The following is a 56,346-nucleotide window of genomic DNA, read 5'->3' on the forward strand; positions in this document are numbered from 1 at the left end:
ACCCGCCAGCGCGCCGATGGCGGCCCCGCGCCCGCCACCGGCCAGGCCACCGATCAGCGCGCCACCGCCTGCGCCCAGCAGGCCGCCGCCAATGGCGCGCTGGCCGGGGTCACGGGTGTCCTCGCACGCGCCAAGACCAAGGCACAGCCCCGCGGCAAGGAGCGCCGTCGGGCGGATGGTCATGCGGGGAAATGTAATTTTCATGTACGTCTTTCCGGTATTGCGGACATGGATGGCACAATGACATCCCTGCCGCCTGAGGCTACAAAATGGTATGGCCCATGTGGTTTGGCCATGACGAAAGCGGGGCATTTTGTAACAATCGTCCAAAGTGTGAAGATTTTAACAAATTAAAATTGTCTGGCCTCTTGCCCCTCCCTGTCTGCGCCGGTAATCCCTCAACCTGATCCAGACGGTTTTCGACGTTACGCAGGTATGCCGTGAGGGCATGCATTGCCGGTCGGGATGTGGGACAGTCCTGTCTGGTGTTGTTGTCGGGAGTTCTGGATGTTTGCTCGTGTACTGGGTCTGCTTTCCGCTGACATGGCGATCGACCTCGGCACGGCGAATACGCTGGTTTACGTCAAGGGGCGGGGTATCGTCCTGAATGAACCGTCGGTCGTCGCGCTGGCAGAGGTACGGGGCAAGAAGCAGGTTCTTGCAGTCGGTGAGGAAGCCAAGCAGATGGTTGGCCGTACCCCCGGCAACATCACGGCCATCCGCCCGCTGCGTGATGGCGTGATCGCGGATTTTGAAGTTGCGGAAGAAATGATCAAGCATTTCATCCGCAAGGTGCATAACCGCCGCATGTTCGCCAGCCCGCTCATCATCGTGTGCGTGCCCTCCGGCTCGACCGCGGTGGAACGCCGCGCGATTCAGGAAAGCGCTGAAAGCGCAGGCGCGCGCAAGGTGTTCCTGATCGAGGAACCCATGGCTGCCGCCATCGGCGCGGGCCTGCCCGTGACCGAACCTTCGGGCAGCATGATCGTGGATATCGGCGGCGGCACGACGGAAGTGGCCGTGATCTCGCTCGGCGGCATCGTGTACGCCCGGTCCGTGCGGGTGGGGGGCGACAAGATGGATGAGGCGATCATCTCCTACATCCGGCGCAACCATAACCTGTTGATTGGTGAAAGCTCGGCCGAGCAGATCAAGATCCATCTCGGCTCCGCCATGCCGCCTGATGACCCGGATGATCCGGGCCCGTGGCGCGAGGTCAAGGGGCGCGACCTGATCAACGGCGTCCCGCGTGAAGTCGTGGTGTCGCAGGCGCAGATTGCCGATAGCCTGGCCGAGCCGGTCAGCCAGATTCTTGACGCGGTGACCACCGCGCTTGAAAATACGCCACCGGAACTGGCTGCCGATATTGTGGACAAGGGCATTGTCCTGACGGGTGGTGGCGCGCTGCTGTACCGTCTGGACGAAGTGCTGCGGCGTGAAACCGGCCTGCCGGTTACGGTGGGTGAGGACGCGCTGTCCTGTGTGGCGATGGGCACGGGGCGCGCGCTGGAGGAAATGAAGCGTCTGCGCAATGTACTGACAAGTATGTACTGACGAACGGGACAGGTGCGCTGCCTGCTGCGGATGGAGGGCAGCGTGCTGATGGGGGAGACGCAGGACGATGCAGGTCCGGCGATCAGGCAGTAGTGGACGACCCGGCAGGCGTGACGTAACCGTTGCGCGTGGAAGGGTGGGCTGATGCCTGTTTCCATCCAGTTCCGTCAGGCGCTTGGCAAGCTGGTGCTGCCTGCGCTGATCCTTGTGGCCTGCGGGGTGATCCTGCTGGGCAAGGCGGATCGACCGCTTATTGAAAAACTGCGGATGCAGACGGCGGACCTGCTGGCTCCGGCCTATGGGCTGGTGGCGTGGCCGCAGGCGAAGCTGCGCTGGCTGTCGGGTAACCTGCAGGACATCCGCAACCTTGAAGCCGAGAATATCCGCCTGCGCGCCGAAAACGTGTCGCTGCGCCACTGGTATGACGTGGCGGCGGCGCTGGCGGATGAAAATGCCGCGCTGAAATCAAACCTGCACTGGATTCCCGATAACGCGCCTGCCTTTGTCACCGGGCGCGTGGTGCGTGATACCAGCGGGCTGTACGCGCGCGCCGTGCTGCTGGCGATCAATCCCGATACCGCGGTTCGCAAGGGCGGGATTGCACTGGACGGATCGGGGCTGGTGGGCCGGGTCACCGAAGTGGGCAAGCGGTCGGTGCGGGTGCTGCTGATTACCGATTCGTCCAGCCGCCTGCCGGTCACGCTGGAATCCAGCCACGCGGCGGCGATCATGGCGGGCGACAATACCGCCCTGCCGCGCATCATCTTCTATCCGCAGGACAATGCCCCGATCGAGGGCGAGCGTGTCGTGACCAACGGGGAAATCGAAAGCCTGCCCGCCGGCCTGCCGGTGGGGCACGTGCATTACCTGCGTCCGGGACAGCCGGTTGTGGTGCCGGCCGCCGCGCTGGACCATGTCGATATCCTGCGGATATTCGATTATGAGGACAGCGTATCCCCGCCAGATGCGCCGGGGCGCGTGCCGCTGCCGTCCGTGGGGCGCACGCTGTCCCTGCCGTCACAGTTCCAGTCTCACCCTGATCAGGGACTGCATGGATGAAAAACTTCACGCCGCCCCCCATCCGGCCTGGCATCCACCCGCGTTCGGGGCTGGGTTACCTGATCGACAACGGCGTGCGCAGCAGCATACCGTGCCTGTTCGTGTTTTTCGTGACGCTGGTGCTGTCGGCCCCGCTGAACCTGCCGGGGCAGGTGGAACTGATGCCGGCCATCATCATGGCCACCATTTTCCTGTGGTCGGTCTTTGTTCCCGCCTTCATGCCGTCGCTTGCGGTGTTCGTGCTGGGAATATGGGCGGATATCCTCAGCTTCGGGCCTGCCGGGGTCATGCTGCTGATGATGCTGATCGTGCACGGGGTTGCGCTGTCGGGACGCTATACGCTGGCACGGGTCAATTTTTTTGTACTTTGGTTTGTGTTTGGCGTGGTGATGGTGGGCGTTACGGCGCTACAATGGGTGCTGTGTTCCGCACTGGCATTGCATATTGTGGAGTTTCTGCCCTTTGTTTTCGAGACAGTCCTGGCCATCGGCAGTTTTCCTGTCCTGTATACAGGGTTTGTCTGGACCTACCGTTTTGTCGTCAATAACGCGGACCCTTCCTGAAGCGGATGCGATAGTGCGCCCGCGCCGGATAAATGAATGAAGTTTCGTAAGAAGAAATCCGGCAACCGGCTCATGTCCCGTCCCGAGGAAGGCAAGAATCCTTCCCGTGGCGTATTCACCCGCCGTGCCCTTCTGCTTATGGCAGCGCAGGGCGCGGTGCTGGGTGCATTGGGGGAACGTCTGTACGGGCTTCAGGTTCTCAATGGCAGTCATTATGCGAAGCTTGCGGAAAACAACCGCCTGAGCAAACGCTTCTTCGCGCCGCCGCGCGGGCGGATTACGGACCGGTTCGGCATTGCGGTCGCGTCCAACCGCATCAACTGGCGCGCGCTGCTGCTGGCGGAAGAAACCACCGATATTCCCGGCACGCTGGAACGCTTCGCCCAGCTTGTGCCGCTGGAGCCGCGTGACCTGACGCGTATCGAACACGAATTGCGCCACAAGCGGCGGTTCATCCCGATCATGCTGCGTGACTTCCTGTCATGGGATGACATGGCGCGGCTGGAACTGAACATGCCCTCGCTGCCCGGCGTGCTGATCGACGTGGGCACCACGCGCGTCTATCCTTTTGGCCCGCTGCTGGCGCATGTGGTGGGATATGTCGCCCCGCCCGCCGAAAAGGACGTCGTGCATAATGCCGAGCTTGCGCTGCCGGGCATGCGTGTCGGCCGTTCAGGGATCGAGCAGACGCAGGACAGCAGCCTGCGCGGTCAGGTTGGCTCCGTCGAGATGGAGGTCAACGCCGTTGGCCGCGTCATGGCCGAACTCGACCGTGATGAAGGGCTGGCGGGTGACGAGATCGCGCTGACGATCGACAGCGGCCTGCAGCAGCAGGTGCTGGGCCGCATTGCCGACCAGTCGGCCAGCGCCGTGGTGATGGACTGCCGGAATGGCGAGGTGCTGGCCATGGTCAGCAACCCGTCCTTTGATCCCTCCCTGTTTGACAGTGGCGTAAGCCAGGCCCAGTGGATCGAATGGACCAACAACAGCCAGACCCCGCTGATCAACAAGGCGGTGTCGGGGCTGTATCCCCCCGGTTCCACCTTCAAGCCCGCCGTGGCCATGGCGGCGCTGCGCGCGGGCACGCTGTCACCGTCCGACCGGATCAGCTGCCCCGGTTACATTGACGTGGGCGGCACGCGGTTCCACTGCTGGTCGCGCTATGGGCACGGGTCGATCAACCTGCGCCAGGGGCTCAAGTATTCCTGCGACGTCTTCTTTTACGAAGTCGCCCGCCGGACGGGAATGGATGCGATCGCGGCCACGTCCGAACTGTTCGGGCTGGGTGCGAAACTGCCGGACATCGAACTGCCCCATGTGCGTCAGGGCCTGATCCCCACGCCGACATGGCGGCGCAAGCATGGACACCACTGGAATGGTGGCGATACCATTGTCAGTGGCATCGGGCAGGGATTCGTGCAGGTCACGCCGTTGCAGCTTGCGACCTATGCCTCGCGCATTGCAACGGGGCGGGACGTGCAGCCGCACCTGATCCGGTCCATTGCGGGACGCACGGCGGCGCTGGCCGATCTTGGCCATGCATCGGGCATGGATATGCCGGACCATTTCTTTCAGGACATCCGCGCGGGCATGTACGCGGTGGTGAACGAGGAAGGGGGCACGGCGCCCAAGGCCCGGCTGGATATTCCGGGCGTGCAGATGGCGGGCAAGACCGGGTCGGCACAGGTGCGCCGTGTTTCGCGCGCAATGCGTGAAAGCGGCCACTTCAATTCCGCCAACCTGCCATGGGAGTACCGCCCCCATGCGCTGTTCATCTGCTATGCCCCGTATGACGCGCCGCGTTACGCCACGGCGGTGGTGATCGAGCATGGCAATGCGGGCGCTGATGTCGCTGCCCCCCTTGCGCGTGATATCATGACCGATACCCTGCGCCGCGATCCGGTCAACCACCGTGAACCACCGGGACAGGAAGTGGCACAGGCCGAGGTGGACTGACCCCGCCCACGGGCACCCTTTGGGGTCAGCCATGCCATTGCCGTGCCAGATGTGGAGAATGGAATGAAATTCCAGAAGCGCCTTCTGCGTGCCGAACCCAATTTCCAGATCCTGACCAAGCTGTGGCAGGTCAACTGGCTGTATGTGCTGTTGATCTGTGCGCTGGCGGTCGTGGGATATGGGGCGCTTTATTCCGCGGGTGGCGGCACGTCGCGGCCGTTCGCGGGGCCACAGTCCATCCGCTTCTGTTTTGGCGTGGTCATGATGCTGGGCATTTCATTGATGAGTCCGGCCATTCTGGTACGCATGGCGTGGCCGCTTTACATATTTTCCCTCATCCTGCTTGTGGCCGTGCTGCGCATGGGGCACGTGGGCAAGGGGGCGGAGCGATGGCTCATGCTGGGTGGCCTGCAGGTACAGCCATCGGAACTGGCGAAGATTGCCCTCGTCTTGATGCTGGCGGCGTGGTTTCACAAGATCAGTTACCGCCGCATGGGCAATCCGCTGCTGCTGGTGCCACCCGCCCTTATGGTGCTTGTGCCGGTTGCCCTTGTGCTCAAGGAACCCAACCTTGGCACCGCCGTCATTATCGGCACGGTGGGGGCCAGCATGTTCTTCGCCGCCGGCATGCGGCTGTGGCAGATCGCGCTGCTGATCCTGCCCATGCCGTTTCTGGCCAAAATTGCCTATGGCCACCTGCATGATTACCAGAAGGCGCGGGTCACGACCTTCCTGCACCCTGAAAGCGATCCGCTGGGGGCGGGCTACAATATCATCCAGTCCAAGATTGCGCTGGGGTCGGGGGGCATGTGGGGGCAGGGGTACCTGCATGGCACGCAGGGGCAGCTGAACTTCCTGCCTGAAAAGCAGACCGACTTCATCTTCACCATGATTGCCGAGGAATGGGGCTATGTCGGCGGCGTTACCGTTATCGGCATGCTGCTGCTGCTGGTCTTTGGCGGCATGCTGATTTCCATGCGCAGCCGCAACCAGTTCGGGCGGCTGCTGGGGCTGGGCATTTCGGTCAATTTCTTTCTCTACTGCGCAGTCAACCTGTCCATGGTGATGGGGGCGATCCCGGTGGGTGGCGTGCCGCTGCCGCTGATCTCTTATGGCGGGTCGGCCATGCTCATGGTCATGTTCGGTTTCGGGCTGCTCATGTCCGCCTGGGTGCACCGGAACGACACCTTTGGCGAAACGGCGGACAAGAAGGACTGATGGCAGGCATCCTTCCCCCGACAGCCGCCGTGCACCGTGCCTATCGGCTGAGTACCTACCACGTGTCCGGCCTGCCGGTCGTTCGCATTGGGCACAGGCCGCGCTGGTGCGGTCAGGCGCCAAAAGAGGATATCGTGCTGCTGAGCGCATGCAACCCCGGTGGCAGGCTGTATGCGGATGGCTGGAACCGACGGATGATGCATGCGCTGGCGCAGTACCTGCGCGATGTGCCCCACGCATTGGGGGAAGGGCGGCTGGGCCGGTGGTCCGAACCATTATATGCGGTGCAGGTGCCGCTGGCGCGCGGGTTGCGTCTTGCACGGCTGTTCCGGCAGAACGCGGTGGTCGTGCTGCATGGTGCGCGGCCTGCGCGGCTGGTGTATCTGGCCTGAGACCTACGGACAGGACCGGGATATTTCAGAAGTTTTTTGGTGAAGCTTTTTTCAAAAAGCTGCAAAAGAATGCCGCCTTTTTGAAAAAAGGCGGCACCCAAAAACTTTTATCAGCAGTCTGTTCAGCCTTCGATCTGGCTGAAATCGGCGATCAGCACCGTCATGCGGCGCAGTTCCGACAGAAGCCGCAGGCGGTTGGCGCGCACGGCGGGATCGGTATCGTTCACCGTGACCTTGTCAAAGAACTGGTCAAGGGCGGGACGCAGGGCGGCCACGTCACGCATTGCGTCTTCGTAGCGTTCCTGTGTGATGGCCTGCCCGACGACAGGAATGGTGTTGTGAAGCTGGTCGGCCAGCGCCTTTTCTTCGGGCTGGGTATACAGCGCGGGGTTGGGCGTGCCTTCATGCGGGCCGTCCTTGCGGTCCTCGATACGCAGGATGTTGGCCGCGCGCTTGGTCGCCGCCAGCATGTTGCGCCCGTCCTCGGTCTCCAGCATGTCGGCAATGGCCTTCGCACGCGCCAGCAGGCGCACGATGTCCGTATCCGTATTGCCAACCGATACGGCGGCCAGAATGTCATGCCGCGCGCCTTCGCCACGCAACTGTACGCGCAGGCGGTCGGCCACGAATTCCGGCAGCACGTCCAGGTCGGGGGCAAGACGCAGGGCTTCGGGCAGGCCCTGTGCCGCTTCCCAGAACACCCTGGCCAGATCCAGCCGCAGCCCGTTTTCGCGGATGATGCGGATAACCCCAAGGGCTGCGCGACGCAGGGCGTACGGATCGCCTGACCCCCCCGGCTTTTCACCCACGGCGAAGAAGGCGACCAGCATGTCGATCTTGTCCGCCAGCGCCACCGTGACCGAAACCGGGGCATGGGGTACGTCATCATGCGGGCCACGGGGCATGTAATGCGCGCCAATGGCGTTGGCCACCGCATCCGGCTCGCCATCATGTCGGGCGTAATAGGCCCCCATGATGCCCTGAAGTTCAGGGAATTCGCCCACCATGCCGGTGGTCAGGTCCGCCTTGCACAGCAGGGCCGCGCGTTCGGCCTGTGCCTTATCCGCACCCGTCAGCGGGGCCAGCAGGCCGGCAAGGCGGACAATGCGCTGCACGCGCACGCTCTGGCTGCCAAGTGATGCATGGAACACGATCCTGTCCAGCGCGGGCACGCGGCTTTCCAGCGTGCGGGCACGGTCAAGGTCCCAGAAATGGCGGGCATCGGCAAAGCGGGCGCGCAGCACGCGTTCATTGCCCGCAATGGTCAGCGCACCGCCGTCACGGGGCAGCAGGTTGGCGACAAAGGCAAAGCGGGGCGCGGCCGAGCCATCGGCATTGCGCAGCGCGAAATACCGCTGGTTCACGCGCATGGACACCTGCATCACTTCGGGCGGCAGGGTCATGAATTCGTCGTCGATCTGGCCAAGGAACGGCACCGGCCATTCGGTCAGTCCCGCCACTTCGTCAATCAGGCCGGGATCGGCCACGACGCTCAGCCCTTCCTCGGCCGCAAGGCTGGCCACCCCCTCGGCAATGGTGGTGCGGCGTGTGGCAGCGTCGGGTTCGACCTGGTGGGCGCGCAGGCCATCCAGCCATTCCTTCGTGCTGGCGACCGTAAACGCGCCGGGGGCGGTGAAGCGGTGGCCTTCGGTCAGGTTGCCAGCCTTCAGGCCGTGGCCGTTATCCTCGCCTTCCGCCAGCGTGAAGTCCACGACCGCGCCATCAAGGATGCATACGATCCGGCGCAGCGGACGCACCCATGTAAAGGCGCTGCCAACACCCCAGCGCATGGATTTGGGCCACGGAAAGCGGCGCAGCAGGCCGGGCAGGACAGCGGCGATCTGCTGTGCTGCGGGAATGGCGGGAATATCGCGGTGCAGCACCCAGAAGCCGTTTTCGGCCACCAGCGCGTCACGTTCCACCCCATGCTTGCGCATGAAGCCGGCCAGTGCCTTTTCCGGGGCACTTTCACGCGGGCCGCGTTCATTCACCGTGCCGCCGGGCACCGTGGCATCCACCGTCAGCGACAGCGCGATGCGGCGCGGGCCTGCAAATGCCGTGGCGTCGCGCGGGTTCAGCGGGGCAAGTGCCTCGCATACCAGGCGTTCAAGGTCCTGCGCCCCGCGCGCCTGCATGCGGGCGGGGATTTCCTCGGAAAAGAGTTCGATAAGAAGTTCGGGCATGTTCTTTTATTCCTCGCCCGCCAGCCACGCTTCGCAGCAGCGTTTGGCCAGCGTGCGTACGCGGCCGATATAGGATGCGCGCTCGCTGACGCTGATCACGCCGCGTGCGTCGAGCAGGTTGAACAGGTGGCTGGCCTTCAGGCACTGGTCATAGGCGGGCTGGGCCAGGCCGGCTTCGGCAAGGGCGGTGGATTCGCGCTCGGCATCAATGAAGTGGCGGTGCAGCATCTCCACATCCGCCACCTCGAAGTTGTGGCGGGAATAGTCCTGTTCCGCGCGCAGGAACACGTCGCCATATTTCAGGCCCTGACCGTTGAAATCGAGGTCATAGACATTCTCGATTCCCTGCACGTACATCGCCAGGCGTTCCAGCCCGTAGGTCAGTTCGGTCGAGGGCATGACGGTGGGAATGCCGCCCACCTGCTGGAAATAGGTGAACTGCGTCACCTCCATCCCGTCGCACCAGACTTCCCACCCAAGGCCCCATGCGCCGATGGTGGGGTTTTCCCAGTCATCTTCGACAAAGCGGATGTCGTGTTCCAGCGGGTCGATGCCGATGGCGCGGTAGCTGTCCAGCAACAGCTTCTGGCTGTCTTCCGGCGTGGGCTTGAGCAGTACCTGATACTGGTAATAGTGCTGCAGCCGATTCGGGTTTTCGCCATAGCGGCCATCGGACGGGCGGCGGCAGGGCTGGACATAGGCCGCTTTCCACGGCTTCGATCCCAGCGCGCGCAGCGTGGTGTGCGGCGACAGCGTGCCCGCGCCCACTTCCGTGTCATAGGGCTGGAGGATGGCGCAGCCCTGATCGGACCAGAACTGGTGCAGTTTCAGGATCAGCCCCTGAAACGACAGCGGGCGGGAGGATGTGGGTGATCGGGGCACGGGGGCCGGGTCCATGAACAAGATGCTCCGCAAAACGGGGACAGGTATGCACCATCTGGCGCAAAATCGCCGGACAGCATACCGTTATGCGGCCCCGACCGGAAGGTAGGGCGTGCCCTGGGGCCGGATCGGCCATGCATGGCCCGATCCGCCCTTGCTTATTGCGCCCGGACAAACCACATCGGCAGGGAAACGCTATCCCCAGCCCAAGGCAGGACAGACAGGATGAATGACCAGGAACGTCAACTGATCACACAGTTTTTTGCCCGTGTCGGGGGCAATGCCCCCGGCAGCGTGCCGCAGACGGCCAATGCCCTTCCGCCAATCGACCCGCAGGCCGACCAGTATATCGGGGAGATGTTCCAGAAATATCCTGAAGCCCGCTACCGCATCACCCAGACCGCCGTGGTGCAGGAAGCGGCCCTGGCGGAAGCGCAGAACCAGATTCGCCAGCTTCAGTGGCAGGTGCAGCAGGCGCAGCAGCAGATCCAGCAGCTTCAGCAGCAGCAGTCCCGTCCGGCAGCGTCGGGTGGCGGGTTCCTCAGCGGCATGTTCGGTGGTGGTCAGCAGCGCGCGCAGGCCGCGCCCCCGCCGGGCTGGGGTGGGGCCGCACCGTCCGCTCCGCCGCCGCAGCCGGTCTATCCGCCGGGCATGCAGCCGGGCATGTTCCCCGCGCGCGGTTCGGGGTTCCTTGGCTCGGCCCTGACCACGGCGGCGGGTGTCGCTGGTGGCATGATGATGGGCAACGCGCTGACGGGCCTGTTCAGCGGGCATCATGACGCGGGTGGATTCGCCAGTGGCATGCCGCAGCCGGGAAGCGAGACGATCAACAACTACTACGGTGACAGCGCAGCACCCGCCGCTGGCGCCGATCCATTCGCCGGTGGTGGCGCCAGCGCCGATTCCGGCTTTGACGCCGGTGGTGGTGACGATGGCGGTGGCTTCGACGGCGGCGGTTTCGACGCGGGCGACGATAACAGCTTCTGATCGGTCCCGTGGCCTGTCAGGGAAAGGGGCGCCCGTCATGGGTGCCCCTTTTTCATTTGGGGGAAGGGATGGCGCCATGACGCAGCACGAATTCATGCTCGACCCGCCTGCACGCGCGCAGTTGCCGGACGTGCTGGATACGGGGGCGTATATACTGCGTGGCCATGCCGTGGGCCACGCGGCCGACATGATCGCCGGGATCAGGGCCATTGCGCGGGCCATGCCATTCCGCCGCATGGCGACACCCGGCGGGGGACGGATGTCGGTGGCCATGACTGCATGCGGGGCAGGCGGGTGGTGGAGTGACGCGCGCGGCTATCGTTATGTCGCCCGGGATCCGGAAACCGGCAGGCCATGGCCCGCCATGCCGGAGGCCTGGCGGGATTTCGCCACCGAAGCGGCGCGACAGGCGGGGTATGAAGGATTCGTGCCCGATGTCTGTCTGATCAACGGCTACCGTCCTGGTGCCCGCATGGGGCTGCATCAGGACCGGGACGAGCGGCTGGACGCGCCGGTGGTGTCGGTTTCCTTTGGCCTGCCTGCAATATTCCAGTGGGGTGGGCAGCGACGGTCGGACCCGCTGCGTCGTGTGCCGCTACGGCATGGGGATGTGGTGGTGTGGGGCGGGCCGTCGCGGCTTGTCTTCCACGGTGTGGCCATCCTGCGGGCTGGCGATCATGCCGTGACGGGACCGTGCCGGTACAACCTGACATTCCGGCGGGTAGGGTAACCGGCAATCCAGTGTTGAATATTGAGCGGGCATGAAAGTCTTTGGGTGCCGCCTCTGTTTCACAAAGGCGGCATTCTTTTGAAGCTTCCTGCAAAAAGCTTCACCAAAAACTTTCATCATCTGCCTGCAGTCCCGGCGAGGCTGGCCCACCGGGTATATGGGGGCGTCAGGCCCTGAGGGATGCAGCCTGCTTCGCGCGGGCCGTAATGGCCGCGACATCCGGCGTGCCTGCGGGCACCAGCCATGACCCGCCCACGCACAGGACGGACGGCAGGCCCAGCCAGTCTGCCGCCGTATCGGCCTTGATGCCGCCGGTGGGGCAGAAACGTGCCTGACCGAACGGGGCGGACAGGGCCTTCAGCGCCGGAATGCCGCCCGCGGCGGTGGCCGGGAAGAACTTGAAATGCGTCAGACCGAGATCCAGCCCGCGCATGATGTCACTGGCATTGGCCGTGCCGGGCAGCAGCGGCACCTCGCACGCATTCGCGGCATGGGCCACATTGGCGGTCAGGCCGGGGCTGACGATAAAGCGCGCGCCCGCGTCAACCGAACTTTTCAGGTCATCGCCGTTCAGCACGGTGCCAGCGCCGACCACGGCGCCTTCCACTTTGGACATTTCGGCAATGACCTCCAGCGCGCATTCGGTGCGCAGGGTGACTTCCAGCGCGCGCAGGCCACCGGCCACAAGGGCTTCGGCTACCGGGCGGGCATGGGCGGGATCGTGAATGACCAGCACCGGGATAACCGGAGCAAGGGTCATGATGTCTTCAATGCGGGCCATGTCAGCCTTCCTTTTTTACAACGGTTCGTGGCGCATGCGCCGGGGTCAGGCGTCTTCGTGTGCCGCCATGTGGTCCATGGAGGCAAGGATGGCCGATGCCCCCTGTTCGGGCATGTCCACGTTCCCGCGCATGAGCGCGAACAGCTCGCGCCCCGTGCCGAACTGCGGCGCGGGCGGGCGGGAAGGGGTACGGTTCGCCAGTTCGGTGGCTGAAACCAGCGTCTCGACGCTGCCCGTCCGGGCGCATACACGCACGACATCCCCATCGCGCAGCAGCGACAGCGGCCCGCCGACATAGGCTTCGGGGCCGATATGGATGGCGGCGGGCACCTTGCCGCTGGCGCCCGACATGCGACCGTCGGTCACCAGGGCCACCTTGTGCCCCCGGTCCTGCAGCACTGCCAGCGTGGGCGTCAGCTTGTGCAGTTCGGGCATGCCATTGGCGGCCGGCCCCTGAAAGCGCACGACAACCACTACGTCACGGTCCAGCTTGCCATCTCGGAAGGCTTTCAGCACGTCTTCCTGATGGTCGAACACGGCGGCCGGGGCCTCGATCGTCCAGCGTTCGGGGGCGACGGAACTGGTCTTGTAAATGCCGCGTCCCAGGTTGCCCTCCATCACCTTCATGCCGCCATCGGCACGGAAGGGGTTGGCGGGCGGGCGCAGGATGGTGTCATCGGTGGACGGGCCGGCGTCCTCCCATGCCAGCGCGTCATCATGCATGCAGGGCTTTTTGCGGTATTCGGCAAAGCCGCCACGCGCCACGGTCATGATGTCGGGATGCAGCAGCCCCGCATCCAGCAGCGAGCCGATCAGGCTGGGCATGCCGCCCACCGCGTGGAAGGCGTTCACGTCCTCGGACCCGTTGGGATAGACACGGGTCAACTGCGGCACGATGGAGGACAGCTGGTCCAGGTCGTTCCAGTCGATCACGATCCCCGCCGCCCGCGCCATGGCGGGCAGGTGGATGGCCAGGTTGGTGGAGCCGCCCGTGGCCAGCAGGCCCACGGCGGCGTTGACGATGGCGCGTTCATCCACGCACAGGCCCAGCGGACGGTAATCATCGCCGCGCGCGCCGATCTCGCTCAGCCGGTGAATGGCGGCGCGTGTCAGTTCCTGCCGCAGCTTTGTATTGGGCGGCACGAAAGAGGAGCCGGGCAGGTGCAGCCCCATCACTTCCATCAGCATCTGGTTGGTGTTGGCCGTGCCATAGAAGGTGCAGGTGCCCGCCGCATGGTAGGAATCGGATTCCGCATCCATCAGGCGGTCCTTGCCCACCTTGCCTTCGGCATAAAGCTGGCGGATGCGCTGCTTCTCGCTATTGGGCAGGCCTGAGGGCATCGGGCCAGACGGGATCAGGATGGCGGGCAGGTGGCCAAAGCGCAGGGCGCCGATCAGCAGGCCGGGCACGATCTTGTCGCAGATGCCCAGCATCGCGACCCCTTCGTACATGCCGTGGCTCAGCCCCACCGCCGTGGACATGGCGATCACGTCCCGGCTGAACAGGGAAATTTCCATGCCCGGCTGACCCTGCGTCACGCCGTCGCACATGGCGGGCGTTGCCCCTGCCACCTGTGCCGTGCCGCCCGCTTCGCGCGCGAACAGCTTGATCTGATCCGGGTATCGGCCATAGGGCTGATGGGCGGACAGCATGTCGTTGTAGGACGTGATGATCCCGATATTCATGCCGCGTGCCGAGCGCAGGCCCGCCTTGTCATCCCCGGATGCCGCGATGGCATGGGCCAGGTTGCCGCAGGCCAGACGGGGGCGGCTGATGCCGTTTTCACGCTCACGCGCGATCAGTTCCAGATACGCCTTGCGGGTGCGGGCCGAACGGGAAATGACCCGTTCGGTCACGGCGGTCAGGACGGGATGCAGGGTCATGGACTCTCACAGACATTGGTAAGCCTGCCCATACATGCGGGGCGGGCGCGTTCGCCATCCATTGCACCGGCAACGATAGCGGGTTTAAAAGCGGCCGGAATGTGCGAATATCCTGTAACCGCATGGCAAAGGGTCATTTATTTGAAAAAATAGACCTAGTGCAAGACATAAAATTATAAAATTAATCACAAATAGATAACTTAATTATTAAATCGAACATTCATAAACCTGCTGCATGGATTGCAGGTTCCCGTTATCCCTTATGGCAGGCTGGATTCAGGCTGCGGTTTCCCCATGGCATCCATCACACAGGCGGGGCACAAACTATTTTATTTCAATAAGTTGGAATGGGGATGCCCCCGGTTCGCACACCCGCGCGCGAACGCACCCGTCCCGGCACCCGACGCCCGGACAGAAGGCATGACCCCACAGGGGGAATGGCAGCATTGTATGAAAAAAGGGGCAGGGAATGGTGAGCCGGGTGGGGTTCGAACCCACGACCATTCGATTAAAAGTCGAATGCTCTACCGACTGAGCTACCGGCTCACATCACCTGTATGAAGGGGTCAGCAACAGGGAAAAACCCGTGATGTGACGCCTTGGGCAGGTCTCTAAACATCCCCGGCGGGGGTGTCAACCTGTGCATGGCCCGATCAGGCCAGCAAAACACGCCGTCGTGCCGACTGCCTGCCTTTGTAAAGGCAGGCAGCCGGTTGCAGGCCGTTGATTGACCGGGCAGGCCGCCGAAGGGGCGTCTGTCCGGTCATGAGGGCCGATCAGGCTTCGGCGTCGGCCGGGCGCATCTTGATGATGCGGTCGGGTTCCTGAACCATGCCGCTCTGGCCCGCGCCGCGCTTGATCTGGTCGATGTGGTCCATGCCTTCGATCACCTGGCCCACGATGGTGTACTGGCCATCAAGGTGCGGGGAAGGTTCGAACATGATGAAGAACTGGCTGTTCGCGCTGTCGGGGTTCATGGTGCGCGCCATGCCGACCGTGCCGCGTTCGAACTTGGCCTTGTTGGTGAATTCGGCCTTCAGGTCCGGCAGCTTGCTGCCCGACGTGCCGGTGCCCGTCGGATCACCGCCCTGCGCCATGAAGCCGTGGATCACGCGGTGGAAGGGGGTATTGTCGTAAAACCCTTCCGCCGCCAGCGTGCGGATACGCTCGGCCGCGAGCGGGGCAATATCGGGACGCAGGCGGATCACCACCCGTCCTGTCTTGAGATCCATGTTGATCAGGTCGGACTTGTTTTCGGTAGCAGACATTGTGATCCGTTTCGTAAAGTAAAGGGTGGGAAGAACGGGACCGATCCATGCGGCCCCGGTCCATCAGCCACGCAGGCGGCTCAGGATGTGCCTGCGGGTAAAGGGGGGGACAAAACCGGAAATGTCCCCATCCAGCCGGGCGATTTCCTTGACCAGCCGGGAGGAGATGTACTGGTGCCCCTCCCGCGCCATCAGGAACAGCGCATCAATGTCCGGTGCCATATGCTGGTTCATACCAAACATCTGGTTCTCGTATTCAAAATCTGCAACCGCCCGCAGCCCGCGAATGATTGCATGCGCCCCATGCGTACGGGCCGCATGTACCACCAGCCCGGTAAAGCCGACCACGGTAATGGGAATGGCGCGCCCGGCATTCAGCGGTTCAATATCGGTGCGCAGACATACAAGCCGTTCTTCCAGCGGGAGGAGAGGGTGCTTGTCGCGGTTCTCCGCAACCCCGATCACCAGCCGGTCCACCAGCCCCGCCGCACGTTCGATAATATCCATGTGGCCACTGGTCACGGGATCGAACGTGCCGGGGTAGAACCCCGTGCGCAGGGTTGTGGCCTCAGTCATCATGGCCTGCGTCGCTGCCATGCGTGGCGTCGGTTGCGGTGGCGTCGCCGTCCTCCGCATCCTCGCCTTCATCCCCGTCATCCATGACCGGGAAGACACTGGTGACTTCTTCCGTATCGTTCAGGCGGAACAGGGTCACGCCACTGGCCTGTCGCGACATGATGCGCACCTGATTGATGGGCAGGCGGATCAGGCGGCCCGCATCGGTCACCAGCATGATGTCCGTGTCCGCCAGCACTGGCAGCGTCGCCACGACGGCGTTGCCGCGCTTGTTGGCGGAGAAGGTCATGTTGTTGATGCCCTGCCCCCCACGCCCGCTGACACGGTAGTCATAGGCCGAGGACCGGCGGCCATAACCCGCGTTGCTGACGATCAGCAGCACTTCCTCAGCCGCTTCAAGCTCGGCAAAGCGTTCGGGGGTCAGTGGCAGGTCGTCGGTCGGGGTGTCGCCATCATCGGCTGCCGTGATTTCCTCCGCGTCCTCGCCGTCCTGCGCGGCTTCGGCGCGGCGGCGGGCATTGGCCATGCGCAGGTAGGCGGCGCGTTCTTCCACCGTGGCCTCGACATGGTTGAGCACGCACAGGCTGTTCACGCTGTCGCCTTCGGCCAGCCTGATGCCCCGCACGCCCGAACTGCCGCGACCGGCAAAGACGCGCAGCGTGTCATCGGTAATCTGGAAGCGGATGCAGCGCGCGTTGCGGGTGCCAAGGAACACGTCCTGTCCCTCGCGGCATGTAGCGACGCCGATCAGGCGGTCATCCTCATCCAGCTTCATGGCGATCAGGCCCGACGAGCGGATGTTGCGGAAATCGCTCAGCCGGTTGCGGCGTACGCTGCCCGATGCCGTGGCGAAGACAAGATGCAGGTTTTCCCACAGATCCTCGTCCTGCGGCAGCGGCAGGACGGCGGTGATCGTGTCGCTGCCAAGGTCGGGCAGCAGGTTGACCAGCGCGCGCCCCTTGGCGGTGGGGCTGGCTTCGGGCAGACGCCAGACCTTTTCGCGGTACGCCTTGCCGCCGGAGGAGAAGAACAGCACCCACTGGTGCGTATGCGCGTTGAACGACCGCACGATGATGTCGTCACCCCGCCGTCCCGCGGCCGTCCGGCCACGGCCGCCACGGTTCTGCGCGCGGAATACGTCCAGCGGCGTGCGCTTGATGAAGCCTTCGCGCGTGATGGTGACCACCATCTGTCCCGGCTCGATCAGGCTTTCATCGGTCTGGTCGCCGGCGTAATCGGCAATGTCGGTGGCGCGCGGGGTGGCCAGTTCGGCGCGGATGGTGGTCAGTTCATTGCGCATGACCTCCATGCGGCGCGGGCGGCTGGCGATGATGTCCAGCAGGTCGTTGATCCTGACCGCCACTTCGGACAGTTCCTGCTGGATCTTGTCGCGTTCCAGCCCGGTCAGGCGCTGCAGGCGCAGTTCAAGGATGCCGCGCGCCTGCGCTTCCGTCAGGTGGACCCTGCCATCAATGATGACATTGCCCTCGTCATGGATCAGTTCCAGCAGCGGGGCGACATCGGCCGCGTCCCATGCGCGCGCCATGAGTGCCGCGCGCGCGGCCGCCGTGTCGGGGGCGGCGCGGATCAGCGCGATCACCGCATCGATATTGGCCACGGCAATCACAAGGCCGACCAGCAGGTGGCCCCGGTCACGCGCCTTGTTCAGGTCAAAGCGTGCGCGGCGCAGGATCACGTCCTCGCGGAAGCGGATGAACGCTTCCAGCACGTCCTTCAGCCCCATCAGGCGCGGCTGGCCACCATCAAGGGCCAGCATGTTCACGCCGAACGAGGTCTGGAGCTGCGTGAAGCGGTAGAGCTGGTTCAGCACCACCTCCGGCGTCGCCTCGCGCTTGATCTCGATGACGATGCGCATGCCCGAACGGTCGCTTTCGTCACGGATGTCGGAAATGCCCTCGACCTGCTTGGTGCGCACCAGGTCGGCAATGCGTTCCTGCAGCGTGGCCTTGTTCACCTGATAGGGGATTTCGGTCACGATGATGGCGCGGCGGTCCTTGCGGATTTCCTCGATCCCGGCCCTGGCACGGATGATGACCGACCCGCGACCCGTCTCGAACGCGCTGCGGATGCCCGCGCGGCCCAGAATGGTGCCGCCAGTGGGGAAATCCGGCCCCGGCACGTAGTCCAGCAGGTCATCCAGCGTCATGTCCGGGCGTTCGATCAGGGCCAGGGTCGCGTCAATGATCTCGCCGGGGTTGTGCGGCGGGATGTTGGTCGCCATGCCCACCGCGATGCCGGACGCGCCATTGACCAGCAGGTTGGGGAAGGCGGCAGGCAGGATCTGGGGTTCCTGCTCGCTTTCGTCATAGTTGGGCTGGAAATCGACGGTATCGCGGTCGATGTCATCCAGCAGGAAGGACGCGGCCTTGGCCAGGCGCGCTTCGGTATATCGCATGGCGGCGGGCGAATCCCCGTCCACCGACCCGAAATTGCCCTGCCCGTCGATCAGTTTCACCCGCATCGACCACGACTGCGCCATGCGCACCATGGCGTCATAGATGGAGGAGTCGCCATGCGGGTGGTATTTACCCATCACGTCACCGACCGCGCGGGCCGATTTGCGATAGGGCTTGTCGTGGGTGAACCCGCTTTCGCGCATGGAATACAGGATGCGGCGATGCACCGGCTTCAGCCCGTCGCGCACGTCCGGCAGGGCGCGGCTGACAATGACGGACATCGCGTATGCCAGGTAGGAGGAGCGCATTTCCTCCTCGATCGTGACCGGCAGCATGTCGGACGGGGGCAGGGGATCGTCGGGTATCTCGGTCAAGGCAGTTCCGTCATGTCAGGGTTATCCACCCCCGTGGCCGTGCAGGCACGCGGGTGGAACGGAAGGCAGGCATGGCGCAGGTCGCGGCCATCATGTCCCTGCGTGATATATAGCATGGACCATCCCCCGCAGCGAAGCGCCACGCGGGGGACGGGACAGCGCTAGAACGGGATTTCGTCATCCAGGTCGCTGCCGCCGGCGGGCGCATCCCAGCCGCCGCCGCTGCCACCGCCGCCCGTGGCGGGGCGTTCGGTGCGCTGGGGCTGCTGGCGCGCGGGCGCGCTGTAGCCGCCACCGCCATAACCACCGCCCATGTCGTCGCCACCACCGGCGTCACCGCCACGGTTGCTGTCCAGCAGCACGAGGTCGCCACGGAAGCGGTCCACCACCACTTCGGTCGTGTACCGGTCCTGGCCGCTCTGGTCCGTCCATTTGCGGGTCTGCAGCGAACCTTCCAGATAGACCTTGCGGCCCTTGCGCAGGAAACGTTCGGCCACGTCGCCAATGCGTTCGTTGAAGATGACGACACGGTGCCATTCCGTGCGTTCGCGCCGTTCGCCCGACGCGCGGTCATTCCATGTATCGCTTGTGGCCAATGTCAGCGAGACGATCTTCGCCCCGCTCTGGCTGGTGCGGACTTCGGGGTCCTTGCCCAGATTGCCCACCAGAATGACCTTGTTGACGCTGCCCGCCATATGCTGTCCTGCTGCAGTTCGAGTATGGGACCGGCAGAGGCTGAACCGCCACCGGCTGCGGCCACACATCGCCGTAAGGCGACAGTGGCGCAATAGATGCGGCGATCTTACCGGATGGCCGCGCAAAATGCGAGTGTGCGCACGATGTCGCCATCAACTCCGGGGCAGGTCGCCAGATGGGGCGGATGCGCGCCGCGTTGTCCGGGTCGCCATGGTGTGGCCCTTGTCGGAATGGACCGTCAGGACCAGATATGGTGTGGCCCGAAATGGCGGCCGGTATCCGCTTTCCCGCACGGGAACGGAACAGGGAGAGTTCATGAGCGTTTCTTCGCGTCCGGAACAGGTTCCGGCGGCACAGCATGTCAGCCCGCAATCCATCCGTGTGCGCGGGGCACGGGCACATAACCTGAAAAATGTCGATATCGACATACCGCGCGACGCGCTGACGGTCATGACCGGCCTGTCGGGGTCGGGCAAGTCGTCGCTGGCGTTTGACACCATCTATGCCGAAGGGCAGCGGCGGTATGTGGAAAGCCTGTCGGCCTATGCGCGGCAGTTCCTGGAACTGATGGGAAAGCCCGACGTCGATTCGATCGAGGGGCTGTCGCCTGCGATTTCCATCGAACAGAAGACGACATCGAAGAATCCCCGCTCCACCGTCGGCACCGTGACCGAGGTGCATGATTACATGCGCCTGCTGTGGGCGCGCGCGGGCGTGCCGTATTCCCCCGCCACCGGCCTGCCGATCGAGGCGCAGACGATCAGCCAGATGGTCGATCGCGTCATGGCCATGCCCGAGGGCACGCGCCTCATGCTGCTTGCCCCGGTGCTGCGCGACCGCAAGGGGGAATGCAAAAAGGAGCTGGCCGAACTGCAGCGCAAGGGCTTCACCCGCGTGAAGGTGGACGGCACGCTGTATACTATTGACGAGGTGCCCGAACTCAACCGCCGCCTGCGCCATACGGTCGAGGCGGTGGTGGACCGCATCGTGGTCAAGGAAGGCATCGAAAGCCGCCTTGCAGACAGTTTCGAGACAGCGCTCGGCCTGTCCGACGGGCTGGTCTATGCGGAAGAGGTGGTGAAGAACGCCCCGGAAGGCGAGGACGCCCCGCGCACGGTCTTTTCCTCGCGCTTCGCCTGTCCGGTCAGCGGCTTTACGCTGGAAGAGGTGGAACCCCGCCTGTTTTCCTTCAACGCGCCGCAGGGCGCGTGCCCGGCGTGCGATGGCATCGGGCAGGAAACATTTTTCGATCCCCGCCTGATCGTGCCGGACGAATCGCTCTCGCTGGCGGATGGGGCCATCGCCCCGTGGCGCAACAGCCAGAGCCCGTATTACACCCAGACGCTGGCCGCCATCGCGAAGCATTACGGTGTGTCGATGGACACGCCGTGGGAAGACCTGCCCGAAGGCGTGCGCGACGTGATCCTGGAAGGGGGAAAGGACCCGATCGAGTTCACCTACCGCGATGACCGCCGCGCCTACAGCCTGACCAAGCCGTTCGAGGGCGTGGTCAGGAACCTGCGCCGCCGCATGGCGGAAACCGACAGCGTGTGGGTGCGCGAGGAACTGTCGCGCTACCAGTCCGAAAAGCCGTGCCATGTGTGCGATGGCGCGCGCCTGCGGCCTGAAGCGCTGTCGGTGAAGGTGGCGGGGCTGAACATTGCGCAGGCATCCGACATGCCCATCCGCAGGGCGCTGGACTGGTTCGGCACGGTGGAGGCGACGCTTACGCCGCAGCGTGCCGAAATCGCCCATCGCATCCTGCGTGAAATCCTCGACCGCCTGCGTTTCCTTGATGATGTGGGGCTGGATTACCTGACGCTTTCACGTGGGTCGGCCACGCTGTCGGGTGGCGAAAGCCAGCGCATCCGGCTGGCCAGCCAGATCGGGTCGGGGCTGACGGGCGTGCTGTACGTGCTTGACGAACCCTCCATCGGGCTGCACCAGCGCGACAATGAACGCCTGCTGGGCACGCTGGACCGGCTGAAGAAGCTGGGCAACACCCTGATCGTGGTCGAGCATGACGAGGATGCGATCCGCGCGGCCGACTGGCTGATCGACATGGGGCCGGGCGCGGGCGTGAATGGCGGCACGGTCGTGGCCGCGGGCACGCCGCAGGAAGTGGCCGAAAATCCCGACAGCCTGACGGGCGCCTACCTGTCGGGACGTAAATGCATTCCCGTGCCGCAAAAACGCCGGAAGATCGACCCGAAGCGCGAACTGGTGCTGCGTGGGGCGACGGGCAACAACCTGAAGGATGTGACGGCCCGATTCCCGCTGGGCACGTTCACCTGTGTGACCGGGGTATCGGGCGGCGGCAAGTCCACGCTGGTGATCGACACGCTGTACAGGGCCCTGTCACGCAGGCTTATGGGATCGGGCCAGAACCCGGCCCCCTATGCGGCGATTGACGGGCTGGACCAGCTTGACAAGATCATCGACATTGACCAGTCGCCCATCGGTCGCACGCCGCGTTCCAACCCGGCGACCTATACCGACCTGTTCGGCCCCATCCGCGACTGGTTTGCCGAACTGCCTGAAAGCAAGGCGCGGGGGTACAAGCCCGGACGCTTTTCCTTCAACGTCAAGGGCGGCCGGTGCGAGGCGTGTCAGGGCGACGGTGTGCTGAAGATCGAGATGCACTTCCTGCCTGACGTGTTCGTGACCTGCGACACCTGCAAGGGGGCCCGCTACAACCGCGAAACGCTGGACGTGAAGTTCCGGGGCAAGTCGATTGCCGACGTGCTGGCCATGTCGGTGGATGAGGCGCTGCCCTATTTTTCCGCCGTGCCGCGCATCCGCGACCGGCTGGCCATATTGCAGAAGGTGGGGCTGGGCTATGTCGCCCTGGGCCAGCAGGCCACCACCCTGTCGGGGGGCGAGGCGCAGCGCGTGAAGCTGTCCAAGGAACTGGCGCGCCGGGCTACGGGCCGCACGCTTTACATCCTTGATGAGCCCACTACCGGGCTGCACACCGAAGACGTGCGCAAGCTGCTGGAGGTGCTGCACGCGCTGGTGGACCAGGGCAACACCGTCGTGGTGATCGAGCACAACCTGGAGGTCATCAAGACCGCCGACTGGGTGATCGACATGGGGCCGGAAGGCGGTGACGGTGGTGGCCGGATCGTGGCCTGTGGCACGCCTGAACAGGTGGCCGCCAGCCCCGACAGCCATACGGGCCGATTCCTGCGTCCGCTGCTGGAACACAGGCCGCTGGTGCCGGTTCCCGAACCGGCGGAAAAGCCTGCGGGCAAGGGCAGGGCACGCGGCAAAAAAGCCACAGTGGCCAAAGGGCCGGACAGTTCCAAAAACAGTAGGAAACCGGCGAAAGCGAAGCGGAAAGCGGCAAAATAGACGCGACTTTGCGCGGATGGGGCCGAAGGGCATGCAAAAAACTTTTCGCAGGCTGCGAAAAACACTTGCAACACAAGGCCCGCAGGCCCTATCAGCGCCTCTCTTGGCCCAAGGGGGCAATCTTGCCCAACAGGCTGTCTACTGGTTTGGGGGTACGTGATGAACGCACTTGCTCAACTGGGGATGGTCTCGGAACACCCGAGCGATAACCAGATCTCTTCAGCGCCGTTTTCGTCCGAGGACGACCGGAAAGATTACTTCGTCGAAAAAGACGGGATGAAGTTTGCGGGAACGCATCTTCTTGTCGATCTTTGGGACGCCCGGAATCTTGATGATCCCGAGCAGATCGACCGTACCCTGTGCGAAGCCGCAGTAACGGCCGGGGCGACGATCCTGCACAGTCACTTCCACCACTTCACGCCCAATGGCGGCGTGTCGGGTGTGGTCGTGCTGGCGGAAAGCCATATCTCGATCCATACATGGCCCGAGCGGAACTTTGCCGCCGTGGATATTTTCATGTGTGGGGCGTGTGATCCGCATCTTGCGATCCCCGTCATGCAGCGTCTGTTCCAGGCCGGTCGTATCGAGGTGGATGAACAGCGTCGCGGGCGCGTGCAGCTTTAACCGGCTGTGGCCGGGGCGTGCGGGTTCATGCCCCGGGGCATCTTTCACGAAAAAAAACAGAAGTGCCGGGCCGGATTGATTTCCGGCCCGCGCTTTTTCATGTGCATTGATTAGGACGGAAAAGGGGGATCGCAATGTCCCGTGAGTGGATCAGCGAAGGTCTGTACGAAGGCTGGCGGCAGGAACTGCGTGTGGACCGGATGCTGGCGCGCAAGAAAAGCGCGTTTCAGGATATCGCCGTGTTCGAGAACGTCGATCTCGGTCGCGTGCTGATGCTTGATGGCGTGGTCCAGATCACGGAACGCGATGAATTCGTCTATCAGGAAATGCTGACCCATGTGCCCCTGCTGGAGCATGGCGATGCGAAGCGCGTGCTGATCATTGGCGCGGGCGATGGCGGCGTGCTGCGGCGCGTGCTGGAACATGGCACCGTGGAAAAGGCCGTGATGGTCGAAATCGACGGGGATGTGATCGCGCTGTCGAAGGAATTCCTGCCCTCCATCGCGGGGAATGCCTGGAACGACCCGCGTGCCGACGTGATCGTGGGCGACGGGATCGAATACGTGACCAACGCGGCGGATGGGTCGTTCGATGTCATCATCGTGGACAGCACCGACCCGATTGGCGTGGGCGAAGTGCTGTTTACCGATTCGTTCTACAAACACTGCGCGCGCATCCTGACGGCGAACGGCATTATCGTGAACCAGTGCGGCGTGCCGTTCATGCAGGCGGATGAACTGCGTGACACCAGCGCACGGCGTGCGCAGTTCTTTGACCATGTTTCGGCCTATGTCGCCGCCGTTCCGACCTATGTCGGCGGGTTCATGACGCTGGGTGTCGCCGCCAAGGGCCGCGTGCCGGGCCAGCAGCCGGTCGATGTGATCCGCGCGCGCGCGCAGAAGGCGGGTATTGCGGGCACGCGGTACTGGACGCCGGAAATGCACGTCGCGTCCTTTACCCTGCCGCCCTATATCGCGCAGAACCTGCCGCGCTGACCCCGCGACGGGCGGGCCGGAACATAAAGCCCTTTCTGGCACATCCCTGACATGTGCGGGGTGTGCCGGGGCAGGCTTCCGATGTCGTATAAAAAAGGCCGGGGAACATCATGTTCCCCGGCCTTTCTGCTGTCTGCCGTCATCAGGCCGCGGGGGCCACGCGCACGGTCTTGCGCAGGCTGATCAACTGGGCGCCCAGTTCCTTTACCCCTGCATCGAACACCTTGAAGTGAGGCGTGGTGAGGTGGGTCTCGAACGCGGCCTCGTTATCGTACACTTCAACCAGGATGATCGTCTGGGCGTCGTCCAGCGGACTGACGGCCTCGAAGCGCTGGCAGCCGTCTTCATCGGCCACCGAACGTTCGCTGTCATAGGCGCACAATTCCAGAAAACGCGCGCGGTTTTCAGCAGGAATGCGGAATTCGGCCACGATGGTAAGGGGGCGTGAGGGCATGGGAATCAATCCTTGTCTAAGCTGCCGTTCCACAACGGAATGGGTGCCGGACGTGCTTCCGGGCATCCGGTAAGCCAGCATGGTTTTCATGGATTGACTTGGCGCATCCGGTCATGTCAAGTCAGCTTGTCGACACGGGAGAGACTGGCTGCACGCCAGCGCCGAAGGAGCAACCGCCCCGGAAACTCTCAGGCCAAAGGACCGGTCGGCCAAGACTTCTGGAAAGAGGTATCCGCAACCCGGATGCCCGCCGACGGGATAGCGATCTCAGGCACATGCGACAGAAGGGGCACTTGGAATCCAACAGGATTCGACAGGAGTCCCGCATGTCCACGCTGTCCGTTGCCTTTTTGCCCCCGTTTCCCATTCCCCGTTCCGCTGGCGCGTATCGTGCCCTGTCGCCCGCATGCCATGCATGTGGGGCTGCGTGCGTGCATGCGGACCTGAACAAGGCCCAGCCCGCATGACCCCGCCCCTGCTGCGCACGCCGCTTTACAACCTTCATCTTGAACTTGGCGCCCGGATGGTGCCGTTCGCAGGCTATGATATGCCGGTGCAGTATCCCGCCGGGGTCATGGCAGAACATCTGCATACCCGCGCGAAGGCGGGACTGTTCGATGTTTCGCACATGGGGCAGGTGCGTCTGCGTGCCAGATCCGGCCAGCCTGCGGACGCCGCCCATGCGCTGGAGGCGCTGGTGCCCGCCGATATTGCCAGCCTGAAACCCGGACGGCAGCGTTATGCCCTGTTCACCACGGCGGATGGCGGCATAAGCGATGACCTGATGGTCGCCAATATGGGCGACTGGCTGCTGCTGGTGGTCAATGCGGCGTGTAAGGATGCCGATTTCGCGCATGTGCGCGATGCGCTGGCTGCGACCTGTGACGTGGACATGCTGTCCGATCGCGCCCTGATCGCGGTGCAGGGGCCTGCGGCGGAGGCTGCCCTCGCGGCCCTGAACCCCCGGGCCGCCGGCATGCGCTTCATGGATGTGGCGGAACTGGATCTGGCGGGGGTGGCCTGCATCGTCTCACGGTCCGGCTATACCGGTGAGGACGGATTTGAGATCGGCATGGCGGCCAGTGGCGCCGTTACCGTGGCCCGCGCCCTGCTGGCCCACCCCGATGTCGCGCCCGCAGGGCTTGGCGCGCGCGACAGTCTGCGGCTGGAAGCCGGATTATGCCTGTATGGGTCCGATATCGACCTGACCACCACCCCGGTCGAGGCAGCGCTTGAATGGTCCATCCAGAAAAGCCGCAGGCCCGGCGGCGCGCGTGCGGGCGGCTATCCCGGGGCTGCGATCGTGGCGGATCAGCTGGCCAGTGGCGCCACGCGCCGTCGCGTGGGCCTGCGCGCGCATGGCCGCGCGCCGGTGCGTGGCGGGGCCGAACTGTTTGCGGATGAAGCGGGCACGCAACCGGCAGGCCGCGTCACGTCGGGCGCGTTTGGCCCCAGCGTGGGTGGTCCCGTCGCCATGGGGTACGTGGCGGCAGATCATGCAGCGACCGGCACGCCCCTGTTCGCCAGCGTGCGTGGCCGGCTGCTGCCGGTCACGGTAACGGCGATGCCCTTCGTGGCGCCGACCTTCAGACGCTAGGATTTTCCCCGTTTTTCAAACGTATTTCAAAATGATGGAGCACGGATATGACCGTTTATTACACCAAGGAACATGAATGGCTGCGTGTCGAGGGCAATGTCGCGGTTGTCGGCATTACGGCCCATGCGGCGAACGAACTGGGCGAACTGGTCTTTGCCGAAGCCCGCGACCCCGGCACCACGGTGGAGCAGGGTGACAGTGTGGCCGTGGTGGAATCGGTCAAGGCGGCGTCCGACATCTATGCGCCGGTAACGGGGGATGTGCTGGCGTTCAACGACGCGCTGACGGATGACGCCGCCCTGGTCAACCGCGACCCCGAAGGCGAAGGCTGGATCGTGCGCATGACCATTGCGGATGCCTCCCAGCTTGAGGGCCTGATGGACAGGGCCACCTATACCGCGCTGGTTGGCTGATTTTCCTGACCGTCCCTTTCTTTTCGGAGTATGCAGGCCGTGACGTCTTCCCCCCTTGGTTCTTCTTCCCTGTGGCATGATCCGGGTGATGATGCCGGTGCGTTCTGTGCCCGCCATGTCGGGCCGGACGCGCATGACGTGGCGGACATGCTGCGCGTGGTGGGGGCGGACAGCCTCGATACACTCATGGCGCAGACAGTGCCGGGCAATATCCGCCTGTCGGGCGTCATGGGCCTTGGCGCGGGCCTGCCCGAACATGTCGCGCTGGCCCGCCTGCGTGCCATCGCGGCGGAAAACCGGGTTCTGACATCGCTGATCGGGCAGGGATATTACAACACCATCCTGCCCGGCGTGATCCAGCGCAACGTGCTGGAAAACCCGGCCTGGTACACCGCCTATACCCCGTACCAGCCTGAAATCAGCCAGGGACGGCTGGAAGCGCTGCTGAACTTCCAGACACTGGTGATCGAACTGACCGGGCTGGACGTGGCCAATGCCTCGCTGCTGGATGAAGCGACGGCGGCGGCCGAAGCCATGGCCATGGCCCGGCGCGTGGCCAGGACCAGGGCCAATGCCTTCTTTGTCGATGCAGACTGCCACCCGCAGACCATCGCGGTCGTGCGCACCCGCGCCGAACCCATGGGCTGGCAGGTCGTGGTGGGTGACCCCGCCACCGATCTGGACCCGCAGGCGGTATTTGGCGCGCTGTTCCAGTATCCGGGATCATCGGGAGAAATCCGTGACCCGCGCGCATGGATTGAAGGCCTGCATGCGACGGGCGCCATCGCGACCATGGTGGCGGACCCCATGGCGCTCATGCTGCTGGAAAGCCCCGGCGCGCTGGGGGCGGACATTGCGGTCGGGTCCATGCAGCGCTACGGCATGCCCATGGGGGCCGGTGGCCCGCATGCGGCCTATATGGCGACGCGCGATTCCTTCCGCCGCAACATTCCGGGGCGGATCGTGGGCGTGTCCATCGATTCGCGCGGCAATCCCGCCTACCGTCTGGCGCTACAGACGCGTGAGCAGCATATCCGCCGCGAAAAGGCGACATCGAACATCTGCACAGCCCAGGCGCTGCCCGCCATCGTGTCCTCCATGTATGCGCTGTATCATGGCCCGGAGGGGCTGAAGGCCATTGCCACGCGCATCCACCGGCTGACATCGGTCATGGCTGCGGGGCTGCGCGCGCTGGGTGCGACAGTGGAAACGACGGCGTTCTTTGATACGGTTACGGTTGAAACCGGCACGAATACGGATGCCGTCATGGCGCGTGCGCTGGATGCAGGCATGAACCTGCGTCGCGTGGATGCGACGCATGTGGGCATAAGCCTGGATGAAACCACCACGCCGGACACGGTGCGCGCGGTCTGGGCCAGCGTCTGTGGCGATGCGGCAGCGGCGGCACGGGTCGAGGCCGGCCTGACCGATGTCGCAGGCGCCATCCCCACGGGCCTTGCCCGTGCGGGGCAGCCGCTGACCCGGCCCATTTTCTCGGCCTGCCGGTCGGAAACGGACATGCTGCGCTACCTGCGCCGCCTGGCCGACCGTGATCTGGCGCTGGACCGTTCCATGATCCCGCTGGGGTCATGCACGATGAAGCTGAACGCCACGGCGGAAATGCTGCCGATCACATGGCCGGAATTCTGCGACATCCATCCCTTTGCGCCCGCGGATCAGATGCGCGGTTATGCCCGCCTGTTTGCCGACCTTGAACGGATGCTGTGCCAGATCAGCGGCTACAGCGCCGTCTCGCTCCAGCCCAATTCCGGTGCGCAGGGGGAATTCGCGGGGCTTATGGCCATTCGCGGCTACCACCATGCACGCGGCGACGCGGGGCGTGACGTGTGTTTGATCCCGGCATCGGCGCACGGTACCAACCCGGCATCGGCCCAGATGGCGGGCATGCGCATTGTGGTGGTGGCGTGTGACCCGCAGGGGAATGTCGATATCGACGACCTGAAGGCAAGGATCGCGCAGCATGCCGACCATCTGGCCGCGATCATGATTACCTATCCCTCCACCCATGGCGTGTTTGAAGACAACGTGCGCGAGATCTGTGCGCTGGTGCATGCGGCGGGCGGGCAGGTCTATGTCGATGGCGCGAACCTGAACGCGCAGGTAGGACTGGCGCAGCCGGGCGCATATGGCGGAGATGTCAGCCATTTCAACCTGCACAAGACATTCTGCATTCCGCATGGCGGCGGTGGTCCGGGCATGGGACCGATCGGGGTGGGCGCGCATCTTGCCCCCTACCTGCCGGGTGCGCCGCAGAAGGGCGAGGCCAACGCCATTTCGGCCGCGCCCTTCGGGTCCGCCGATGTGCTGCCCATTTCATGGATGTACATGGTCATGATGGGGGATGCGGGGCTGAAACGCGCGACCGAGGTCGCGATCTTGAACTCCAACTACATCGCGGCCCGCCTGTCGGACCATTACCCGGTGCTGTATCGTGGGGCGAACGGGCGGGTGGCGCATGAATGCATCATCGACCTGCGTCCGCTCAAGGATAAGGTCGGCGTGACGGTGGATGATATTGCCAAGCGCCTGATCGACCATGGGTTCCATGCCCCCACCGTCAGTTTTCCTGTGGCGGGCACGTTCATGATCGAACCGACCGAATCCGAAAGCCGGGCCGAACTGGATCGTTTCTGCAATGCGATGATTGCCATCCGCGCGGAAATCACGGCGGTCGAAAATGGTGAACTGACGATCGACGACAGCCCCCTGCGGCATGCCCCGCATACCGTGCGTGACGTGACCGGCCCGGACTGGGACCATGTCTATGATCGTGCGCAGGCCTGCCTGCCCGGCGCGGTGGTGGCCGCCAGCAAATACTGGTCCCCCGTCAACCGGCTGGATAATGCCTATGGCGACCGCAACCTTGTCTGTTCATGTCCCGATATCAGCACCTATGCTGATTAGAAATTTTTAAAAACAGCCAGTTGGCAAGAAGCTGTCTGAAAAGTCAGCTCGTGATGGCGCTTTAAAATTAAAGACAGTTTTTGGTAAAGCTTTTTGCAGGACGCTTCTTTCATTTTCCGGGCATGTCCGGGGGCAGGGTGGCGGTCCCGGTCCCTTTTGGGCTGATGATGTCCCGGTGGTTCGTGTATATATCTGTTTCGATATAATACATTGGGCCATCAGGAGGGGACAGCACGGTGAAATGGGGCAGACGCAGGCTGAACATCGGGACACTGGCGGGCATGGTTGCGGCGGGTGCGTCCGTCCTGTCGCCCGCCATGGCGCGGGACGTGACGGACATGGCCGGCGTGACCCAGTCCGTGCCCGATCACCCGGCGCGGATTGCCGACCTGTGGTTCGCCCATAATGAACTAGTGCTGATGCTGGGCGGTGCAAGGCAGATCGTCATGACCGTGGATCGCCCGCAGGCGCGGCCATGGATGTATAAAGTCTTTCCTTCCCTGTATCAGGCCCGCGCGGTCAACGGCCCGCAGGTCAATGCCGAAACCCTGCTGCAGGACCACGTTGACCTTGTCTTCGTGCCTGATGCCACGGCCGCCATTGCGTCATTCCGGGGGGTAGGGGTGCCAACCCTTGTCGCCTCTTTCCGTGATGTGGATGGCCTGCTGCGGGTGGTGGACATGACAGCAGCCGCCCTGGGTACGGAACAGGCCCATGCAACCGCCACCCATTACCGCACCATGATGCGGCAGACCGTCAATGACGTGCGCGACCGGCTGTCCGGCATAACGGATGCGCAGCGCCCGCGCGTGCTGCATATCCAGTCGCTGCATCCGCTGAAGGTGGATGGGACGGACAGCATCGTTGATGAATGGATCACCCTTGCCGGTGGCCGCAACGCGGCACAGGGCGTAAGCGGGAACATGAAGCCGGTTTCGGTTGAGCAGGTGGCGGCGTGGGACCCGGATGTCATCATCCTCGGCCCGGATTGCGGCACGCTGGACCCGGCGGCCAATGGCGGGATATGGCAGCGCCTGCGCGCGGTGCGCGCGGGTAGGGTGCATAACAATCCGTCGGGTGTTTTCACATGGGACCGCTACGGCAGCGAACTGCCGCTGCAGATCAGCTGGGCTGCGAAAACCCTGCATCCCGACCGGTTTGGCAATGTGGACCTGCCGACCCTGACACGCGAATTCTACCGCACCTATTTTCACTATGACCTGAGTGCGGATGACGCCGGACGTATCCTTGCGGCCCAGCCACCACAGCCGGTAGCGGACAGGGCGCAGTGACCCTGCGCGGTAGCGTGGCCGGATGCCTGTGTGCTGCCGGTCTGGTGGTGCTGTCGGTGCTGTCGGCCTGTTTCGGGCGGTTTGCGCTGCAGCCGGGGCAGGTGCTGCATGCCCTGCTGACGGTGGGGCGCACCGCGCCAGATGGCGACATGGTGCATACCGTCCTGTTCGGTGCGCGCCTGCCCCGGATCGGGGGAGCGATCTGCGTGGGGGCGGCGCTGTCGGTGGCAGGGGCAGCGTATCAGGCGGTGTTCCGTAACCCGCTGGTGTCGCCCGGCCTGCTGGGCGTGCTGGCGGGCGCGGGTACGGGTGCCGCGCTGGGTATTGTATGGGGCATGGGACATGCGGGCGTGGCGGCCCTGTCCTTTCTGGGGGGGCTGGCGGCGGTGGCGTTCGGTGTGGGCGTGGCGCAGATGTTCGATGCCGCATCCATGCTGATGCTGATATTTGGCGGGCTGATCAGTTCGGCACTGTTTACGGCGCTCCTGTCATTGCTGAAATACGTGGCGGACCCGCAGAACCAGTTGCCCGATATCGTATTCTGGCTGCTGGGCAGCCTGACACAGGTGACGCCGCAGGCGCTGGGCGTGCTGGTGGGGCCGGTTGTGGTGGGGATCGTGCTGCTGTCGGCCTGCGGGCGGATGCTCGATGGCCTTGCCATGGGGGATGAGGAGGCACGTACGCTGGGCATTCCGGTCATGGCGCTGCGATACGGGGTGATTGGCGGGGCCACGGTGCTGGCGGCCATGACGGTCGCGGTGGCGGGCATGATCGGCTGGATCGGGCTGGTGGTCCCCCATGTCGCGCGCCTGCTGGTCGGGCCATGCAACATGCGGGTGCTGCCGGTCAGCGCGTGCGTGGGGGGGATGTTCCTGCTGGCATGTGATGACCTGGCGCGCACCCTGTCGGCGGAGGAAATTCCCGTGGGCCTGATTGCCGACCTGCTGGGGGTGCTGGTGTTTGTCGCGGTGCTGCCGCTGCTGCGGCGCGGATGGCGGGCATGAGCGCGGGACAGCCGGTCCTGCGGCTGGAACATGCGGGTTTTCACCGTGGTCAGCGTGCGGTGCTGCATGATGTTTCGCTGGGTATCCGCACGGGCGAGATGACGGCCCTTCTGGGCCCCAATGGTGCGGGCAAGACCACGTTGCTGCGCCTGCTGCTGGGGCTTGCGCGCCCGGATTCAGGGCAGGTCTGGCTGGATGGACAGCCCATGGCGCACTGGTCCCGGCGTGAGGTCGCCCGCCGCATTGCCTACGTGCCGCAGGGCCACATGCCGCTGTTTCCCTATAGCGTGCGCGATATCGTGGGCATGGGGCGACTGGCGGAGGCACCGTTCGCCCCCCGCCTGCGCGAAAGGGACCGCGATGCGGTGGCGCATGCGCTGGCGGAACTGTCCATTACACATCTGGCCTCACGCCCCTATACCGAACTGTCGGGTGGGGAACGCCAGGCCGTGCTGCTGGCGCGCGCGCTGGCGCAGGGCGGGCATATCCTGATCCTGGACGAGCCGGAAACAGGGCTGGATTACGGACAGAAACAGCGGTTGTACGCCCTGTTGCGCCGACTGGCGGAACGGGGGCGCGCCGTTGTCGCCACCACCCACGACCCGGTTCAGGCTGCCCGGATATTCGATCGGGCCATCCTGCTGCGCCATGGACGCGTCATGGAGGACGGTCCCGCAGCCGCCCTGCTGGTCCCGGTCATGCTGGATCGGCTGTATGCCCCACAGGGGCCGTCCGAATAGGGCAGGTCTAGCGGTTGTAGGGGTTCGTATCGACGCGCACGGCCTTGCCGGTGCGGTCATAATACAGGATGGCGTTGCCGCGTTTTTCGGCATAGCCATCGGGTTCCCCCGTGGGTGTCCAGAACAGCAGCCGGTTTACGTCCGGCTGTTCCTTTACCTTATCGCCCGGCGGAATGAAGCGGTACTGGCTGTAATCCATATGCAACCGGGGCAGGGGCGGGCGCTTGGACAGCTGGTGCATGGAAAAATGGCGCTGCGATGCCTCCCCGGGGTCTTCGTTGCCCGCACCGGCATGACCACCGTCAGCCATCGCCACACCCGGCACGACAGGGGCGCATAATACGCCCAGCAGAACTACGTGCCGTAACCTGATTGACATAAGCGCTGGCCTTTCCCTGATCCCCAATCCCGGCCACCATCCTCCTTTTCCATGCCGGACGCAATATCCGCCACCGGAGGGGCGGGATTACTGGAATGGCAGGTAGCGGAAATCGAAGAAGATTTCGCTCAGGCTGGTCGTGGGCGCGCCACCCATGCCGCCCCATGTATGCACGCGCGAATAGGCCAGCTGCGTACCCGCCTGCACCGTGCCGTACTGGCCGTGGATGAAGCGGTACCATGCGCCGATGGTGAATTCCTCCACCGAACGGATGTTGGCGATGCAGTCGGTGGAACCTTCGGTCTCACACCCGGTATTGTTGGCATTGGGATTGCCATAGCCATAGGCCGTGCCATCCGAATCAAAATAGCTGCGGCCCGAACGCTGCATGCCGAAATAGCCATAGACATCCAGCACCTTGTTCGGGTGTGCGATCACGCCTGCGGTTGTCTGCGCGCTGGACAGCAGGGCGGGCGCGCCATTGGCCCGCAGCGTGGCGTCAGGCAGCAGGACCGAGCCGTAGCGGCCAATGCCCCGGCCCGCCAGTCCCGCCAGCCGTACTTCCAGCTTGTGCGGAATGACCGGCAGGATCATTGACCCGCCAGCACCCCATGCGATGGCGGTATGGTTTTCGCCTACGCCGTTGATGACGGAACGGTCATGCGGGAAGTGCAGCAGTCCTTCGATTTCGTAATGGCCCCATGTCGGGTCCCACGCCACCTTGCCGATGACGTCAGGGGCGATTTCGTTGGAATAATTGGTGGTGGAGCTGGTCAGTCCTACACCGTTCGAACCGACCTTGGCATAGTTGCCGCTGCCGGGCAGGCCGTATTCCCCGTTATCTCCCGAAGTGGGGAAATTGGTCGTATCATAGATGGTAGCCGGGTTTTCAATCGAGAAACCTGTCCAGACACGGTGGTGCATGAAATCCTTGACCACGCGCAGCTGCCACTGTCGCGACCATGTCTGGCCCGCGAGGATGGAGGATTCGATCGTTTCCGGCAGGCTTTCCTGTCGTGGCACGATACCCACGCGGTCAGGCGTCAGCATGGTCCAGGCCTGACCGATCAGGAAATGCATGTTGGCGCGCGAATCATCCAGCGTCAGGTACGCCTGCCGCAGCCGGGGCACGTAGGAATTGCTTTCATACGGGTTGGTGGTTTCTGCGCTGGCGCCAAAATCCGTTTCCACGAACCCCGCCACCGTCAGGTGCGGGTTCAGCTGCCCCCGCGCCATGAGCGAGAAGCGCGAATACCGCGCGTCGCCATTGAAGTTGGTGGTGTGGAAATTCGAACTGTTGCGGAAGGGAATGGCGTTCCAGTAATTGAAGATGCCCGATGCAACCTGCCGGTTTTCCACCAGCGCCGCCGCATCAAAGAAACCGCCAAGGATGATGGAGACGGGACCAAGGTGGAACACCTTGCTGCCCAGCGCGCCCGCGGACTGCGCACCTACCGTTTCGCGGTTGTGCGGGCCGACATTGTTGTTGGCCATGTGGGAAATCAGGTCTTCCTCACGGTGCGCCACCACGGATTCATAGGTCGGCTGGTCGCCCAGTTCGGAAACCGGGTCGGAATGGCCGCCGATGCGCGGGTGCGCCATGGGTTCGATCCCCGCCGTCTGGGATGAGGTGGTGCCATGTCCTTCCACCGGGGTCCAGCCGCCGCGTACATGCCCGCCCGACCCCGTAACCGTCAGCGGGTGGCCGCCATGGGCGGCGGTGCCGCCCATCTGGGCGCGATGCTGGACGATCTGCTGGCGCATGGCCTGCAGGCTTTTCTGCAGCGCCATCTGCTGCTGCTGCAGCTGCTCCATCTGGCGCTCCATGATATCCAGCGATTCCGGATCTTCATCCGCCCATGCGGGAAGAGGGGCCAGAACGGAACATACCATCAGCGCCCGCGCAAAACGCGCTGGCCGGGTTATGGAAAAGGACGGAATCCGCATGTATTGTCAGGAGGCCCCAAACTAGCTTTTGAATAATATATGTCAAAACATGTCTAAAAGAAGGGGTAAATGATAATTTCTTTTAATATGTGACAGCGCAGCGGCCCGCGCCGTGCATCCCACCATAATACGCCTGAAGCGGGCGGTGTATTATTTGCCCAATGTTACAAAATGTCAGGACGGCGCGCCGTCATGGCATGCACGGCGTCATGCCAGAACAGGTCTTCAGGCGCCGGGGTGACATTACCGTTGTCCGCCGGGCCGAAACCGGCACGCTGCAGCAGCACCGACAGCATGCGGCGGCGGTCCCCTTCATCATCCAGCGCCTGCCACAGCGCCGTGGCTTTCTGGGGAATGAAGCGGTCCCCGAATGTGATGATGAGCAGGCCGCCGGGCTGCAGCACCCGGGCAATTTCACGAAAGATGGCGACGGGCTGGCGCAGGTAGGGCACCACGTCGCACAGCAGGGCGGCGTCCATGCTTTCATCGGCCAGCGGCAGGTCGGGGGTTTCGTTCATGTCCTTCACCACGCGGTCGGTCAGCCGCGGGTTGCTGTCCAGCGCCTGCGCATTGACCCCGATGCCGATCACGCTGTCGAATTCCATGTCGGGTGGCAGGTGGCTGTCGGGTCCGGCCATGACATCAAGGATATTGCCATCTTCGGGCAGCAGCGTACGGTACAGTGCGGTAATGGCCGTAAGCGCGCCCTGGTCCAGCATGGGCCCTGCAGGCCTGCGGGAATAGAAGAGCGTATCGGACTCAGCCGAGGCCGCCGTGAAGGAATGCGGGTGAAACCCGTGCAGGTCGTTCATGAATGTGCCAGACAGTACGGAAGTAACAACGCCATATGCGGTGGGCGTATTATCATGCGCGCCCCCGTGGGGAACAGGAGAAAAGCAGAATGGCCCGTATGATCCATTCGATGATCCGCGTGCGTGATGAAGCCGCAAGCCTTGCATTCTATGACACGGCCTTTGGCCTGCAAGTGGCCGACCGGCTTGTTTTTGACACCTTCACCCTTATCTACCTGTCCAATGACGAACAGACATTCGAACTGGAACTGACCATCAACCATGACCGTACCACCCCCTATGACCTGGGGGACGGGTATGGCCACCTGGCGGTATCGGTTGCGGATGTGGATGCGGAACATGCCCGGCTGACGGCCGCGGGCCTGTCGCCGCTGGCGATAAGGGACATGTCGTGCGGGGAGCGGTTCGTGGGCCGGTTTTTCTTCATGACCGACCCCGATGGCTACAGGATCGAGGTGCTGCAGCGCGGCAGGCCGGGGCGTTTTCTCTGATCAGGCTTGCAAGGCCGCGCGTGGGGTGCCATCCCGCTCCTTCATATGGGCGGGTTCCCTCTATACAGGACGGATGATGACCGGTTTTCTCAAGATGCACGGGTTGGGCAATGACTTTGTGGTGGTGGATGAACGCGTCCACCGCCATGACCTGACACCTGCCCGGATCGCTGCATTATGTGACCGGCATACCGGCATTGGCTGCGACCAGTTCGTGACCCTGCGCCCTGCCTGCGCGGAGGGGGCGGACGTGTTCGTACGGTTCTTCAACGCCGATGGCACGGAATCGGGTGCATGCGGCAATGCGTCGCGCTGTGTCGCCGACCTGCTGGCGCGGGAGACGGGGCGGGCCAATATCGGCCTGCAGACCCGTGCGGGCGTGCTGCGCGCCAGCGTGGTCAGCCCCGGCATGGTGACGGTGGACATGGGCTGTCCCGCGCAGGGCTGGGCCGATGTGCCGCTGGCGGAAGCAACGGATACGCTGCACCTGCCCATTGCGGGGGATCCGGCGGCGGTATCCATGGGCAACCCGCATGCGACCTTTTTCCTGTCCACGCCAGATGCCATGGACCCATGCGTGGCGGGACCGGATCTGGAACATCATCCGCTGTTTCCCCAGCGCGCCAATATCGGTTTTGCCCATGTCACGGCGCCCGATGCCATGCGCCTGCGCGTGTGGGAACGTGGCAGCGGCCTGACACGCGCCTGCGGGTCGGGGGCGTGCGCCGCCGTGGTCAACGCCGTGCGGCGTGGGCTGGTGGAACGCACCTGCACGGTGGAAATGGATGGTGGCGAACTGACCATTACATGGCGTGAAAGCGACGGCCATGTCCTTATGACCGGCCCTGCGACAACCAGTTTCAGGGGCACATTCAACCCGGAAGACTACCCCCGATGAAGAAGCCGGAAATCCTGACCTTCGGCTGTCGCCTCAATACGTATGAAAGCGAGGTGATGCGCAATCACGCAGCCGGACTGGACAATGTGGTGATCGTGAACACCTGCGCGGTGACGGGCGAGGCCGAACGGCAGGCGCGGCAGGCGGTGCGACGTGCCCACCGCGAACGGCCCGACGCCCGGATCGTGGTCACCGGCTGCGCTGCCCAGATCGACCCCGACCGCTGGGCGGCGCTGCCCGGCGTGACCCGCGTGCTGGGCAACCGTGAAAAGCTGGATGCCGCAAGCTGGAGCGAGATGGCCATGGGGCAGGGCAATGCCGTGTCCGACATCATGGCCGCGCGCGAGACGGCGCCGCATCTGGTCACTGAATTCGCAGGCCGCACCCGCGCGTTCGTGGAGGTGCAGCAGGGCTGTGACCATCGCTGCACCTTCTGCATCATTCCCTTCGGGCGGGGGCCGTCGCGCTCGGTGCCCGTAGGCGCCGTGGTGGAACAGGTGCGCGCGCTTGTGCAGTCAGGGTATCGCGAAGTGGTGCTGACGGGTGTGGACATTACCTCATGGGGGGATGACCTGCCGGGCAGGCCGGCGCTGGGGCAGCTATGCCGCAGGCTGCTGGCCCTTGTGCCCGGGCTGGAGCGGCTGCGGCTGTCCTCGGTCGATCCGGTGGAGATTGATGAGGACATATGGAAGCTGCTGGAACACGAACCGCGCTTCATGCCCTACCTGCACCTGTCGCTGCAGGCGGGGAGTGACATCATCCTCAAGCGCATGAAGCGCCGGCACCTGACGGCGGATGCGGCCGCGGTGGTGGCGCGGGCGCGGGCGCTGCGGCCCGATATCGGCATCGGGGCGGACATCATCGCCGGTTTCCCGACCGAGGATGAGGACCTGTTTGAACAGACGCTCGATTTCGTGCGCATGCACGCCCTGCCTTACCTGCATGTGTTTCCCTATAGTGAGCGCCCGGGCACGCCTGCGGCCCGCATGCCCGCCATTGCCGTGCCCGGGCGGAAAGAACGCGCGGCCCGGCTGCGGGCGGCAGGCGCGCAGGCGGCGCGTGATTTCCACGAACGGCTTATGGGCCGCACGCTACGGGTGCTGATGGAAACGGACACCTCGGGACATAGCGAGGAATTTGCCCCGGTAAGGCTGGTGGATGGCGGGATGTCCGTGGCCGGGCGCATCGAAACGGTGCGGCCGGTGGCGGTTGACGATAACGGACTGGTTGCGGAAATTCTCTGATATGGCACTTGGTTTCTTCTCACGTCTCAAGGCGGGGCTGTCGCGCTCCACACAGAAGCTCAGCGGCGGGCTGAGCGCCGTCTTCACCCGGCGCAAGCTGGATGATCAGGCGCTGGAGGATCTGGAAGACCTGCTGATCTCCGCCGATCTTGGCCCGAGTGTGGCGGAAAAGGTGATCGAGTCCTTCCGCCGGTCCAAATTCGGCAAGGAAGTGACGGATGAGGAGGTGCGTCAGGCGCTGGCGGAAGAAATCGCCACCATCCTCCAGCCGGTCGCCATTCCGTTTGAACCCGACCCGAAGCACAGACCGCACGTGGTGCTGGTCGTTGGCGTCAACGGCACCGGCAAGACCACCACCATTGGCAAGATGGCCCGGTTTTATGGCGAGCAGGGCAAGAAGGTGATGATGGTGGCGGGCGATACCTTTCGCGCCGCTGCCGTCGAACAGTTGCAGGTATGGGGCGAACGCGTGGGCGCGCCCGTCATTTCTGGCAAGCCCAATGCCGATGCGGCGGGTCTGGCGTTCGAAGCGCTCAAGCGCGCTACGGCGGAACAGGCCGACCTGCTGCTGGTCGATACTGCGGGCCGCCTGCATAACAAGAGCGCGCTGATGGAGGAACTGGCCAAGATTATCCGCGTCATGCGCAAGTTTGACGAAACCGCGCCCCATTCCGTGCTGCTGGTGCTGGACGCCACCACCGGTCAGAACGCGGTGGAGCAGGTGCGCGTGTTCAAGGAACTGGTCAACGTGACCGGTCTGGTCGTGACCAAGCTGGATGGGTCGGCGCGCGGCGGGATCGTGGTGGCGCTGGCTGATGCCTTCGGCCTGCCGGTGCATCTGGTGGGCGTGGGGGAACAGGCCGATGACCTGCGTCCCTTCTCCGCCGAGGCATTTGCCAAAGGGCTGGTCGGGGACTCGATCAAGGTCATTGAACGTGACGATGCGCCCGCCGAAGGGCAGGCGGAAGATGCCGAAGCGCCCCCGCCCGAAGCGGAACACCCGCACCAGCAGGGCTGATCCCGCACGACCGTTCAGGCATAAAAAAGGGGCCACCCTACGGACTGGCCCCTTTTTCGTTTCAGTTCAGGACTGTCTGGAAAATCCAGAAACTTTTATGACCTGCCCTCAGATCGGCATGGCACGTTCAAAGATGTTTTCCAGCGCCATGATGCCCGGCAGCGTCTTGCCTTCCATCCATTCAAGGAAAGCCCCGCCCGCGCTGGAAATATAGGAGATATGTTTCTCCACCCCCGCATGGCGCAGTGCCGAAACCGTGTCCCCACCGCCCGCGATGCTTTTCAGTGCGCCGGAATCGGTCAGGCGGGCGACATCGCGCGCCACGGCGTTGGTTGCCGCATCGAACGGCGTGATCTCGAACGCGCCCAGCGGGCCGTTCCAGACCAGCGTCTTCAACGTCGCGATCTTCTGCTCGATCAGCTTCACCGTTTCCGGTCCGACATCCAGCATCATGGCATCAGCAGGAATGGCGTTGACGGGCACGGTGCGGGTCGGGACATTGGCCTGGAAATCGGTGGCGGTCACGGCATCAACCGGCAGCACGATCTCGCAGCCCTTTTCCTTTGCTTTCGCAAGGATGTCGCGCGCGGTGTCGTGCATCTCCGCTTCCTGCAGCGACCGGCCCACGTTCACCCCCTGCGCCGCAAGGAACGTGTTGGCCATGGCGCCACCAATGATCAGCATGTCCACTTTTGCCAGCAGGTTGCCGATCAGGTCCAGCTTGGTGGAAATCTTGGCCCCGCCCACGATGGCCCCGACCGGGCGGGCAGGGTTTTCCAGCGCGATGTTCAGCGCGTTGAGTTCCGTTTCCATCAGCCGCCCGGCAAAGGACGGCAGCAGGCGGGCCACGCCTTCGGTCGAGGCATGGGCGCGGTGGGCCGCGGAAAACGCGTCATTGACGTAATAATCGGCCAGCGACGCGAACGCCTTCGCCAGCTCGGGGTCGTTCTGCTCCTCCCCGGGGTAGAAGCGGGTGTTTTCCAGTACCACGACATCGCCATCGTGCATGGCGTCCACCGCCTGCCGGGCCTTCGGGCCGATACAGTCATCGACAAAGGTCACCGGGCGGCCCAGCGCATCCCCCAGCGCATCGGCGATCGGGCCAAGCGACATTTCCGGCACGGGCCTGCCCCTGGGGCGGTCGAAGTGACTGACGACAATCACCTTCGCGCCCTTCTGGGCCAGTTCCTGAATGGTGGGCAGCAGGCGCAGGATGCGCGTGGCGTCGGTGATCTGGGCGTTGCGGACCGGAACGTTCAGATCGGCGCGCAGGAGGACCTTCTTGCCAGTGGCGTCAAGGTCATCCAGCGTCTTGAAGGATGTGGCCCCCATTACAGTGCCCCGAATACGGCCGCCGTGTCGGCCATGCGGTTGGAGAAGCCCCATTCATTGTCATACCAGCTGCAGATGCGCACCAGCCTGCCACCGTCGATCACGGCGGTCTGGGTCGCATCAAACGTGGATGACGCGGGGGAGTGATTGAAATCCGTGCTGACCAGCGGCGCGGTGCTGTAGGCGAGGATGCCCTTCAGCGGGCCGGATTCCGATGCCTTGCGCAGTGCTTCGTTCACCTCATCGACCGAGGCCGGGGCCTTCTTCGGCACGAAGTCGAGCGAGACGAGCGAGACATTGGGCGTGGGCACGCGAATCGCCGTGCCGTCCAGACGGCCCTTGAGGTGCGGCAGCACCAGCCCCACGGCGCGCGCGGCCCCGGTGGAGGTCGGGATCATGTTCAGCGCCGCCCCGCGTGCGCGGCGCAGGTCCTTGTGCAGGGTGTCCACCGTGCGCTGGTCGCCGGTGTAGGAATGGATGGTGACCATGTAGCCGCATTCGATGCCGAACGTGTCATCCAGCACCTTGGCCACCGGGGCCAGGCAGTTGGTGGTGCACGACGCGTTGGAAATGACGGTCATGTCCGGCGTCAGCACATCCTGGTTCACGCCGAACACGATGGTGGCGTCCACGCCCGACGCGGGGGCGGACACGATCACCTTGCGCGCGCCCGCCTTGATCAGCTGGGCGGCCTTTTCCTTGTCGGTGAAGCGGCCGGTGCATTCCAGCGCCACATCCACGCCCTGGAACGGCACCTTCGTCGGGTCGGCCTCGGCCGAGACGGTGATGGGGTCGTAGGTGCGGCCATTGGCGGTAATGATGATCTGGTTGCCATCCACCTTCACATCGGCGGGGAAGCGGCCATGCACGCTGTCATAGGACAGAAGGTGTGCGTTGTCTGCCACGCTGCCGAGGTCATTGATGGCGACGGGTACGACATCGGTACGCCCGCTTTCGATAATGCCACGCAGCACAAGGCGACCAATGCGACCGAAACCGTTTATTGCGACTTTAACAGCCATTTTCTTATTTTCTCCGTAAGGTCAGACATTTCACACACTGACATCGACCGATGTCATCCCGGGCGGCGCGCCGTTTCCGCCCGCCGGTTCAGGCAGGGTATCGGACAGGGGACGGACCAGGCGCAGCGCGTCGCGGCAGATCCGTTCCGGCGTGATGTCAGTCGTGCTGTCCGGCTGGTCCGGGGTGGCGACCGTCCCGAACCCGTCAATGCCAACAAACAGCCCGTCTGTTCCAAGCCAGCGTTCCCATCCAAACCCTGACGCGGCTTCGATGCCGATCCGGGGTGCCGTTCCCAGCACGGCGGCACGATACGTCATTTTTTGCGCGGCGAACAGTTCCCAGCATGGAAGGGATACGACAGCCGCCGCAACCCCTGCGTCCTTCAACAGTTTGCGTGCCGCCAGCGCCAGTATCGCCTCGTGCCCCGTGGCGACCAGCGTGACCTGCCGCGCCCCTTCGGCTTCCGCCAGGACGTAGCCGCCACGCGCGCACAGGTTGGTCAGCCCGTGCTGTTCGCGTTCCGGGGCGCCCGCCGCCGCCAGCGCGGGGGCGGATTCCAGTGTCAGCAGGCTTGGTCCGCTGGTCCGCCGCAGCGCCAGTTCCATGCATTCCATCGTCTCGCGGTGGTCCGCGGGGCGGAAAACCGCCACGTTGGGCATGGCGCGCAGGCTGGCCAGCTGTTCCACCGGCTGGTCGCCTGCCGCGCCGTCGCCGCTCAGCAGGTCGTCATCGGTCAGCAGGTAGATCACCTGCAGGTCCGTCATGGCGGCATAGCGCAGGGCGGGACGCATGCGGTCCACCGCGATGATGGTCGATGTGCCCGCCGCCAGCAGCCCGTCATGCATGGCGATGCCATTGAGCAGGGCCGCCATGCCATGCACCTGCGTCCCGCATGACAGGTCCGTCTCGCCACCGTTGCGGCGGTTCGTGGGCAGGTCGGCCAGCATGCCCCGGCGTGAGCGCAGGCAGGTCAGTTCCGGCAGGAGTTCATGTAGCGTTTCGAGTCCCCGCCGGGCTGCGAACGTGGGTGCGACACGGGCGATGGCGCTGCCGTGTTCGCGCCATGACCGTTGCCAGTCGGGCTGCCAGAAGGCGGGACGCTGGTTGTGGGCCATGCGTTCGAATTCGGCCTTCTGCCGGTCCTTGAGCAGCCGGCGCAGCCAGGAGCGGCGCGCGCTGGCCCCGCGCCGGGCGGCCCCCGCCCACAGGCCCGGATCATCGACAAAGGGGGGCGGCGGGTCAATTTCCGGCGAGGCGATGCATGCGATCAGACAGGGCTTGTGCGTGCGCTGTGACGACGTGATGGCGGCCGCGATCTGTTCGGGACTGTCGGCGTCCACCTTCCGCACTGACCAGCCCGATGCGCTGTAGCGCGGCAGGATGGCGTCCACGGCTTCGCGCTCGCTTGTCCACAGGCCGACGACCAGCGTAACCCGGTCCAGTCCCATCTGGCCCGCGAGCGCCGCGCTTTCCAGCGCGACGCCGGTGGACAGTTCGGTCCAGCAGCCCAGCCCCCATATCCGGTGGTTGACCAGCGATCGCCCAAACCGTGCCGCCAGCGTCTGTTCCGCCAGCGCCATGCCGATCGCGGCCCCCAGCCCCTGCCCGCTGGGGCCGCAGGCCTGACGGTCATGCGGCGGGGCGGGGTGGTCGCCCACGCGCGGTGGCAGCGGCGCCTGCCCCGACAGTTCGGCCATGATGCGCGGCAGCACACGGTAGCGGGGGGAGGACACCACGAAGCGGTCCCGGTCCGGCCATTCCGGGCTGGCGGGATCGAAGCGCAGGAAACGACTCCACAACACCGCGCAGAAACACGACATGACCCGGGCGTGGGGGGCATACCGGCGGTTGGGTTCATGGGTGCCGATGGCATGGTGGATGGCCGTCGTCAGCCGCTGTGGCATGCTGGGGGCCACGGCTGGCGTGGCGGGCGGGGTCATGCTGGCCTGGTCTGTTGGCATCGGCATCGTCCTGGGGTCGGGGAATGATCGGTCGGAGCCGTCCCGCATGACTACTGCGCTGCGCGGGCGGCGGCAATATTGCGCGCGATATTGCGCTATTGTCCCACTATGCCACGCGGGGGGGATACTGTATCGGTATGGGGCCATGTTCCGTCCGCTCCCGTGCCCCGTCCGCCGTGTCGTCCTTGCCGCCGCAGCCTGCCTGCCGGTGCTGGGCGGGTGCACGCTGGTCAGCCAGAAAACATTCAACCGCCACGCGGGCGACCCGCCACGGCTGCCGCAGCGCCCGCCGCCGCCGGTGCCCGGCATGGACCGTCCCGCGCTGGTCACGATCGTGGCCGGGACGCCGGAAGCGCAGTGGAAACCCGCCGTCCGCGCCGCCGTGGCCGATGCCCTGTCGCGCAAGCCCAACGCGCTGTTCACCATTGTGGTCAGCGTGCCCGAGCGCGCCGATGGCAGCCTGCCGGACATGCCGAAGGTGGTGGATGCGGATGGCCAGCCTGTCCTGCAGGCGGTGATGGATGCAGGCGCGGGCGGGGGACAGACGGAAATGGACGCCCGCAGCGTGCCCGCGAACAGCGCAACGCAGGTCTGCATTTACGCGGAGTAGTTCAATGCGCTTTTGCAATCTCCGCCTCCATCATGCCATAAAGGGTGGTCCGCTGGCGGTTAACCCCCGGCGGTAGCGCCGCGTGAGGGGAACATCATCCCCCCGGCACGGGTCATCCGCGATGGTGACCGTAATGAATGAAGGCCCCGTGAACAGACCGGGGCGTGCATGGAGAAAAGCAGCAGTGTCCAGTAATCAAGTGGATGGGCATCCGTTCTTCCGGTTCTGCCGGACGGCGCTGGAGAATATACGCGCGCAGGGTCGCTACCGGCAGTTCACCCCACTGGCACGCCAGGCCGAGCGTTATCCCCTGTATGACCAGCCGGAAACACAGGCCACTCCGTCAACCCCCGCCTGCCCGCAGGACCGGGAGGTGGTTGTCTGGTCCTCCAATGACTATCTGGGCATGGGTGTCGATCCCGCGGTGGTCGAGGCCGCCATCCAGGCGATCCATGAACATGGCGCCGGCGCCGGCGGCACGCGCAACATCGCGGGCACCAGCCCGGTCCATACCGCGCTTGAAGCCGAAATGGCCGACCTGCACGGCAAGGAGGCGGGGCTGCTGTTCGTCTCCGGCTATGTTTCCAACCAGGCAACCCTGCAGACGATCCTGAGCAGCATGCCCGGCTGGATCTGCTTTTCCGACCGGCTGAACCATGCTTCCATGATCGCGGGCATCAAGGGCGCGCGCGGATCCAGCACCGTCATTTACGAACACAACGACCTTGCGGACCTGGAAGCCAAGCTGGCTGCCGCCCCCAGGGATGCGCCCAAGCTGATCGCGTTTGAAAGCGTGTATTCCATGGACGGCGACATATCCGACATCGCCGGGACATGCGCACTGGCGCGTAAGTATGGCGCCATGACCTATCTGGATGAAGTGCATGCCGTGGGCCTGTATGGCGACCAGGGCGGTGGCGTGTCCGAACGTGATGGCGTGGCGGATCAGGTGGACATTATCGAAGGCACGCTGGCCAAGGGGTTTGGCGTGCATGGCGGCTATATCACCGCACGCAGCGATATTGTCGAATACCTGCGCCTTGCGGCGTCGGGCTTCATCTTCACCACGGCGCTGCCGCCTGCGGTGGTGGCGGCGGCGCTGGCCAGCGTGCGGCTGGTGCGCAGGGATGGCTGGCGGCGTGAACGCATGTTCGAACGCGTCAATACCTTCCGCGACAAGCTGCGCAAGGCGGGCATTCCCTTCACCATGACGCCCAGCCACATTGTCCCGATCCCGGTGGGTGACGCCCAGCGTTGCCGGGAACTGAGCGACCGGCTGCTCAATGATTACGGGATTTACGCCACCCCCATCAACTATCCCACCGTGCCGCGCGGCACCGAACGCCTGCGCCTGACGCCGGGGCCGTTCCATACGGACGAGATGATGGACGACATGGTGACGGCCCTGTCCCGCCTGCTGCGCATCAACGATCTTGCAGCACAGCCTGTCGCCGCCATGGCCTGAGCCACCGCCCGCGCCCGGCATGGTCGGACGCGGGCTGGCCCGGCTGGCGGCGCGTGGGGTCAGCGGCTCTGCGCGATGGCCTTTTTCAGGTCATCATAGCTGACGGCGCCCGGAATGATCTGGCGGGCGTTGAAGACAAAGGTGGGCGTGCCATCCAGCCCGATGGCGCGGGCAAGTTCCATGTTTGCCTGCAGGATGGACGTGACCCTGGCGCTGTTCATGTCACTGGCCAGCATGCCGGCATTCAGTCCGGACTGGGTGGCCAGCGTGCGCATCCGGTCGGCGGTGGGGGTGACGGAATCATTCATGATGGCCGTCTGCATGCGGAAATACGCTGCCTGCCCCCCCTGCACGAATGCCGCCACCAGCGCCTGCGATGCGATCAGGCTGCTCTGTCCCAGAACGGGAATGACCTTTTCAACAATCCGCAGATCCCCGTCTTCCTTTACCAGGCGGTCAAGGTCAGGCAGCACCTTGCGGCAGTAGGGGCAGCGCGGGTCATAGAATTCCACCACCGTGGTATGGCCTGTGGCATTGCCCAGTATCGCGTCGGTTGCCGCCGGGGTCAGCAGGTCGGCACGGTGGGAATCCAGCGCATTGCGGGCCGCGTTCTGCTGCGCCGCGTTGGCGCTGTTGCGCAGGGCCGCGATGGCATCGGACAGGATGGTCGGATCGGTTTTCAGCGCATTGCGCATGATATCGACGATTTCCTGTCGCTGCGCGGGGGTGAAACTGCTGTTGGTGGCGGCGTGGCCCGCGCCGGGCATGGCGGCTGTCGCGGTCATCATTGCCCCCGCGGCCAGCAGGGCATTCAGCAGGCGCGGACGGTGCCGGCGGGGGGAAATGAATGTCACGGGTTTGCTCCGTTATCATGTCAGGATAATGTGTCTGTAAATGATCGGGCACGGGAAAGGAATGGGCCATTGGCGGTGGACAGGGCGGCCTGACCTGTTGCCGACGGCCCGTAAGGCCGTTAAGTCGTGATGGGTCTGCCATGATCGCGCGGTCGTGCGGAATCCGTTGAGTTTATCAAAGCCGACTGCCCATTGGAGAAGCGTTGCGTGCCTGAGCCTTCGATCACCCCTGTTGCCCGTCGGTACATGCGTACGGCGCTTTCGGCCGTTCTGGCCATTTCGGTTGCTGGGTGCGCCGGTCATCGTTATTCGCCCATGCGGCTTGTCTCGCACATGTTCGGTCCGTCGCCCGGACCGCTGATCGGCACGGTTTCGTCGGACGAACCGCAGGCGACGCTGGTGGGGCGTGATATCCTGCAACGCGGCGGCAACGCGGCGGATGCGGCTACGGCCATGGGGCTGGCGCTGTCGGTCACGCTGCCGTCGCGCGCATCGCTGGGGGCGGGCGGGGCGTGCCTTGCCTATCGTCCGGGTGACCAGAATGGCGGACGTGCCTTCATGTTCCTGCCCGCCGCGGGCACGGTGGCAGCCCCCGACATGCCGCATGCCGACCGTCCGGCCGCGGTCCCGATGCTGGCGCGGGGGCTGTACCTCATGCACCTGCAGTACGGGTCGGCTGCGTTTTCGGAACTGGTGCCTGATGCGATCGCGCTGGCGGCCAACGGCATCAATGTCAGCCGGCAGCTGGCCAGCGACCTTGCCGCCGTTCAGGTGCCGCTGCTGGCTGATGCGGGCGTCCGCGCGGTTTTCAGCCGCTCGGACGGCAAGGCGCTGGCGGAAGGCGATGCACTGGTCCAGACCCATCTGTCCGGTGCGCTGGACCAGATCCGCAGCATGGGCGTGGGCGACCTGTATAATGGCGCGCTGGGTCAGTCCTTTGTCGCAGGCAGCCAGGCCGCTGGTGGCGGGTTGCAGATGACGGACATGCGTCGCGCCATTCCGTCCGAACGCCTGCCCATCAGCCTGACCAGCGGAGAAACGCAGATCGCCTTCCTGCCGCCGCCGGCCGATGGTGGCCTGGGCAGCGCCGTTGCGTTCCGTGCCGGGTCATCGTCCGACGCGGCGACGCGCGCGCAGTCCAGCATCGCGGCATGGCGGGCGCAGAATGGCAGCCACGCTTCGGGTACGGGTGACGACCTGACGGCGCGCGCGCAGGCATTCGTCAACAGTGGCGGGGGAAGCGGCGGCGGGCTGCCTTCGCTTCCGGCGTCCACCTCGTTCACCGTGGTTGATCATTCGGGCATGGCCGTGGCGTGCAGCCTGAGTATGGACAACCTGTTTGGCACCGGACGCATGGCGGGCAATACCGGCATCGTGCTGGGGGCGTCGCCCGCGCGCCTGCCGCTGCCGCTGTTTACGGCTGCCATCGCCAGCCAGGGTCGCGCCTTCCGTGCCGCTGTTGCCGGTTCGGGACAGAATGACGCCGCCGCCGCCGTGGGCATTGCCATGCACCAGATCATGGCGGGACAGACACCCGACGCCCATCCGGTCACGGCCCAGGGCCGGGTCAATGCCGTGTCCTGCCCGCATGGCCTGCCGGGTGACGCCAGCACCTGCACCGCCGCGACCGATCCGCGTGGCGCGGGACTGGCCATGGGGCCGCGTTAGGCCACGGGTCCGGGCCTGCCGGGCGGTATTATTCCGGGCGGGCGGGCATGGGGCCATTGTAAATGGTCCTGTTTTGTTCCATATTGCACTGCATGACCTGCCACCTGTTGCGGCAGGGGGCGCAGGGCAGGGTGCCCGGTCTTGGTTTTTTCTTCTCAAACGTCAGGGTAGGCAGCAATGGCACAGGCTCCGGGTATAGACAAAAGCAAGGCCCTGGAAGGGGCCCTGAGTCAGATCGAGCGCGCGTTCGGCAAGGGATCGATCATGCGCATGGGCGAACGCCCGACCGAACAGGTGGATGTGATTTCCACCGGGTCGCTGGGTCTGGACATCGCGCTGGGGATTGGCGGCCTGCCACGTGGCCGTATTATCGAGATCTATGGCCCCGAAAGCTCGGGCAAGACCACCATGGCGCTCCATGCCATTGCGGAAGCCCAGCGCAAGGGAGGCACCTGCGCCTTCATTGATGCCGAGCACGCGCTCGACCCCGGTTACGCCCGCAAGCTGGGGGTGGATGTCGACAACCTGCTGATCAGCCAGCCCGATGCGGGTGAACAGGCGCTGGAAATTGCCGACACATTGGTCCGTTCCGGCGCGGTTGACGTGCTGGTGGTCGATAGCGTGGCCGCCCTTGTGCCGCGCGCGGAACTGGAAGGCGACATGGGCGACAGCCATGTGGGCCTGCACGCGCGGCTGATGAGCCAGGCGCTGCGCAAGCTGACGGGGTCCGTCTCGCGGTCCAACACCATGCTGATCTTCCTCAACCAGATCCGGCTCAAGATTGGTGTGATGTTCGGCAGCCCCGAAACAACGACGGGCGGCAATGCGCTGAAGTTCTATGCGTCCGTGCGCATGGACATCCGCCGGATCGGCTCGATCAAGGACAAGGACGAGGTCACGGGCAACCAGACGCGCGTGAAGGTGGTCAAGAACAAGATGGCCCCCCCCTTCCGCCAGGTCGAATTCGACATCATGTATGGCGAAGGGATCAGCAAGGTCGGGGAACTGATCGACCTTGGCGTCAAGGCGGGCATTGTTGAAAAATCGGGGGCATGGTTCTCCTGCGATAGCCAGCGCATCGGGCAGGGGCGCGAAAACGCCAAGCAGTTCCTGCGGGATCACCCGGAAATGGCCGCCGATATCGAACGCCGCGTGCGTGAGCAGGCGGGCGTGGTGGCCGAAGCCATGCTGGTCGGCCCGGACGAGGACGGCGCCGAACATTGATCCCCTTGGCCTGTCCCGTTATGGCAGGCTATCGTTTTCCACCCGTGCGTTATCGTATCGGCGCATGGCGTGGAAACTGAAAAACGGGGGATGAGGGCAGCCGGCATGAAACCGCGTCTTGCAATGATCGGATTGCTGGCGTGCCTTGCGGCCTGTAGCGCGGGGCACGACGACAATAATGATCCAGCCGATGTGGATGAATCCCCGCCCCCCCTGGGTTCCCATGGGGGCGCGCGCAACAGTGCCGCCCATGCCCGTGATGTCCTGCGTCCGCTGGCGCGGCACCTGCCCAGACCACCAGATCCCACCGATGAAACCGGCACCGAAGCCTATCACACCCCGCCTGATGCAGCGGCGATGCAGATGATCTCGTCAGGCTATGACCCCAATCAGGCAGGCGATGATGACAGCGGGTCCGACAGTGATGACGGCAAGCACTTTGTCGTGCCCGATACGCAGGTCAGCTACGGCAAGCAGGGGCAGGGCAGCCATTGAAACGCATATGGAAACCAGCGGAAGTTTTTGGGTGCCGCCTTTTTTCAAAAGGCGGTGTCCTTTGAAGTTTTCTGCGAAAAGCGTCATCAGGAACGCTTTCAGGGTTTTGAAATCCCTTTAAACGACCAGCACCGCCCGGATGTCGTTCACGTTGGTCAGGGTCGGCCCGGTCATGATCAGGTCCCCCGTCTGCTGGAACAGGGTGTAGCTGTCATGGGCGCGCAGGTACGCACGTGGGTCACAGCCCAGTGCGCGGGCACGGGACAGGGTGGTGGGGGTAATGATCGCGCCTGCCGCGTCCTCGGTCCCGTCAATGCCGTCGCTATCTGCAGCAATGGCCCATATCCCCTCGCGCCCCTGCAGGGCGTTGGCCATGGACAGCAGGAATTCCGTGTTGCGGCCGCCATGTCCCGGCGTGGGCTGGTCGGGGCGGATGGTCACCGTCGTCTCGCCGCCTGACAGCAGCACGGCGGGCCCTGCCACCGGCATGCCGTGCTGGCGGGCGGACAGGGCGATGCCCGCCATCAACGTGCCCGCATCCCGGCTTTCCCCTTCCAGCGCATCGCCCAGCACCAGGGGCGTCAGCCCGTATTCGCGCGCGACGCTGGCGGCGGCCTGCAACGCCATGAATGGCGTGGAAACAAGGGTGTAGCGATTGCGTGGCGACAGGGTGCCATTGACCGGCGGCTGCATGAGCACGCGCCGCACCGCGTCAGGCACGGTAATGCCGTAATGCGCGATGATGGACCGGGCATCGGCAGCGGTGGTGGGATCGGCCACGGTCGGGCCACTGGCAATGGTCAGCGGGTCATCGCCTGGTACGTCGCTTATGGCCAGCGTGACCACGCGTGCGGGGCTGGCTGCCGCCGCAAGGCCACCGCCCTTGATGGCCGACAGGTGGCGACGCACGACATTCATGTCGCGTATGCTGGCCCCCGAATGCAGCAGGGCGCGGTTGACCACACGGATGTCATCCAGCGTCAGGCCATCCTTGGGCAGTTCCAGCAGTGCCGATCCCCCGCCGGAAATCAGGGCGATGACAAGGTCATCCGGGCCCAGTCCCGCGACTTCGGACATCATGGCGCGGGCGGCGGCCTCGCTGCGGCTGTCGGGGACAGGGTGGGCGGCTTCCAGCACGCGGATGCGGCGCGTGGGGGCCATATGCCCGTCGCGCGTGACCACGCACCCGGTCAGGTCCACATCCGGCCATGCCTGTTCCAGTGCCGCGGCCATGGCCGCCGCCGCCTTTCCCGCGCCCACCACCACGCATTTTCCCTTTGGCCGGGGTGGCAGGTAGCGCGCCAGAACCACATCGGGCATGGCGCTGCGGATGGCGGCGTCCAGTATGCCCCGCAGGGTCGTGCGCGCGCGGCCGTCCGTCCAGTCCGTGGCCATGGTGGTACGGGCTGTAGCGGAAAATGGATGGATGGTGGTGTCGTTCATTACAGTATCCATATCCTTCGGGCATGCGTCGGCACACGGGCCGGGTTCATATCGTAACGCATGGCGCGCGGACGGGATGCACGTCGGTCCCTGCGCCCTGTCCATATCATCCATGCGGTGGCGGACAGTGTGTCACAATTATCACGTCTCTATCAGGATGGGGGGAAAGTCCCGGTCCGTGGGCGTTGCACACGCTAATTTGGGGGACGGGTGTATGGATTGGTATGGGTGATGGTGATACGCGGCAGATGGCCTGCACCAGTGGGCAGGCGCCACAGCAGAAAGGACAAGGGCATGGAGAACTGTGTGCTGGACGCGCGTCCCGTTCCCGCCATGCAGCCACCCCATGGCGTGGTGCAGCCTTATCTGATCTTTCCCCGACCGGAATGGGCGGCGTTGCGTGCGAATGTGCCCCAGTCGCTGGGGGAGGCGGACATCGCGTCGCTGCGCGGGCATAACGAGCCGGTTTCGCTGGAAGACATTACCGAGATCTACCTGCCGCTGTCGCGCCTGCTCAACCTGCATGTCATGGCGACGCGCAGCATGAACAACATGGTCAAGAGCGCCTTTATCGGCGCCCCGGCCGTGACCACGCCATTCGTGATCGGCATTGCGGGCAGCGTGGGGGTGGGGAAAAGCACGTTTGCGCGCCTGCTGCAGGCCGTTCTGGCGCGCTGGCCGGACCATCCGAACGTGGCGCTGGTCACCACGGATGGTTTCCTGCATTCCACGCGGGAACTGGAACGGCGCAAACTCATGCACCGCAAGGGCTTTCCCGAAAGTTACGACCTGCGGCACATGATTGCGTTCCTTGCCGCGCTGAAGGCGGGCGAGCGCAACCTGAAAGTGCCGGTCTATTCCCACGAAGCCTATGACATCGTGCCGGACCGCTATCAGGTCATTGACCAGCCCGACATCCTGATCTTCGAAGGGCTGAACGTGTTGCAGACCGTATCCGAACAGCCGTTCATGGCGTCGGACTTCTTTGATTTTTCCATCTATCTCGATGCGGATACGCAGGTGATCGAGGACTGGTACGTCAAACGCTTCCTGTCGCTGCAGCAGACGGCGTTCCGCAAGCCCACCTCCTACTTCCATCACTGCGCCGACCTGACCCGGGATGAGGCGGAACGCATGGCGCGTGACATCTGGCGGCGCATCAACCTGCCCAACCTGCGGCAGAACATCCTGCCCACGCGCGAACGTGCCCGCGTGGTCATGCACAAAAGCCCGAGCCACGCGGTCGATACGGTGTGGATGCGCCAGATCTGACCAGGCTGGATTCCTGCTGGCATGCGTATCGGTGCGCAGTGGCCTGACGTCGGCAAAAGAGAACGGTTTCCAGGTGCCGTCACAGGCCGGTTCGTCCGGTCATCCTGAACAGGGGATAAAAAAAAGGCGGCCCGACATGATGTCGGGCCGCCCTGTCGTCAGAAGCCGGTCTTTATGCGTTCAGGTAAACGGTCTTGGTATCGACATAGGCTTCGAGGCCGTACTGGCCGTCTTCCCCGCCAATGCCGCTATCGCCATAGCCATGGTGGAAGCCCTGTGCTGCCTCGCCACCTTCACGATTGACGTAGATCTCACCGAAGTTGAGTTCATTGGTCATGCGCATGATGTTCTTCAGGTTCTGCGTGAACATGTAGGCCGACAGGCCGTAGCGCGAGTTGTTGGCCTGCGTAATGGCGTCGTCAAAGTCCTTTACGCGGATCAGTGACAGCACGGGGCCGAACACTTCGTTCTGCACGATGTCCATGTCGCCCTTCACGTTGGTCAGCAGCGTGGGGGCATAGAAATTGCCCCTGTCATACGCCCCGCCTGTCAGGCGCCTGCCACCCAGTTCGACCTTCGCCCCCTGTTCCACGGCCTTGCGGACCATGGCGTCGACCTTTTCGAGTTCCTGCGCGCTGATCTTCGGTCCCATATCGGTGTCTTCATCCAGCGGGTTGCCGGTTTTCAGGGCTTCGACCTTCGTGCGCAGGCGCTTGAGGAATTCGTCATAGACCGCCGTGTGGACATAGGTGCGTTCATTGGCGGTGCAGACCTGGCCACAGTTCATGAAGCGCGCGGCAACAGCAGCATTGACGGCGGCATCGATATCCGCGTCCTCCATGACAATGAACGGAGCCTTGCCCCCCAGTTCCAGCCGGACTTCCTTCAGCCCTTCGGATGCGGCAGCCATGATCTTGCGCCCTGCGGGCGTGCTGCCCGTCATGGTGATCAGCCTGGTGATCGGGTTGGTCACCAGCGCATTGCCCACGGTCACCCCGCCGCCGGTGACGACATTGAAGACGCCCTTCGGGAAACCGGCCTCAACCGACAGTTCCGCCAGCGCAAGGGTTGAAAGCGGGGTCAGTTCATGCGGCTTGATGACAAAGGTATTGCCCGCAGCCAGCGCCGGACCCAGCTTGCGCGCCGTCAGGGCAAGCGGGAAGTTCCATGCCGAAATTCCGGCCACGACGCCGTGGGGGATCTTTTCGATCAGGATCTTCTCGCCCGGGCGGCTGCCGGGAATGATGTTGCCTTCCAGCCGTCGGACGTTTTCAGCGGCGAAGCGGATCAGCTGGATGGCGAAATTGACCTCGATCCGGGCTTCCTTCAGCGGTTTGCCGTTTTCGGAGGTGATGATGCGGGCCAGCTTTTCCGTATCGCGCTGGATCAGTTCAATCAGTCGGTACAGGTAATCCGCCCGGTCGGTCGCAATCAGGCCGCGCCATGCAGGAAAGGCGTCCTGTGCGGTCTGCAGGGCACGCTTTACATCGCTTTCACCCGCGACGGCCACATGGGCCAGCACGTCCCCCGTTGCGGGATTGCGGATGGTGTCGCGTTCGGTGTTATCAGCCTTGGACCATTCGCCACCAATGAACAGGTCATGGGTTGTCGGCTTGGTCATGGGGTACTCTCCGTTTTCAGTCGGTTCTATGGATTGGCCGCCATATGGTAGGACGCCGCGCGCGGCCATGCCACCCGCCCCGGTCAGGTCCGGGGCAGGATGGGCATGCGCATGGGTCAGGCAGTGGCGGGCGAAGGGGAAAGGGGACGGCGAAAGCCGTCAGGATGCGAGGAAGGGCCGACCTTCGTGGGCGACCAGCAGGTCATGCATGTCGGTCGCGTGGTCTTCTTCTTCCGCAAGGATTTTTTCAAGCATGATCCGCGTTGTCGGGTCATGGTCGGCAAAATACCGGATCAGTTCGCGATAATGTTCAATGACCAGACGTTCGGCCACCAGGTTCTGGCGCACCATTTCCACCAGGTTGCCGCCATCGCCGTATTCGGTGGCGGAACGGGTGGCCAGCCCTTCGGGTGACAGGTTGGGCACGCCGCCAAGCTGGTCGATGCGGTCGGCCGCCCACATCATGTGGGCGCGTTCTTCCTTGGCATGGGCCGCGAATTCGCTGGCCACACTTTCGCTGGTAATGCCCGTTACGGAAATGGAGTGCATGGTATAGCGCAGTACACAGACCAGTTCGGTCGCCACCACGGTCTGCAGCAGGTCGATCGCGGTCTGGACATTGCCCTGGTACGCCGGGGTCACGGCGCCCTTTTCAATCGATTTCTTCGCGCGTTCCCGCAGGGTCTGGACATCGGTCAGGAACGTATTTTCGCCTGCATCGGCCATGATGCTCTCCTTGTCTGTGGCGGGCATGCGGTAGGCTGCATGTCCGTTACGGATCGTTGCTGGTGTAACGGGCCGACCGGAAAGGGGTTCCCAAAAACCCGTGGCAGGGTGCAGGAGAGTCTGAAAGCGGTCTAAATGCGGCAAAAACGGGTTTTTCGTTGCCTCAGACGTTGCCATTCACGTCCAGATGATTATTGATCACTATTAATAAGACCTATTTGCATTAAGGATGAAGTAAACGGCATGGTATCATTCAGCGCAGGCCAGTCTGACAAGCTTCCCCGCCGTGCGTTGAGCGACGACGCCTATGAGCACGTGCGCCGTGGGCTGATCCGCAGCCGTTACCGCTCTGGCGAACGGCTGGTGCTGCGACCGCTGGCGGCGGAACTGGGCCTTAGCCCCACCCCCGTGCGTGAGGCGCTGCTGCGCCTTGTGTCCGAACATGCGCTGGAACTCAACGACCGCAATACCGCCGTCGTGCCCGCCATGACCCAGCGCAGCTTCGCCGAAATCCATGACCTGCGCGTTGACCTGGAAATGCGCCTTGCCGCCGCTGCCGCCCAGCGTGCGTCCGACCACGGGATCGAGGCGCTGGTCATCCTGCAGCAGCAGTTCATGAATGCATCGCACGCGCAGGACGACGGGGGCATGGCCGCCTTCAACGCGGATTTCCACACCACGGTGGCGACATTGGCCGAACTGCCGCTGACCGCCACGATCCTGCGGAACCTGTGGATGCGGATCGGGCCGATCTATGCCCTGTCACGCCCCATGATCCAGATGCAGCACGAAGGGCGCACCCACCCGCATGACGACCTGATCACGGCATTGCGGCAGCGTGACGCGGTGGCCGCACAGGAGGCGGTCAAGCGTGATTTCGAACATGCGCGCCGCTGGATCGAACCCCGCCTGTCCTGACGGGGGGGGGAGACCCGCAGCCGGGCC

47 protein-coding genes, 1 tRNA gene, 2 pseudogenes and 1 riboswitch are annotated in these 56,346 nt (G+C 64.3%); of the genes and pseudogenes, 29 read left to right on the plus strand and 21 right to left on the minus strand.

The features are described from left to right. A pseudogene (locus B7449_RS03600) lies at window positions 1-204 on the minus strand (hypothetical protein); the annotation flags it as partial. 303 nt (window positions 205-507) lie between these two features. Here B7449_RS03600 and B7449_RS03605 point away from each other — a divergent pair. The 6 genes from B7449_RS03605 (at window position 508) to B7449_RS03630 (ending at window position 6,742) form a co-directional block, all read left to right on the plus strand. Beyond that, window positions 508-1,554 (plus strand): rod shape-determining protein, encoded by a 1,047-nt coding sequence (locus B7449_RS03605; protein WP_010515049.1) that lies wholly within the window; start codon window positions 508-510, stop codon window positions 1,552-1,554. Between the two features lie 144 nt (window positions 1,555-1,698). Further along, a complete protein-coding gene (gene mreC / locus B7449_RS03610; RefSeq protein WP_010515047.1) occupies window positions 1,699-2,613 on the plus strand; it encodes a rod shape-determining protein MreC in 915 nt (304 codons plus the stop codon). Then, window positions 2,610-3,176 carry a hypothetical protein gene (locus B7449_RS03615; protein WP_010515045.1) on the plus strand — a complete coding sequence of 189 codons (567 nt, stop codon included), beginning with the start codon at window positions 2,610-2,612 and terminating at the stop codon, window positions 3,174-3,176. Before mreC ends, B7449_RS03615 begins: the two co-directional genes overlap by 4 nt. 36 nt (window positions 3,177-3,212) lie before the next feature. Beyond that, entirely contained in the window at window positions 3,213-5,132 is a 1,920-nt protein-coding gene (gene mrdA, locus B7449_RS03620; protein ID WP_039735452.1) for a penicillin-binding protein 2, read from the plus strand. Between the two features lie 63 nt (window positions 5,133-5,195). After that, on the plus strand, window positions 5,196-6,350 hold the full coding sequence (gene rodA, locus B7449_RS03625) for a rod shape-determining protein RodA (protein WP_039735453.1): 1,155 nt from the start codon (window positions 5,196-5,198) through the stop codon (window positions 6,348-6,350). Beyond that, complete coding sequence (locus B7449_RS03630; RefSeq protein WP_039735454.1) at window positions 6,350-6,742, plus strand: DUF3293 domain-containing protein; 393 nt, start codon at window positions 6,350-6,352, stop codon at window positions 6,740-6,742. The genes rodA and B7449_RS03630 overlap by 1 nt, the downstream gene beginning before the upstream one ends. A 122-nt stretch (window positions 6,743-6,864) precedes the next feature. Here the strand turns inward: B7449_RS03630 and glyS are convergent, their stop codons facing one another. After that, window positions 6,865-8,925, minus strand: a complete 2,061-nt coding sequence (gene glyS / locus B7449_RS03635) for a glycine--tRNA ligase subunit beta (protein ID WP_039735455.1) — start codon at window positions 8,923-8,925, stop codon at window positions 6,865-6,867. Window positions 8,926-8,931: 6 nt separating this feature from the next. Continuing rightward, window positions 8,932-9,822: a glycine--tRNA ligase subunit alpha gene (locus B7449_RS03640; RefSeq protein ID WP_010513984.1), complete on the minus strand. Its 891-nt coding sequence runs from the start codon at window positions 9,820-9,822 to the stop codon at window positions 8,932-8,934. Window positions 9,823-10,032: 210 nt separating this feature from the next. On the opposite strand from B7449_RS03640, the gene B7449_RS03645 reads away from it, so the two are divergent. Together B7449_RS03645 and alkB are read left to right on the plus strand one after the other, a co-directional pair. After that, window positions 10,033-10,794: a DUF2076 domain-containing protein gene (locus tag B7449_RS03645; RefSeq protein ID WP_039735456.1), complete on the plus strand. Its 762-nt coding sequence runs from the start codon at window positions 10,033-10,035 to the stop codon at window positions 10,792-10,794. A gap of 76 nt (window positions 10,795-10,870) precedes the next feature. Then, a complete protein-coding gene (gene alkB, locus B7449_RS03650) occupies window positions 10,871-11,524 on the plus strand; it encodes a DNA oxidative demethylase AlkB (protein WP_039735576.1) in 654 nt (217 codons plus the stop codon). Between the two features lie 166 nt (window positions 11,525-11,690). Here the strand turns inward: alkB and eda are convergent, their stop codons facing one another. The 7 genes from eda to ssb all read right to left on the minus strand — a co-directional run bounded on the left by eda (window position 11,691) and on the right by ssb (window position 19,519). Continuing rightward, on the minus strand, window positions 11,691-12,305 hold the full coding sequence (gene eda / locus B7449_RS03655; RefSeq protein ID WP_039735457.1) for a bifunctional 4-hydroxy-2-oxoglutarate aldolase/2-dehydro-3-deoxy-phosphogluconate aldolase: 615 nt from the start codon (window positions 12,303-12,305) through the stop codon (window positions 11,691-11,693). A gap of 45 nt (window positions 12,306-12,350) precedes the next feature. Then, on the minus strand, window positions 12,351-14,189 hold the full coding sequence (gene edd, locus B7449_RS03660) for a phosphogluconate dehydratase (protein WP_039735460.1): 1,839 nt from the start codon (window positions 14,187-14,189) through the stop codon (window positions 12,351-12,353). Between the two features lie 470 nt (window positions 14,190-14,659). After that, window positions 14,660-14,735 (minus strand) — tRNA-Lys (locus B7449_RS03665). A gap of 230 nt (window positions 14,736-14,965) precedes the next feature. Then, a complete protein-coding gene (locus B7449_RS03670) occupies window positions 14,966-15,457 on the minus strand; it encodes a peptidylprolyl isomerase (protein WP_010513973.1) in 492 nt (163 codons plus the stop codon). Window positions 15,458-15,520: 63 nt separating this feature from the next. Continuing rightward, a complete protein-coding gene (coaD, locus tag B7449_RS03675; protein ID WP_029329394.1) occupies window positions 15,521-16,033 on the minus strand; it encodes a pantetheine-phosphate adenylyltransferase in 513 nt (170 codons plus the stop codon). After that, window positions 16,026-18,824 (minus strand): DNA gyrase subunit A, encoded by a 2,799-nt coding sequence (gene gyrA, locus B7449_RS03680; RefSeq protein ID WP_039735461.1) that lies wholly within the window; start codon window positions 18,822-18,824, stop codon window positions 16,026-16,028. The genes coaD and gyrA overlap by 8 nt, the downstream gene beginning before the upstream one ends. 161 nt (window positions 18,825-18,985) lie before the next feature. Further along, complete coding sequence (gene ssb, locus B7449_RS03685; RefSeq protein WP_039735462.1) at window positions 18,986-19,519, minus strand: single-stranded DNA-binding protein; 534 nt, start codon at window positions 19,517-19,519, stop codon at window positions 18,986-18,988. A 316-nt stretch (window positions 19,520-19,835) separates the two neighbouring features. Between ssb and uvrA the strand changes: the two genes are divergently transcribed. From uvrA to speE, 3 genes are all read left to right on the plus strand, one after another. After that, on the plus strand, window positions 19,836-22,874 hold the full coding sequence (uvrA, locus tag B7449_RS03690) for an excinuclease ABC subunit UvrA (RefSeq protein ID WP_039735463.1): 3,039 nt from the start codon (window positions 19,836-19,838) through the stop codon (window positions 22,872-22,874). Window positions 22,875-23,033: 159 nt separating this feature from the next. Then, entirely contained in the window at window positions 23,034-23,498 is a 465-nt protein-coding gene (speD, locus tag B7449_RS03695) for an adenosylmethionine decarboxylase (protein WP_025437442.1), read from the plus strand. Between the two features lie 134 nt (window positions 23,499-23,632). Continuing rightward, complete coding sequence (gene speE / locus B7449_RS03700; RefSeq protein ID WP_039735464.1) at window positions 23,633-24,493, plus strand: polyamine aminopropyltransferase; 861 nt, start codon at window positions 23,633-23,635, stop codon at window positions 24,491-24,493. Window positions 24,494-24,635: 142 nt separating this feature from the next. Here the strand turns inward: speE and B7449_RS03705 are convergent, their stop codons facing one another. Further along, entirely contained in the window at window positions 24,636-24,947 is a 312-nt protein-coding gene (locus tag B7449_RS03705; protein WP_039735578.1) for a putative quinol monooxygenase, read from the minus strand. Between the two features lie 125 nt (window positions 24,948-25,072). After that, window positions 25,073-25,160: riboswitch (glycine riboswitch) on the plus strand. 113 nt (window positions 25,161-25,273) lie between these two features. Here B7449_RS03705 and B7449_RS21220 point away from each other — a divergent pair. From B7449_RS21220 to B7449_RS03735, 7 genes and pseudogenes are all read left to right on the plus strand, one after another. Beyond that, entirely contained in the window at window positions 25,274-25,414 is a 141-nt protein-coding gene (locus B7449_RS21220) for a hypothetical protein (protein WP_167335735.1), read from the plus strand. Continuing rightward, entirely contained in the window at window positions 25,411-26,544 is a 1,134-nt protein-coding gene (gcvT, locus tag B7449_RS03710) for a glycine cleavage system aminomethyltransferase GcvT (protein ID WP_039735465.1), read from the plus strand. Before B7449_RS21220 ends, gcvT begins: the two co-directional genes overlap by 4 nt. A 47-nt stretch (window positions 26,545-26,591) precedes the next feature. Beyond that, window positions 26,592-26,957, plus strand: coding sequence for a glycine cleavage system protein GcvH (gene gcvH, locus B7449_RS03715; protein WP_039735466.1), 366 nt, complete (start codon window positions 26,592-26,594; stop codon window positions 26,955-26,957). A 30-nt stretch (window positions 26,958-26,987) separates the two neighbouring features. After that, entirely contained in the window at window positions 26,988-29,882 is a 2,895-nt protein-coding gene (gcvP, locus tag B7449_RS03720) for an aminomethyl-transferring glycine dehydrogenase (protein WP_039735467.1), read from the plus strand. 281 nt (window positions 29,883-30,163) lie between these two features. Continuing rightward, complete coding sequence (locus B7449_RS03725; RefSeq protein WP_307149768.1) at window positions 30,164-31,174, plus strand: ABC transporter substrate-binding protein; 1,011 nt, start codon at window positions 30,164-30,166, stop codon at window positions 31,172-31,174. Between the two features lie 2 nt (window positions 31,175-31,176). Beyond that, complete coding sequence (locus tag B7449_RS03730; protein ID WP_373321492.1) at window positions 31,177-32,178, plus strand: FecCD family ABC transporter permease; 1,002 nt, start codon at window positions 31,177-31,179, stop codon at window positions 32,176-32,178. A 74-nt stretch (window positions 32,179-32,252) separates the two neighbouring features. Then, window positions 32,253-32,918, plus strand: a pseudogene (locus B7449_RS03735) (ABC transporter ATP-binding protein); the annotation flags it as partial. Window positions 32,919-32,925: 7 nt separating this feature from the next. Here the strand turns inward: B7449_RS03735 and B7449_RS03740 are convergent. The 3 genes from B7449_RS03740 to B7449_RS03750 all read right to left on the minus strand — a co-directional run bounded on the left by B7449_RS03740 (window position 32,926) and on the right by B7449_RS03750 (window position 36,056). Continuing rightward, window positions 32,926-33,228, minus strand: coding sequence for a hypothetical protein (locus B7449_RS03740; protein WP_039735469.1), 303 nt, complete (start codon window positions 33,226-33,228; stop codon window positions 32,926-32,928). Window positions 33,229-33,384: 156 nt separating this feature from the next. Further along, on the minus strand, window positions 33,385-35,244 hold the full coding sequence (locus tag B7449_RS03745) for a hypothetical protein (protein WP_039735471.1): 1,860 nt from the start codon (window positions 35,242-35,244) through the stop codon (window positions 33,385-33,387). Window positions 35,245-35,408: 164 nt separating this feature from the next. Continuing rightward, window positions 35,409-36,056: a class I SAM-dependent methyltransferase gene (locus tag B7449_RS03750; protein WP_039735472.1), complete on the minus strand. Its 648-nt coding sequence runs from the start codon at window positions 36,054-36,056 to the stop codon at window positions 35,409-35,411. An 89-nt stretch (window positions 36,057-36,145) separates the two neighbouring features. Between B7449_RS03750 and B7449_RS03755 the strand changes: the two genes are divergently transcribed. The 4 genes from B7449_RS03755 to ftsY all read left to right on the plus strand — a co-directional run bounded on the left by B7449_RS03755 (window position 36,146) and on the right by ftsY (window position 39,707). Then, the gene (locus B7449_RS03755; protein WP_039735582.1) at window positions 36,146-36,547 is read left to right on the plus strand and encodes a VOC family protein; all 402 of its coding nucleotides are present in this window, start codon (window positions 36,146-36,148) and stop codon (window positions 36,545-36,547) included. Between the two features lie 73 nt (window positions 36,548-36,620). Continuing rightward, on the plus strand, window positions 36,621-37,445 hold the full coding sequence (gene dapF, locus B7449_RS03760; RefSeq protein WP_039735474.1) for a diaminopimelate epimerase: 825 nt from the start codon (window positions 36,621-36,623) through the stop codon (window positions 37,443-37,445). After that, a complete protein-coding gene (gene mtaB / locus B7449_RS03765) occupies window positions 37,442-38,689 on the plus strand; it encodes a tRNA (N(6)-L-threonylcarbamoyladenosine(37)-C(2))-methylthiotransferase MtaB (protein ID WP_039735475.1) in 1,248 nt (415 codons plus the stop codon). The genes dapF and mtaB overlap by 4 nt, the downstream gene beginning before the upstream one ends. A gap of 1 nt (window position 38,690) precedes the next feature. Further along, window positions 38,691-39,707: a signal recognition particle-docking protein FtsY gene (gene ftsY, locus B7449_RS03770; protein WP_039735477.1), complete on the plus strand. Its 1,017-nt coding sequence runs from the start codon at window positions 38,691-38,693 to the stop codon at window positions 39,705-39,707. A 108-nt stretch (window positions 39,708-39,815) separates the two neighbouring features. On the opposite strand, the gene B7449_RS03775 is transcribed toward ftsY, so the two are convergent. Genes B7449_RS03775 through B7449_RS03785 form a run of 3 tightly spaced genes read right to left on the minus strand, consistent with a single transcriptional unit; the run spans window position 39,816 to window position 44,023 of the window. Beyond that, window positions 39,816-41,039 (minus strand): phosphoglycerate kinase, encoded by a 1,224-nt coding sequence (locus B7449_RS03775; protein ID WP_039735478.1) that lies wholly within the window; start codon window positions 41,037-41,039, stop codon window positions 39,816-39,818. After that, the gene (gap, locus tag B7449_RS03780) at window positions 41,039-42,061 is read right to left on the minus strand and encodes a type I glyceraldehyde-3-phosphate dehydrogenase (RefSeq protein ID WP_039735479.1); all 1,023 of its coding nucleotides are present in this window, start codon (window positions 42,059-42,061) and stop codon (window positions 41,039-41,041) included. Before gap ends, B7449_RS03775 begins: the two co-directional genes overlap by 1 nt. Before the next feature lie 30 nt (window positions 42,062-42,091). Then, window positions 42,092-44,023 carry a transketolase-like TK C-terminal-containing protein gene (locus tag B7449_RS03785; RefSeq protein WP_039735480.1) on the minus strand — a complete coding sequence of 644 codons (1,932 nt, stop codon included), beginning with the start codon at window positions 44,021-44,023 and terminating at the stop codon, window positions 42,092-42,094. 145 nt (window positions 44,024-44,168) lie between these two features. On the opposite strand from B7449_RS03785, the gene B7449_RS03790 reads away from it, so the two are divergent. Beyond that, window positions 44,169-44,633, plus strand: a complete 465-nt coding sequence (locus B7449_RS03790; protein WP_039735481.1) for a hypothetical protein — start codon at window positions 44,169-44,171, stop codon at window positions 44,631-44,633. A gap of 133 nt (window positions 44,634-44,766) precedes the next feature. Beyond that, complete coding sequence (hemA, locus tag B7449_RS03795; protein ID WP_373321491.1) at window positions 44,767-46,098, plus strand: 5-aminolevulinate synthase; 1,332 nt, start codon at window positions 44,767-44,769, stop codon at window positions 46,096-46,098. 59 nt (window positions 46,099-46,157) lie between these two features. Here hemA and B7449_RS03800 read toward each other — a convergent pair whose 3' ends face one another. Continuing rightward, a complete protein-coding gene (locus B7449_RS03800) occupies window positions 46,158-46,952 on the minus strand; it encodes a DsbA family protein (protein WP_039735483.1) in 795 nt (264 codons plus the stop codon). Window positions 46,953-47,198: 246 nt separating this feature from the next. Between B7449_RS03800 and B7449_RS03805 the strand changes: the two genes are divergently transcribed. The 3 genes from B7449_RS03805 (at window position 47,199) to B7449_RS03815 (ending at window position 50,339) form a co-directional block, all read left to right on the plus strand. Continuing rightward, the gene (locus B7449_RS03805; RefSeq protein WP_039735484.1) at window positions 47,199-48,620 is read left to right on the plus strand and encodes a gamma-glutamyltransferase; all 1,422 of its coding nucleotides are present in this window, start codon (window positions 47,199-47,201) and stop codon (window positions 48,618-48,620) included. Between the two features lie 177 nt (window positions 48,621-48,797). Further along, the gene (gene recA / locus B7449_RS03810) at window positions 48,798-49,844 is read left to right on the plus strand and encodes a recombinase RecA (RefSeq protein ID WP_010507117.1); all 1,047 of its coding nucleotides are present in this window, start codon (window positions 48,798-48,800) and stop codon (window positions 49,842-49,844) included. A 123-nt stretch (window positions 49,845-49,967) separates the two neighbouring features. Continuing rightward, entirely contained in the window at window positions 49,968-50,339 is a 372-nt protein-coding gene (locus B7449_RS03815; RefSeq protein WP_039735485.1) for a hypothetical protein, read from the plus strand. A gap of 117 nt (window positions 50,340-50,456) precedes the next feature. Here B7449_RS03815 and B7449_RS03820 read toward each other — a convergent pair whose 3' ends face one another. Further along, on the minus strand, window positions 50,457-51,782 hold the full coding sequence (locus B7449_RS03820; protein WP_039735486.1) for a glycerate kinase type-2 family protein: 1,326 nt from the start codon (window positions 51,780-51,782) through the stop codon (window positions 50,457-50,459). A gap of 294 nt (window positions 51,783-52,076) precedes the next feature. On the opposite strand from B7449_RS03820, the gene coaA reads away from it, so the two are divergent. Beyond that, window positions 52,077-53,054 (plus strand): type I pantothenate kinase, encoded by a 978-nt coding sequence (coaA, locus tag B7449_RS03825; RefSeq protein WP_082084741.1) that lies wholly within the window; start codon window positions 52,077-52,079, stop codon window positions 53,052-53,054. Between the two features lie 172 nt (window positions 53,055-53,226). Here coaA and aldA read toward each other — a convergent pair whose 3' ends face one another. Together aldA and B7449_RS03835 are read right to left on the minus strand one after the other, a co-directional pair. Next, on the minus strand, window positions 53,227-54,675 hold the full coding sequence (gene aldA / locus B7449_RS03830; protein WP_039735487.1) for an aldehyde dehydrogenase: 1,449 nt from the start codon (window positions 54,673-54,675) through the stop codon (window positions 53,227-53,229). Between the two features lie 159 nt (window positions 54,676-54,834). Then, on the minus strand, window positions 54,835-55,401 hold the full coding sequence (locus B7449_RS03835) for a ferritin-like domain-containing protein (RefSeq protein WP_039735585.1): 567 nt from the start codon (window positions 55,399-55,401) through the stop codon (window positions 54,835-54,837). 243 nt (window positions 55,402-55,644) lie between these two features. Here B7449_RS03835 and B7449_RS03840 point away from each other — a divergent pair, with 243 nt between their 5' ends. Then, entirely contained in the window at window positions 55,645-56,319 is a 675-nt protein-coding gene (locus tag B7449_RS03840; protein ID WP_039735488.1) for a GntR family transcriptional regulator, read from the plus strand. Window positions 56,320-56,346: the final 27 nt, after the last annotated feature.

This window comes from Komagataeibacter intermedius TF2 (assembly GCF_000964425.1).
Taxonomy (GTDB): Bacteria; Pseudomonadota; Alphaproteobacteria; order Acetobacterales; family Acetobacteraceae; genus Komagataeibacter; species Komagataeibacter intermedius.

Bases quoted from the DNA above. Each gene is read 5' to 3' on its own strand.
- B7449_RS03605 (WP_010515049.1), top strand. From the start codon at position 508: ATGTTTGCTCGTGTACTGGGTCTGCTTTCCGCTGACATGGCGATCGAC.
- mreC (WP_010515047.1), top strand. From the start codon at position 1,699: ATGCCTGTTTCCATCCAGTTCCGTCAGGCGCTTGGCAAGCTGGTGCTG.
- B7449_RS03615 (WP_010515045.1), top strand. From the start codon at position 2,610: ATGAAAAACTTCACGCCGCCCCCCATCCGGCCTGGCATCCACCCGCGT.
- mrdA (WP_039735452.1), top strand. From the start codon at position 3,213: ATGAAGTTTCGTAAGAAGAAATCCGGCAACCGGCTCATGTCCCGTCCC.
- rodA (WP_039735453.1), top strand. From the start codon at position 5,196: ATGAAATTCCAGAAGCGCCTTCTGCGTGCCGAACCCAATTTCCAGATC.
- B7449_RS03630 (WP_039735454.1), top strand. From the start codon at position 6,350: ATGGCAGGCATCCTTCCCCCGACAGCCGCCGTGCACCGTGCCTATCGG.
- glyS (WP_039735455.1), bottom strand. From the start codon at position 8,925: ATGCCCGAACTTCTTATCGAACTCTTTTCCGAGGAAATCCCCGCCCGC.
- B7449_RS03640 (WP_010513984.1), bottom strand. From the start codon at position 9,822: ATGGACCCGGCCCCCGTGCCCCGATCACCCACATCCTCCCGCCCGCTG.
- B7449_RS03645 (WP_039735456.1), top strand. From the start codon at position 10,033: ATGAATGACCAGGAACGTCAACTGATCACACAGTTTTTTGCCCGTGTC.
- alkB (WP_039735576.1), top strand. From the start codon at position 10,871: ATGACGCAGCACGAATTCATGCTCGACCCGCCTGCACGCGCGCAGTTG.
- eda (WP_039735457.1), bottom strand. From the start codon at position 12,305: ATGGCCCGCATTGAAGACATCATGACCCTTGCTCCGGTTATCCCGGTG.
- edd (WP_039735460.1), bottom strand. From the start codon at position 14,189: ATGACCCTGCATCCCGTCCTGACCGCCGTGACCGAACGGGTCATTTCC.
- B7449_RS03670 (WP_010513973.1), bottom strand. From the start codon at position 15,457: ATGTCTGCTACCGAAAACAAGTCCGACCTGATCAACATGGATCTCAAG.
- coaD (WP_029329394.1), bottom strand. From the start codon at position 16,033: ATGACTGAGGCCACAACCCTGCGCACGGGGTTCTACCCCGGCACGTTC.
- ssb (WP_039735462.1), bottom strand. From the start codon at position 19,519: ATGGCGGGCAGCGTCAACAAGGTCATTCTGGTGGGCAATCTGGGCAAG.
- uvrA (WP_039735463.1), top strand. From the start codon at position 19,836: ATGAGCGTTTCTTCGCGTCCGGAACAGGTTCCGGCGGCACAGCATGTC.
- speD (WP_025437442.1), top strand. From the start codon at position 23,034: ATGAACGCACTTGCTCAACTGGGGATGGTCTCGGAACACCCGAGCGAT.
- speE (WP_039735464.1), top strand. From the start codon at position 23,633: ATGTCCCGTGAGTGGATCAGCGAAGGTCTGTACGAAGGCTGGCGGCAG.
- B7449_RS03705 (WP_039735578.1), bottom strand. From the start codon at position 24,947: ATGCCCTCACGCCCCCTTACCATCGTGGCCGAATTCCGCATTCCTGCT.
- B7449_RS21220 (WP_167335735.1), top strand. From the start codon at position 25,274: ATGTCCACGCTGTCCGTTGCCTTTTTGCCCCCGTTTCCCATTCCCCGT.
- gcvT (WP_039735465.1), top strand. From the start codon at position 25,411: ATGACCCCGCCCCTGCTGCGCACGCCGCTTTACAACCTTCATCTTGAA.
- gcvH (WP_039735466.1), top strand. From the start codon at position 26,592: ATGACCGTTTATTACACCAAGGAACATGAATGGCTGCGTGTCGAGGGC.
- gcvP (WP_039735467.1), top strand. From the start codon at position 26,988: ATGCAGGCCGTGACGTCTTCCCCCCTTGGTTCTTCTTCCCTGTGGCAT.
- B7449_RS03725 (WP_307149768.1), top strand. From the start codon at position 30,164: ATGGTTGCGGCGGGTGCGTCCGTCCTGTCGCCCGCCATGGCGCGGGAC.
- B7449_RS03740 (WP_039735469.1), bottom strand. From the start codon at position 33,228: ATGGCTGACGGTGGTCATGCCGGTGCGGGCAACGAAGACCCCGGGGAG.
- B7449_RS03745 (WP_039735471.1), bottom strand. From the start codon at position 35,244: ATGCGGATTCCGTCCTTTTCCATAACCCGGCCAGCGCGTTTTGCGCGG.
- B7449_RS03750 (WP_039735472.1), bottom strand. From the start codon at position 36,056: ATGAACGACCTGCACGGGTTTCACCCGCATTCCTTCACGGCGGCCTCG.
- B7449_RS03755 (WP_039735582.1), top strand. From the start codon at position 36,146: ATGGCCCGTATGATCCATTCGATGATCCGCGTGCGTGATGAAGCCGCA.
- dapF (WP_039735474.1), top strand. From the start codon at position 36,621: ATGATGACCGGTTTTCTCAAGATGCACGGGTTGGGCAATGACTTTGTG.
- mtaB (WP_039735475.1), top strand. From the start codon at position 37,442: ATGAAGAAGCCGGAAATCCTGACCTTCGGCTGTCGCCTCAATACGTAT.
- ftsY (WP_039735477.1), top strand. From the start codon at position 38,691: ATGGCACTTGGTTTCTTCTCACGTCTCAAGGCGGGGCTGTCGCGCTCC.
- B7449_RS03775 (WP_039735478.1), bottom strand. From the start codon at position 41,039: ATGGGGGCCACATCCTTCAAGACGCTGGATGACCTTGACGCCACTGGC.
- gap (WP_039735479.1), bottom strand. From the start codon at position 42,061: ATGGCTGTTAAAGTCGCAATAAACGGTTTCGGTCGCATTGGTCGCCTT.
- B7449_RS03785 (WP_039735480.1), bottom strand. From the start codon at position 44,023: ATGCCAACAGACCAGGCCAGCATGACCCCGCCCGCCACGCCAGCCGTG.
- B7449_RS03790 (WP_039735481.1), top strand. From the start codon at position 44,169: ATGTTCCGTCCGCTCCCGTGCCCCGTCCGCCGTGTCGTCCTTGCCGCC.
- hemA (WP_373321491.1), top strand. From the start codon at position 44,767: ATGAATGAAGGCCCCGTGAACAGACCGGGGCGTGCATGGAGAAAAGCA.
- B7449_RS03805 (WP_039735484.1), top strand. From the start codon at position 47,199: ATGCGTACGGCGCTTTCGGCCGTTCTGGCCATTTCGGTTGCTGGGTGC.
- recA (WP_010507117.1), top strand. From the start codon at position 48,798: ATGGCACAGGCTCCGGGTATAGACAAAAGCAAGGCCCTGGAAGGGGCC.
- B7449_RS03815 (WP_039735485.1), top strand. From the start codon at position 49,968: ATGATCGGATTGCTGGCGTGCCTTGCGGCCTGTAGCGCGGGGCACGAC.
- B7449_RS03820 (WP_039735486.1), bottom strand. From the start codon at position 51,782: ATGAACGACACCACCATCCATCCATTTTCCGCTACAGCCCGTACCACC.
- coaA (WP_082084741.1), top strand. From the start codon at position 52,077: ATGGAGAACTGTGTGCTGGACGCGCGTCCCGTTCCCGCCATGCAGCCA.
- aldA (WP_039735487.1), bottom strand. From the start codon at position 54,675: ATGACCAAGCCGACAACCCATGACCTGTTCATTGGTGGCGAATGGTCC.
- B7449_RS03835 (WP_039735585.1), bottom strand. From the start codon at position 55,401: ATGGCCGATGCAGGCGAAAATACGTTCCTGACCGATGTCCAGACCCTG.
- B7449_RS03840 (WP_039735488.1), top strand. From the start codon at position 55,645: ATGGTATCATTCAGCGCAGGCCAGTCTGACAAGCTTCCCCGCCGTGCG.